The organism is Nonomuraea sp. NPDC049750 (assembly GCF_040659625.1).
GTDB lineage: Bacteria > Actinomycetota > Actinomycetes > Streptosporangiales > Streptosporangiaceae > Nonomuraea.
This window is the reverse complement of the sequence record NZ_JBFANB010000012.1, coordinates 1-57,671: the sequence shown is the minus strand read 5'-3', so window position 1 is coordinate 57,671 and position 57,671 is coordinate 1. Positions and strand designations below refer to the sequence as shown.

Here is a 57,671-nt window from a genome sequence, read left to right as displayed (position 1 = left end):
GTGACCGGGCCGTGCTCGACCGATACTTCACCCTCGTCCCGCCCGTCTGAGCGATCCTCCGGCAGGTGGCGTACGCCGTTCAGTCCAAGGTGTCGCCCAGTGATTCCAGGAGCTCCTTGAGCTCGCCGGCCAGGGCGGCGCGCCGGGGCTCGGAGAGCGCGGCGAGCAGCCGGCGCTCGGTCTCGACGTGATCGGGCAGCGCCCGATCGATCAGCTCCCGTCCCTCCTCGGTGAGGGCGACATACACGACTCGGCCGTCCTTCTCGCTGGGCGTACGGGAAACCAGGCCCCGGGACTGGAGACGGTCGAGGCGCTGGGTGATCGCCCCCGAGGTGACCATGGCCGACTTCATGAGCTCGGCCGGGGTCAACGACCGTCCATTGCGCCGCAGCGTGGCGAGCACGTCGAACGACGCCGAGTCGAGTCCGTGAGCGCTGAACGTACGGGTCAGCTCCGTGCCGATCAGCCGCGACAACCGTGACAGCCGCCCGATGATCGCCATCGGCGACACATCCAGGTCAGGCCGCTGCTCGGCCCACTGCTCCAGCACCCGGTCAACATGATCAGTCACAATCTCACTCTATCGGATGTCTTAGCGGTGAGATACATTGTCTTAGTGCTAAGAAATCGACTTGCCCTGATCATGGTGACCGCGCTGGCCCCGGCCATCTGGGGGACCACCTACCTCGTCACCACCGAACTGCTACCGCCCGGCCGCCCGCTCCTGGCCGCGGTCGTCCGGGCCCTGCCCGCCGGGCTGCTCCTCCTCCTGCTCACCCGGCGCCTGCCGCAAGGGGTGTGGTGGTGGCGCGCGTTCGCGCTCGGCGCGCTCAACATCGGGCTGTTCTTCGCGCTGCTGTTCATCGGCGCGTACCGGCTGCCCGGCGGCGTGGCCGCGACCATCGGCGCGGTGCAGCCCCTCCTGGTCGCCGGTCTGTCCTCCGGTCTGCTCGGCGAGCGCCTGTCCGCGCGTACGGCGATCGCCGCCGTGGCGGGTGTGGCCGGTGTCAGCCTCCTCGTGCTGCGGGCCGACGCCCGGTTGGACGCCGTCGGCATCGCCGCGGCGGCCGGGGGCGCGATCGTCATGGCCACCGGAGTCGTCCTCAGCAAGCGGTGGACCTCACCGGCGCCCCTGCTCGCGACCACCGGCTGGCAGTTGGTGGCCGGCGGCCTGCTGCTGCTCCCGGTGGCCCTCCTCGTCGAGGGGCCGCCGCCCGCCACTCTGACCCCGGCGAACCTGACCGGGTACGCCTACCTCGCCGTCATCGGCTCGGCCGTCGCCTACTCCCTGTGGTTCCGCGGGATCCGCGCCCTCTCCCCCACCCACGTCACCTTCCTCGGCCTGCTCAGCCCGTTGGTCGCCACCGCCCTGGGCTGGCTCGCCCTCGGCCAGTCGCTCACCGTGGCCCAGATCGTGGGCGGGCTCGTCGTCGTGGCGGCCCTCATCGCGGCCCAGACCAGCCGCCCTCGTCGCGGCCCAGACCCCCGCAACGACCCAGACCCTCGTAACAGCCCAGAGCAGAAGCCGCCAGGTCAGGCGGACGCGCCCGCTCGTGATCGTCTGATCCCCGCACCCTGACCGTCCGATCCCCACCCCCTCATCTCCCGCTGCTTCTCAAGGAGAAATCATGCGCATCACCGTGTTCGGAGCGGCGGGCGGCGTCGGCGCTCGTGTGGTCGCCGAGGCGCTGTCCCGTGGCCACGAGGTCACCGCCGTCGTACGCGACCCGGCCCGCTTCCCGTCACTGCACCCCGGCGCCCATCCCCAGGTCGGCGACGCCGCCCATGTCGAGGACGTGACCAGGCTCGGCACCGGTCAGGACCTCGTGATCAGCGCGACCCGCCCGCCCACCGGCCGCGAGCACGATCTCGTCACGGCCGCCAAGGCGCTGCTGACGGGGCTCGCGGGGACCGGCGTCCGGCTGCTGCTCGTCGGCGGGGCGGCCGGGCTGACCGTTCCCGGGTCCGGCGGGCGTACCGTGCTCGACGACCCGCGCTTCATGTCCGACGCCTACCGAGACATCGCGCTGGCCTGCAACGACCAGCTCGAAGTCTGCCGCGCGGAGACCGGCGTGGACTGGGCCTACCTGAGTCCGGCCGCGGTGCTGGCGCCGGGCGAACGTACCGGCGTCTACCGGCTGGGCGCCGACGAGCTGCTCATGGATGCCGAGGGGAACTCGGCGATCTCCATGGAGGACCTCGCGGTCGTGCTGCTGGACGAGGCGGAACGGCCCAGGCACCACCGGGTCAGGTTCACCGCCGCGTACTGACGCCACCCGGCGGCAAACGGCTCTTCATGAGCCGCAGTCCGGTCAAGACGCACCACGTGTACGCGAAACTGGGTGTCGCGAACCGTACCGAACTGGCCAAATCAGCAGCATCAGCGGTTCCCGACCAGCCGTGTGGTCTCGTCATCGGCGGGGAAGTACGCCTCGACGGCGACCCCTTCGAGCGTGATGTCGAACGCCGCGCCGAACGTCGTGATCGTACTGAAGAAGCAGAGCTCGTCCCCCCGATGCGTGATCCGTACGGGCAGCGCGATGTCGGCGGGGTCGGGCAACGGCGCCTCGCCATCGTCTCCATAGGTCAGCAGCTCCTCGTAGAGCGCGCTCAGCCCCGGGTCCCCCGCACGGGCGACCTGCCTGGCGAGCCGGGGCAGCAGGAACCCGCGGACCTGCGCCAGGTTCCGCACGCGCGGCGCGAACCCGTCCGGATGCAGGCCGAGCCGCATCATGTTCACCGGCGACTCCAGGAGGGCCGGGTCCACGTCGTCGAGGAAGACGTTCATGGCGTCGTTGGCCAGCAGCAGGTTCCACCGGTGGTCCAGGGCCATCGCCGGATACGGCTCGTGCCCGCGCAGGATCCGCTGGAGCGCCTCGTGCGCCTTGCCCAGGTCGGGGTCGTCAAGCGGGCGCTCGGGGTAGATGGGCGCGTACCCGGCCGCGAGCAGCATCCGGTTGCGCGCGCGCAGCGGCACATCGAGTTGCTCGGCCAGCCGCAGCACCATGGACCGGCTGGGGATCGTCCGCCCGGTCTCGACGAAGCTGACGTGGCGCGCGGACACCTCGGTCTGGAGGGCCAGGTCGAGCTGCGTGAGGCCGCGCCGGCGCCGCCAGTCCCGCAGCAGCTCCCCTATCGGCTGATCCATGTGCATAGTGGCCGGTTCTACCTGGTCTGCCGGGGTGGTGTCGATTACCTGCCATGTCATGCCCCGTCCCGTTGACGCCCGATTTTAGACAGTTTACAAGTCTTTGACCGTTTTGTTAGTGTTCGTCCCGCCTAATCCACTCACCTGCGTGGAGCCGGGGACCCAAGTTCCCTCTGGGGCGAATCGGCATTGCCGTAGGGCCACTTCCAGGCCCGAGCCCGTCAGCTAACCCGGTAGGCCGTATGGAAGGACACAGCAGTGGCTCCCCTCGCCATCTGCCTGGCGACCGCCGTCGCCGGGCTCACTCTGGCCGCTCCAGCTCACGCCGACCCCACCACCCCTACCGGCCCCACCACCACTGTCGGCCCCACCACCTCTACCGGCACCGAGAGCAAGCCCGTCCAGCAGACGAGCCAGACCACTCCGGCCTGGAAGGTCGCCCTCAAGTTCGCCATGAAGAAGCGCGGTATCCCGTACGTCTGGGGCGGGACCAGCGACAGCGGCTACGACTGCTCCGGGCTCATGCTCAAGGCGTACAAACACGCCGGGATCGAGCTGCCGCGCACCACGACGGAACAGTACGCCGCGTTCTCCAAGAAGATCTCCTGGGCCCACCTCAAGCCAGGTGACCTGGTCTTCTTCCACGGACTCGGGCACGTGGGGATGATCTCGAAGCCCGGATACATGGTGCACGCGCCGCACACCGGAGACGTGGTCAAGGAGGAGAAGCTCTCCGACTGGCGCAGGGACTCCTTCGCGGGCGCCGTACGGCCGGACCCCAAGGGCGTACGGCTCTCCATCGAGCAACGCAAGACCACCATGCTCACCGCCGGCCTGCGGCCAACGGCGGAGTCCCTGCAGATCAAGGTCCGGTAGCGCCCCGGCTCAGTGACGGAAGCCGTCACGGCGTGCGGAACCCCCGGAAGGTCACGGGCTTGCGGGTCTCGAAGCCGAGCCGCTCGTAGAGGGCGATCGCGCCGGTGTTCGCCTCGGCTACGTGGATGAAGGGCCGTTCGTCACGAGCCACGATCCGCGCGACGAGCGCACTGACCAGGCGGGCGGCATGGCCTCGCCCGCGTGCCTCGGGGGCGGTGCAGACGGCGCTGATCTCGGTCCACCCCGGTGGCCGGAGTCGCTCACCCGCCATCGCCACCAGGGTGCCGTTGTCGCGGACGCCGAGATAGGTGCCGAGTTCGCGGGTACGCGGCCAGAACGGCCCCGGCTTGGCCCGCGCGACGAGGTCGAGCATCTCGGGCACACTGTCCCTGCCGAGTTCGACCACCTCGGTGCCGGTCTCGGCAGGGCGGCGGCCGCCGCCGGACCAGGTCATCTGGCGGCCTTCGAGGACGAAGACCGGCTCCCAGCCCGGTGGTGGCACCGATGCGCGGCTGAACATGTCGGCGAGCTCGCCTCGGCCGAGCAGCCGGGCGAGGTCGGCCCACTCCTGCGGATCCGGGTCGGCGGACACCCCGGAGAAAGTCGCGACATCCGGCTGGTAAGTGGCCGCGCTGCCGAGCCGACGGGCATGGTGCGCGTGGTGACCGCGCAGAGATGCGCCCACCGGGTCATCGAGTGCGGTGGCGTCCCGGTTCGCCATGGTGCCGTGCCTCTCATGTCGTACGGGGCTGACGCTTGCCCAGCTGGACAGCGATCAGGTCCAGCCGGTCATCCTACGGGCACAAGGCTCATCACTGACCATTTGGGCATCGGAGCTGGGGTAAGGCGATGAGCCTACGCGGGTTGCGCCATTACATCCCAGGTAATCGACACCACCCGGCGGCCGCTGTCAGCGTTCTCCCATGACGAGCAGCAAAGAACTGATCATGGCCGGCTTCGCGGAGTTCGCCGCGGGCAACATCGAGGTGCTCCAGACGCTCCTGAGCGAGGACTTCATCGAGCACAGCCCGGGCAACCCGTCGGGCAGGCGCGCCTTCATCGACTTCATCAGGGACTCCCCGCTGGCCAGCTCCCGGCTGGAGCTCAAGCGGGTCGTCGCGGAAGGCGATCTCGTGGTGATGCACTATCACCTGATCCCTCGGGAAGGGGGGCGCGGGCTGGCGGTCGCGGACTTCTGGCGGATCGAAGACGGCCTGATCGCCGAGCACTGGGACGTGGTTCAGCCGGTCCCCGAACCGCAGGAAGTGCCACACGGCATGTTCTGACACGACTCCCCCGGCCCGGTGAGCCATCACACGGGCAGCCGGGTTCCTCAAGGAAGCGGCTCGGCGGCGCCCGGTGGCCAGATGCCGACGTCCAGGAGCTTGTGGGCATAGGAGTACGCCACGAGCTGGCTCCGGTTGCTGCAGGCGAATCGGTCGAGGAGCTTGCTGATCCGCTCCGCCACCGTATATCTGCTGAGTTGCAGCTCGCGGGCGATTCTTGTCGTCGTGTATCCCCTGGCCAGCAGGACGATCAGCCGCGTGTCGCGATCGTTGATCAGATCGTCGAAAACAAGATCCATAGCAAGTCCCGATTCGGATCGCCTTGGCCAGAGGCGCCTCTGGTGAAAGCACCTCTGTGTGCAAGCTAGAAGCGTCTGCTTAATCAGCGGTATGGCCGGACCATGCGAGCGGTTAAGGATCGGCCCTGGCCAGCTGCCCTTGGAAAATCTCCTCGTAGAGGTTCCTGAGTACGGGGCTGGGGTCGATGCCGAGTTCGGCCACGAGATGCCGGCGTACGGTCTCGAACTGCGAAAGCGCCTCCGGCGCACGGCCGCAACCGGCGAGCGCGGTCATCCTGGCCGCCACGAGCCGATCGCGCGCGGGAAAGAAGGGCACCAGGTCGTCGAGCCTGTTCAGCACCTCGACGTGATCGCCCCGCTCGATCTCGAGTTCCGCCCAGTCCTCATTGACCGTGAGGTACAAGTCGGTGAATCTGCCGACCGCCTCATCGACCAAGGCGACACCCGAGAACTCCGCGAGCGGCTGACCGCCCCACAGGCGCAGGGCGTCATCGAGCACGGTCAACGCGGCATCGGCGTCGCCCCTGCGCCGCATGTCGCGGCCGGCGCCGGCCAGCCGCCGGAACCTGAGGAGGTCGAGTTCGTCCGGCCCGGCGTCCAGCCGGTATCCCCAGCCTTGGTAGGAGATCCGATCCCCGAAGCTCCTGCGCAACACGGAGACGTAGACCTGCAGGTTCTTGCGTGCCGTGGGGGGTGGTCGTTCTCCCCACAATGAGTCGATCAGCTGGTCCGTCGGAACCACCTGGTTCGGGCGGGAGAGCAGGATGGCGGCCAGCAGCCGCGCCTTCCTGGCGCTGACGTGCACGATCGCGCCGTCCACCCGCACCTCGAGCGCGCCGAGCACGCGGGCGTCCAAGCGCGCGGTCACGACTTTGGCCCGCTTGATCCGGTCGGTGCCCAGCGCCAGGAATCCGGCCAGATCGATCGTCGCCGAACCCGCCCTGGCCACCTGACGGTGGAGCGTACGCACTGTGGACAGCGTGGCGATGGAGACGTCGTCGACACCGGCCTTCGCCTCGAACCACCGCCAATCGCCGTCGCGATTGACTTCGAGGAAGACCGGTCCCTGCCTGGTCAGCAGGAAGTCGAAGGCGCCGTAGCGCAGGCCCCAGATCCCGGCGAGCCGGTGCACCGCCTCCACCACGGGCTCCGGCGCCGCCGCTGGAGAGACCGTGACCGACGCCTCGTCGCGCCAGATCGCCTCCGGCGACGGTTTGCCGACGCGGAAGGCCCGGATCTCGCCATCCACGAAGTAGACGCGCAGCTCCGCCCAGTGGTCGACGTACTCCTGGACGATCATGGGCGCGTCCCGCGCGGGCAGCTTCCTGGCCGCGACGCCGGTCACGATCTCCGGGAAGACCCCGTGCAGGGTGCCTGGTTCGGTCTCGACGAAATGCTGGTCGAGGGCCTTGACGATGACCCGGTCGCTGGCCAGCGCCGCGCTCGCCGCCCCCAGGTCGGTCGTGGCGATCGTTCGCGGGGTACGGACCCCTGCCTCCGCCGCGTCGTCCAGCTGAACCAGCCGCCCCAGATCACTGCCACCGGGCAGCCGGGCGGCTGACAGCGACGACAGCTGGTCGATGAGGGCGGCCCACGAGTCGGCCCGGAACAGGGACGGCGCCGAGCCGTTCTCCCCCCGCACGGCCCGCGGCGAGAAGTGCCGTACCCAGGTGACGGTGGGGATGATGCGGCGCCCGTTCACCGTCAGCGAGCCGTCGTCGAGCCGGGTGAGGATCCGCAGGTCGCCGATCGACCCGGCGTCGATCCGCACGCTCGGCACGCCGAGTGTGCGCAGCCCGCGCTGGAGCACGGCGAACTCGTTGATCCCCGCACGGTCCACGAGGACCACGCACGGCAGGGCGGTCGCCGGGTTGGTCTCCTCCGGGACCTGCCAGGTCACGCCGGGACTGCCGGCCGGCATGCGCAGGGTGTACGGAACGCGCGAGTGAACCGGGTCCATGTGCCGATGATGATCACACGCGGCGTGATCACACAACGTGCCCTCTGTCGTTCGGCATAACGTCCCGGATAGCCCACGTTTGTGGGGTTGTGTCACCCGCTGATCGCCGGTCCATACTCGACCTGCAACACATCTCCAGCAGCCGACAACCTGCACATTTGGTGAAGCGGGAAGTGAAGGGTGGTGCCGTGTCGAGCGATGTGGTGACGGCCGCGGGGCTGACCAAACGCTATCGGCGCAGCGAGAGACCGGCAGTGGACGATGTCTCGTTCGAGATCGCGCGGGGAGAGACGATCGGGCTCCTAGGGCCCAACGGCGCCGGGAAGACGACCCTGATCAAAATGATCTGCGGGGTCACCACCCCTACCTCCGGCCAGGTCCGCGTCTTCGACGCCGATCCGGTGCGCCAGCCGGTCGCCGCCAAGAGCGGCATCGGGGCGATGCACCAATCAGGCCCGTTCGACATGATGCTGCCGGCGCTGGACAATCTGCGGATCGCCGCCCGATTCCGCGGCCTGAAGTGGCGTGCCGTGCGGCCCTGGGCGCTGGAACTGGCGGAGTTCCTCAGCTTGACGGAGGCCCTGCCGCGCTTCTGCTTCCAGTTGTCGGGCGGCCAGCGGCAGCGGTTACAGCTGGTACGGGCGTTGCTCACCATTCCGCGGCTGCTGATCCTCGACGAGCCGTCCGCGGGACTGGACGTGGTGGGGCGGCGGCACATCGAGCGTTTCGTGACCTGGCTGCGCGAGGAGCACGGCGTGACGGTGCTGTGGACCAGTCACCACATCGACGAGCTGGAACGCAACAGCCAGCGGGTGATGGTCATCAACCACGGACGGGTGCTGCGCTTCGCCAAACCGCGCGAACTCGTCGAGGAGTTCGGCACCACCCACCTGCTGGTGACCCTCGATGATCCCGCGGCAGGCCTGGTGGTGGCGGCCTGGGCGGAGCTGGCCGGGCTCAAGGCCACGACCGAGGAGTCGGACGTACGCATCCACGGTGCGCGAGCGCGGGAGGTGCTGCCGGAACTGTCGCGGCACTGCCTGGACCACGGAGTCGCGATCTCCGGCGTCTCGACCGTCACGGACTCGCTGGAGCAGGTCTTCCTCCGGATGACGGACGTTGAGGACTGACGTTGAGGACGGACGTTGAGGACGGACGTTGAGGACGGACGTTGAGGACTGACACCGAGGACTGATCCCGACAAAAGGGGAAAACGTGGCCGCCAAGCTGGCATTCGACAACACTCCTCCGACCGGGACCCCGAAGGCGGCCGACCTGTCCGCGGTGCTCTACCGCGAGTACGCGCTGCTCGCCCGCAACCGGGTGTATCTCATCCTCGGCCTGGCCCCGATGCTGATCTACCTGCTGCTCGTGAACACCTCGCTGGGCAACCTCCTCAGAGTCGTCCACTACAAGGGCGTCGACGTACCGTTCACGATCTTCCTGCTGCCCATGACGCTGGCGATGTCGGTCGTCAGCGCGGCGGGGACGTCCGGCATGGCGGTGTTCCAGGAGGAGATGAGCGGCGCGGCGACGCAGCTGTGGTCCTACCCGTTGCGCCGGTCGCGGTTCCTGCTCGGCAAGGTGATCGCGGGAGTGTCGCTGGTGCTGGGACAGGCGCTGCTGGCCCTCGGCGTGGCGGTGCTCATCTTCGCGTTGCCGTTCGACCTGCAAGCCTGGGTCGGCCTGCTGTCGACGCTCACGCTGGCCGCCCTGGCCTTCAACGGGCTGTATCTGGCGACGGCCATCTTGATCACCGACTACCAGGTCTTCATGCTGCTGTCGAACGTGTCGATCCCCGTTCTCGTGTTCAGCGCCCCGTCGCTCTACCCGATCGACAGCATGCCCACCGTGCTGCAGTGGGTGGCGATGATCAACCCGCTGACGTACGCGATCGACGGCATGCGCAACGCCGCGTTCTTCGGTTTCGCCGACGCGTGGCAGGACCTCCTGGTGCTGGCCGTACTGGCGGCCATCAGCTACACCGTGGGCGGCCGCGCCCTGATCAAGCGCGCCCGCAACATCTGATCTCGTCAAGGGCAGGGGACGATGCGGACAGACAACTCCTCTCTCTCGTGGCTTCTGTCGCGGTCCGACCGGTCCAAGGTCCGGCTGCCGGGCACGGACAGAGCGCACGACCCGACGGCCACGCTGGAGATGGCCGGCCGGGCGGCCCGGATGGTCGGGATCACCAGGGTCGCGGACATCACCAGGCTGGACACCATCGGAATCCCGACTTTTCAGGCGATCAGACCGACTTCCCGGACGCTCGCCGTGTCTCAGGGGAAAGGGATCACGCCCGAGCTGGCGAAACTGTCCGCGATGATGGAGGCCGTCGAGCTCTGGCATGCCGAACAGCCCATGACGCCGGTGACGACCGCGCCTCCGCGAGACGTCAGCGGGCAACTGGGCTATGACGTCCGTGACCTCCCGCTCTCCCCGCCGACCGTGCTGCATGACGGGCTGCCGCTGGACTGGGTCGCCGGCCGGTCGCTGGTCGACGGCTCGGAGCGGCTGGTTCCCAGGGAATCGGTGGGATTCTCCCTCCTGCGCAAGACCGGCTGGAACCCGCCGGTGTTCTTCGAGTCGACCAATGGCCTGGCGAGCGGGAACACGCTGGTCGAGGCCGTTCTGCACGCGCTGTACGAGGTGATCGAGCGGGACGCCGTGACCACGGCGATGACCGGCGGCGACAAGGGCGTCCTCGTCGATCCGGAGACGCTGGGGTCGCCGGTCGTCGACGAGCTGTGCGGGATGCTCACGCGGGCCCGGGTCGGTCTCGAGGTCAGGTCCCTGCCGTCGCCCACCGGGTTACCGTGCTTCCTCGCCCGGATCTCCTGCGACGACTATCCACCCGCGTTCATGGGATTCGGCTGCCACCTCGGCTCGGAGATAGCGCTCACCCGGGCCGTCACCGAGGCCGCGCAGGCCAGGCTCGGCTACATCTCGGGTGCGAGAGACGACCTCCATCCGGGCGTCCACGACGGCGCGCGGCACCGGGCCGCGCCCGCGGCGGACACCGGCGAGGCGATCCCGAAGCTGACGGCCCACCAGAGCCTGGTCGATGACCTGGCGGACGTGGTCGGGCGGGCCGCGGCCGCGTTCTCCGCCGCCCCGCTCGTCATCGATCTGACGAGGGACGAGATCGGCGTCCCGGTGGTCAGAGTGGTGGCGCCGGGCAGCCGCGTCACCCCGGAGGTGTTCTAGTGAGCCGCCAGAAGACAGAGGTGTTCTTGTGAGCCGCCAGAAGACGGTCGTCTACGCCGGGCCGACGATCTCGCACGACGAGGTCCGCGCCGTGCTTCCCGAGGCACAGGCGCGGCCGCCGGTGGCCCGGGGCGATCTCCTCAGGCAGGAGTGGAGCCGGGAGGACACCGCCGTCATCATCGACGGGTATTACCGGGAACGGCTGTCCGTGGGCCACAAGGAGATCCTCTGGCTGCTCAACGAAGGCGTGAACGTCATCGGGGCGGCCAGCATGGGGGCGCTGCGGGCGGCGGAGCTGAGCCCGTACGGCATGCGGGGCGTCGGGTCGGTCTTCCGCATGTACGCGAGCGGCGAGGTCGACGGGGATGACGAGGTGGCGGTCCTGCACGGGCCCGCGGAGCGGGGATATCCCGCTGACACGGTGGCGATGGTCAACATCCGCTACGGCTGCCAGGAGGGTGCCAAGAGCGGCCTGGTTCCGGCGGCGACCGCCGAGCGAATCGTCGAAGCGGCGAGGTCGAGGCCCTTCGTACAGCGGACCTGGCGCGAGCTGGGAGAGGCCCTGGGCCCGGACGCCGGTGACGCGCTGAGCACGCTGGAGCGGAAGATCGGCACGGGTGAGTGGGACCTGAAGCGACTGGACGCGATGGCGGCCCTGGAAGCCGTCGGCGGACACCAGGCCGAAGCGCCCAGCGCGTGGACGGCCGAACCCAGTACGTGGGCGGCCGAGGCGGCTCTGACGGGGATCACCCACTATGAGGCGCTGGCCTGGCGGTCGATGCGCGAGTACGCGCCGGGCAGGTGGATGTCCGATCTCGATGTCCTGGACGCGGCGCGGCTGTTCGGCCAGGACTACCCGAAGCTGCACGAGGAGACCCTGACCGGCCTCTTGGCGGACTTCGCCGCCGCGCGGGGCCTGGGGCTGGAGGCGTACACGCGCGCCAGACTCGGCGTCGATGACCGCGCCGACCTGCCGCACGTCCTCGCGCCCTGGCTGGCCGAGACGGAGCGGGCCGCCCTGCCCGTCGCCGAGCAACTCCGGTTGGTCATGGTGCGGGTGTGGCCGGTCTGGCAGTCGGAGGATTGGCGGCCGATCATCCTGGAGCGGATCCGGGAATCGAGCCGCTGGCCCGAGTGGTCCGACATCGTGGCCCGTGCCGACGAGATCGCGGAACAGAGCCTCGGCCGCGTGGTCATCCCGGCGCCGGCGATCTGCGGACGGATCTTCTCCCGTCACTGGAACGGCCCGGGAACGACCGCGGAGGTCGAGCTGGCGCGGCGCGGGTTCCTCAGCATGGCGGATCTGGGACAGACCGCCGCCAGGTTCTTCGCCCTGGACGTGCACAAGGCCAAGGGGCGATGAGCGCGACCGGGCTTGAGCAGGCGTTCGACCCGAGCGCCTCGCGGCACCGCCGGGACCCGCACCCGCTCTTCCACCGCATGCGCGAGCGGGCGCCGGTCTACCGCCACGCCCCGGCCAACGGTCGCGTGTCCTGGTATCTGACCCGCTACGCCGACGTGCAGCGCGCGCTGCACCACCCGGACATAGGACGCGAGCTCGACCGGCTGCCCGGCGAGCTGGCCGCCTCTCACCGCCGGTGGGAGAACGACCCGCTGGCGATGGTGCGGCGGAACATGTTCAACCTCGACCCGCCCGACCACACCCGGCTGCGGCGGCTGATGGCGCCCGCGTTCGGTCCCCGGACGGTGGCGGCGCTGGAGCGGCGCATCGATCAGGTCGTCGGCGAGCTGGTCGACGACCTGGCGGCCGCCGGCGACGGAGCCGACCTGATCGAGCTCCTGGCCCTGCCGCTGCCGATCCTGATCGTCGCGGACCTGGTCGGCTTCCCGATCGGCGACCGGGGCCGGCTGCGCGGGTGGAGCGACGACATGCTGCGCAGCCGGGACGCGGCGCTGGTGCGCCGCACCGGAGTCGCGTTCGTCGCCTACGTCAACGAGCAGCTCGACGAGCGCCGGGCCCATCCGGGCGCGGACCTGCTGTCCCAGCTCGTCCGGTCAACGGAGATCACGCACGCCGAGCTGGTGTCCAGCGTGTTCCAGTTACTGCTGGCCGGGGACGAGACGACGGTCAATCTCATCGGCAACGGAGTCCTGGAACTTCTACGCCATCCTGACCAGCTCGAACGCCTCCGCGCCCAGCCGCAGCTGATCGACTCCGCGGTGGAGGAGGTCCTGCGGTTCAACGGCCCGATCGGGCACTCCCGGCCGCTGTTCGCGCTGGCCGACGTGGACATCGGGTCATCGGTGATCCCCCAGGGTGACATCGTCGTGCCGGTGCTGCTGGCCGCCAACCGCGACCCGGCGGTGTTCGACCGGCCGGACGTCTTCGACATCGGCCGCGCCCCGAATCGGCACCTGGGCTTCGGCCACGGAATCCACTTCTGCCTCGGTGCCGCGCTGGCCCGGCTGCAGGCCCGAGCCGCCATCGGCGCGCTGGTGCGCCGCTTCCCCAGCCTGGCCCTGGCCGTCGATCCGGCCGAGCTGGAGTGGACGCCGGACCTGTTCCTGCATGGTGTACGCCACCTGCCGCTGCTGTTGGAGAAGAGCCCATGATCAAGGGGTACGCGGAGCTGTCCCGTATGGCGTTCGGCTACGCCGGCTCGCAGATCCTGTACGCGGCCGTCCGCCTGGGCATTCCGGAGGCCCTTGCCACCGGCGCGCTGCCGGTCGAGAAACTGGCGCACGCCATCGGGGCCGACCCACGAGCGCTGGAGCGGCTGTCGCGAGCCCTGGTGGTCCTGGGCGTGGTCGACGAGGTGGCGCCGGGACACCTCGCGCTGGCCGAGCTGGGTCAGCCGCTGCGCGCCGACCACCCATGGTCGATGCGCTCCAGCGTGCTGCTGCTCGGCGACCCCGCGACCTGGCAGGCATGGGGGGCGTTGACCCACAGCGTACGAACGGGTGCGGCCGCCTTCGACCACGTGCACGACCAGCCGCTCTTCGACTACCTCGCCGGCCATCCGGGCCTGTCGGAGATCTTCAACACGGCCATGCGCGAGGGCACCGAGCGCGTCGCGTCAGAGGTCGCCCAGGCGTACGACTTCACCGGTGTCCGCACCGTGGTCGACATCGGGGGCGGAAACGGCGCGCTGCTCGCCGCGGTGCTGGCGGCCACGCCCGGCGCTCAGGGCATCCTGTACGACACCGCCGACGGCGGGGCGTCCGCCACTGAAACGTTCAGGCGAGCGGGACTGTCGGATCGGTGCACCAGGCAAGTGGGCGATTTCTTCGAGTCCGTGCCCGAAGGCGATCTCATGCTGCTGAAAGGCGTCCTGCACGACTGGGACGACCAGCGCTGCACCGCGCTGCTGCGTAACTGCCGCGCTTCGATCGCGACGGGCGGGCGCCTGCTGGTGCTGGAACCGGTGCTGCCGGCCAGACTCGGCACCCCGGAGGCGGCCGGCGTCGTCATGAGCGACATCGCCATGCTCGTCTACACCGGCGGCTGGGAACGCGACCGGGCCGAGTTCCACGCCCTGCTCGCGGCCGGCGGGTTCGACCTGGCCGACGTCACAGCGCCGCTGCGGGGTTCGGCGATCCGGATCCTCGTCGCGGATCCGTCCTGAGGGCCGATCCTCCGGTTGTCCGCCTCGACGTCCCGATGTCCCGGCACATGGCCCGATTGTCCGGTTGCCGTCCCGACAACGCGGACTACAGACAGTCATGAGTACTTCTCACATGCGGTCGGCCGACGTGAGTAACCCCGCTGCTCTGGCTGTCCGGGAAGCGGACGCGCATAGTGTGCCGGTCGAGCAAACGGGCTCAAACTCGGGTGGTCAGGTGGCGCAACCGATTGACGCGAGCCCTGCCGGCGAGGCCATGCCCATTCTGCGGGTCGTCGTGGGCGAGCCGGACCGGGTGGTGCGCGCCAGGCTCAGGAGCGTGCTCCACATGGGCAACGGCATCTATGTGGTGGGCGAGGCCGGTGCCGCCGACCGGCTGGGCGATCTGGTCGTCAGGCATCGGCCGAGGGTGGCGGTGGTGAACGCGGCGCTGCGGCAGGCGGACGGCGTGGAGTTCGCCCGGATCGTCGCGGCGCAGGCGAGGAACGGGATGCGGGTGGTGGTGGTCTCCGAAGCGCTGGACGAGGAGTTGCTCGGACGCGCGCTACGCGGGGGCGCGGGCGGTTTCGTGCACCGGGCGTCGCTGGTCGAGGAGATCGTGCCCGCGATCCGGCTGGTCGCCGCCGGGCACACGTTCATCTCCAGCTCGATGATCACGCGCCTCCGTGATCGCATCGCCGCGGTGACCACCGGGGTCGATCATCGGCTCGCGGAGCTCACCCGCCGCGAGGCCGAGGTGCTGGCGCTCGTCGCGGCCGGCCTGTCGAACGCCGGTATCGCCGACAAGCTCGGCATCGGCACCGGAACAGTCCGTTCGCACCTGGCGCGCATCCTCACCAAGCTGTCGGCGGCGAACCGGGCGCACGCGGTCGGCATCGCCTACGAATCCGGCTTCATCACCGCAGGCTCGGCTCACGGCCGCCGCGCACGCGGTTGAGCGCGTCCCACCACGCGTGCAGCGCGGGGTACTGCATGACGGCTTCCCGCGTGGTGAGAAGGGGATCCGGTTCTCCCGTCAGCGCCCGTGCCACTGCCGATCCGTCTTTCTCGGCCCGTACGGGCATCAAGGTCTGAGTGCGGAAGAAATCGGCGGCCAGCTCCGGGCTGCTCAGCAGGGCCCGCGTCCTGCGGGCGAGAATCTCGCGCTCGAACGCGGTCGCTTCCCGCCTGGCCGGCCCCGAGTCCCCCGCGACCGCCATCCGCCCGGCCGGTTCCGCCTCCTCCGCGACCGTCATCCGCCCACGCGGCCCCGCGTCCTCCCCGACCGCCATTCGCCCGGCGGGTCCCGCGTCCTGCGCGAGCGCCATCCGCCACGACGATTCCGCCTCCGCCGTCATGGCCGCCTGCAGTTCGGCGGAGGCGGCCGGATCGAGCCCGCGCCGCGTCAGCTCCCTGTCCAGCCGGAGCGTGCTCAGCGCGGCGACCGACATCCCGTGCGAGTGAACGGGATTCACCGCGACGACCGCGTCGCCGATCGCAACGAAGCCGGCGGGCAGGCGCGCTCGTTCGAAGTACCTTCGCCTGTTCGAGGTGTCACGATACGGCCGGATGCCGCTGAGCGGTGTGGCCGCCGCCATGAGGTCCGCCACGATCGGATCGCGCAGCGAGCGCGCGAAGTCCGCGAAGCCCCGCTCGTCCGCGGGCGGCTCGCCGCCCCGGGTGCCGGTCAGGGTGACGATCCACCGGCCGTCCTCGATCGGGAACAGCGTCGCCCCCTGGCCCGGCCGCCCCGCCACCGGACGCGGGTGCAGCATGATGGCCGGCATCTCGCCGGTGAGTTCGGCGGGCGCCTGATAGACCCTGGTGGAGTAGGCCAGCCCGGTTGAGACGGTCGTCTCCTCGATCTCCGCCCCGCCGAGCTCGGCCAGCCACCGTGGCGCCTTCGATCTGCGCCCGGTCGCGTCGACGACGAGATCCGCCTCGATCGTCTCCGGCGCGGCGCCCTCACGGCTGACCGAGACTCCGGTGACCCGGCGCGCGTCGCCCACCAGGCCGAGCGCCCGCGTGCCCGTCCAGGTCGAGACTGCGCCCAGCGCCCGCTTCCGTACCACCTGGTCCAGGAGGCCCCGGCTGCAGGAGATGAGGTACGCCCCGGTGTCCAGCCGCCGGAACCACCCCACCGCGGCGAGGATCAGCGCGTCGCCGGGCAGGCGGCGGTGATGCGCGCCGCGCGCGAAGAGCTCTTCGAGAGTCCCCGGAAGCAGCTCCTGCAGCGCCCGTGCGCCACCGGCCACGAGGACGTGGCTGTGCTGTGACTGGGGTAGTCCCCGCCGGGCACGGGGAACGGACGGATAGTGATCGTTCTCGACCACGATCACGTCGTCCGCGTGCCTGGCGAGCACGACGCCGGCCAGCGATCCCGCGAAGCCGCCGCCGAGGACGACCGCTCTGGTCATGCAGGGTGCTCTTCGATCAGACCCCGTTCGATCATGCTGCCGAGGAATTCCTGTACGTCCTTCAGCACGCGGACGCTCATCGCGAGGTTGTCGCCGGCGAACTCATGGGACAGCTTCGCGACGATCGGCTCCCGCTCCCCGTCGCTCGCGACGAGCTCCCATATCCGGGAACCGGTCTCGTTCAGGGTGTGGAAGTCCCCGGTTTCGGCGTGATAGAGCGAGATGCCCCCCGCGGTCTCCTGCCAAATCACCGAGTCACTGATCTGGAGTGACACACTCCACCTCCTCTATACCGGCGTTATGGGAAGCAGCTCGCGGACCTTGACGGCCTCGGCTGAGGGGCGAACGTAGGTCTTCCAGTCGTCGAAGACCGGATGGACGTCGTCGTTGACGAGCAGGCGGGGCGTCTGCATTTCCGGATCCTCGGCGAGTTCCGCGGGGTCGACGCCGGATTCCAGCCAGAGCTGCGTGACGATGCCGTGCCGCAGGATCCTGCACTGATGACGGCTGTTGCGCCGCAGGTCTCCCGACTCCGCCATGTGAGAGGCGCGGCAGCCTCCGCCGCAGGAGGACTTGATGTAGCACTTCGCGCAGTCGGCGTGGTAGTCGCCGCCGAACACGGAGCTCGTCCGCATGTCGTACAGGACCGGGCTGCCGAAGATCTCCGCCAGGGATTGCCGTCTCACGTTGCCCGCGAAGTGTGAGCGTCCCGTGACGAGCTTGCACGGGTAGACGTCGCCCAGCGAGTTGATGTAGATCTCGTTGCCGCCCATCCCGCAGTTGGCCTTCACCGAGCACAGCTTCAGCGTCTTCGGCCCGTCCGGGAGCAGCTTGCCGGCGACGGGTGAGGTCCAGGTGAGCTGCTGGATCCGCAGATGGTCGTCCCAGCCGAAGTCGTACTCGTCGCTCTCTCCCCGGCCCAGGTTGTTGTGGTACATCAGCCGGATGCTGTTCACCTCGATCCCCTCCATGAACGAGGCGAAGCCTTCGAGCTCCTCGACGTTCTCCGAGGTGACGATATGGTTGATCAACGGCACGACGCCCGCGTCGTTGAGCAGCTTCAGGGCCTTGTGGGTCTTGGCGAAGGAGCCGGCGCCCCGCGTGCGGTCGTGCGTCTCGGCCGTGCCGCCGTCGACGCTCACCGTGACGCTGCCGAACAGCTCGGCGAACCGCTCCGCCATCGCGGGAGTCCTGATCATGGTGGCGTTGGTGATGATGTTCGACGTCAGGCCGCTCCGGTTGGCATGCTCCACGATCTGGAACAGGTCTTTCCTGAGCATGGGCTCGCCGCCGGTGAAGACCACGGTGGAGGCGCCGAAGTCGGCGATCTGGGAGACCAGGCTGAGCGACTCCTCGGTGTTGAGCTCACCCGGCAGGCACTTCTCCGAGGACGCGTAGCAGTAGGGGCAGCGAAGGTTGCAGCCGTCGGTGATGGCGTAGTACGCCATGCGGAGCGGCGGCTCCTTCAGCTTGATCCGCGGATGGTTGCCGTTGTAGTAGACGATCCAGCTCAGAATGAGTTTGGCGAGGACCCGATCGGTCTCGTCGGTCTCTTCGAGCCGCGCGTTGGGCCGGGTCAAGGCTCGCAGGACGCCGAACTCACGCGAATCGAGGACACACCGACCGCCGGAATGCGGATTGACGACCAGATGATTACCGGCGTGCATGAAGTAGGTAAGGTCTTCTGGTACGTAGAACAACGCGTGGTTCCGGGCCAGCTTCCCAGACATCCAGTTCCCTTCACGCTCTCAGCGGCAGGCGCGGCCCCGGCCTTGTCCGGCGACAGGTGACCGGGGCCGCACCCGTGAGCCGTCGGACTAGGGGTTCGGCTTGGTCGGGGTGGACCCGGACCCGGACCCGGACCAGGCTCCGCACAGGCACGACGCTTCGGGGGACTCGTTGTGCACCTCGACCTCGGGCGTTGCCCACTGGCCGCCCGCCATGACCACGGGCAGTGCGGCGGGAAGCTTGTCCTTCAGCGAGATGAGCAGGTCGGTTTCCTCTTTGGTCAAGGTGGCGAACGCCGCCTCGACTTCCGCGGCGATCGGGTCGTGCAGGACGCCGGCTTCGCGCAGGGCTTCCTTCGGATCGAAGGCCATGCCTTCACCTCTCCGTCTTAAGGGGGACGCGTTGCAGGTCGAGTATCGGCTGGCGATGCGGAGGCGACACAACCCCACAAATGTGGGCTAAACGCCTTTCACCAGGCAGAGCGAAGAGCACACGAATGTGGGTGTCCTGATCTCTTGCGAACCCTGATGAGCCGTTTCAGGCTTGTGGTTCATGAACGCAACCGGATCGGGCGGGTTCGACGCGCTGGCCACGCTGCGGGCGGGCGGGCACCCCATCGACCTGCTCGATGAGCGGCAGCGAACCGTGTTCGCCTCGCTCACGGAGACCGAGGTCGCCGTACTGAACTCGATCAAGAAGCGTCTGGACGACCACACCGGCGAGGTGGAAGGACAGGAGCTCAAGCTCGTATGAGTGACAGGGATCCGCGACCCACCCGCCGTAACGTCGTGGTCCTGTTCATCGACATCGTGGGGTCGACGGAGCTCGCCGAGCGTCTCGACCCCGAACTGCTCCTGCGCATCCTCGACCGCTACTACGCGGCGTGCCGGACGGAGATCTTCGAGCACGGCGGCGCCGTGGAGAAGTACATCGGCGACGCGATCATGGCGGTGTTCGGCGTTCCGCTCAGCCGCGAGGACGACGCGCTGCGGGCCGTCCTCGCGGCGGACGCGGCGATGACGGCCGTGCACCGGCTCAGCGCCGAGATAGCCCCCACCCATGGAGTCCGGCTGGACGCCCATTGCGGCATCGCCTTCGGCGAGGTGATGGTCGCCGACGGGTCCGGCTCAAACGTGCGGGTGATCGGTGACACGGTCAACACCGCGAGCCGGCTGCAGTCCGCGGCGGGCGACGGCGAGATCCTCCTGGGCGACGACGTGGCCCGCCTGGTCAGGCAGCACGCGCTGCTGGACGGCGTTCCCCCGCTCACGCTCAAGGGCAAGAGAGATCCGGTACGGGCGTGGCGGCTCGTCACCGTGGAGCCCGATCGCGGCGCGCCGGAGGCCGACACGGTCCCGTTGATCGGCCGGACCGAGGAGTTGCAGCAGCTGACGCGCTTCCATGACCGCGTCGTACGCGGGCGGCAGTGCTGCATGGCCACCCTGCTCGGCGTTCCGGGCATCGGCAAGTCCCGGCTCGTCAGGGAGTTTCTGACGAACCTGCCCGAGGACGTGACCGTGCTCGCCGGCCGGTGCCCGTCCTACGGCATCGGCGCCACGTACCGGCCCATCACGGAGATGCTGGAAGCCCTCAACGGCGACTGGCCCGCCATCGCCGAGGCCGTGGGAACGGAAGGCGAGCGGGCGTTGCGCGGGCTGGCGTGCCGTGGTGACGCGGAGTACCAGGACGACACTCCCGGGGTCGCGGAGATCGCGCAGGCCGTACGGTCGCTGTTCGAGGTGCTCGCCCAGCGCCGGCCGCTGGTGGTGGTGCTGGACAACCTGCAGTGGGCCGAGCCGACCCTCCTCGACCTGATCGAGGACTGCTCGGCGTGGCTCGCCGACGTGCCCGTGCTCCTCGTCTGCGTCGCCCGGCCCGAGCTCTACGAGGCCCGCCCCTCCTGGGGAGGGGGCATGACCTGCGCCATGTCGCTGGAGCTCGGTCCGATGAGCCCGCCGCACATGGCCCGGCTCGTCGCCGAGCTCCGCGCCGGGCGGGCGGACGTCGTCGCCCACGACGACGACGGCACCTACCAGCGGGTGATCCACGGTTCGGACGGCAACCCGCTCTTCGCCGAGCTGATGCTGGAGACCCTCGCCGAGGGCGCCGCCTCCCTCCCGCCCACCATCCAGGCGCTGCTCGGGGCCCGGCTGGATCGGCTGGACGCGGCCGAGCGCCAGGTGCTCGAACGGGCCGCGACCATCGGGCACTCCTTCTCGGTGGAGCAGCTGGAGGTCCTCTTCGACGGGGAACCCGCCATGACGGCCGCTCCGCTGAGCCGGTTGCGGCGCGAGCGCCTCATCCGGCGTGGCGCGCTGCCGGGAGCGTACGAGTTCGCGCAGACCCTCACCCGGGAGACCGTGTACGCGCTGACGAGCAAGGAGGTGCGGGCGGACTGGCACCGAAGGCTGGCCGACTGGTTCGGCGACCGGGCCGGCGACGCCTCGGAGCAGGCTCCCTTCCTCGGACCGGCGTCCGGCGACGTCAGCCGGCACCTGCTGGCGGCCTGCCGCCTCACCCGCCAGGTACGCCCCGGCGATCCGCTCCTGCCCGAGCTGACCGGCCGGGCCGCGGACCAGCTCATCAGGGACGGCGGTCAGGCGTTGCACCGCAGAGACCTGCCCGCGGCGATCGCGCTGCTGGAGCAGGGCCGGGAGATGCTGCCCCCGGGCAGGGACGAGCACCGGTCGCTGGCCGTCCGCATCAGCGACGCGGAGCTGGCACGGGGAGAGGCCGCCGCGGCGGCCGCGGCCCTGGACCGTGCGGAGGAGTTGCTGCCGGAAGACCCGCGAACCCAGCTCACCTGCGTGATCCAGCGGGAGGTCCTCGCCCTGCGCTCGGGCGCCCGCGCGCCGCAGCTCGAACCCCTTCGCGTACGGCTGGCGCTCGACCCCCGGGACGACCTGAGCTGGTGCCGCTTCCACCAGCTCCAAGCCCTGGTCCACATCCAGGAAGGCCGGTTCGGCGCCGCCGACCGCTCCCTGCGTGACGGGCTCGCGCCGGCCCGGCCGATGGGCGACCGTTACGAGGAGGACCGGCTCCTCGGCGGGCTGTGCGAGCTGGTGCAATGGTCTCCCACCCCGGTGCCCGAAGGGCTCGCGCTCTGCGCCGACCTGCTGGACCGGTTCGCCGGTGATCGCGCCCTGCTGGTGCCGGTGCTCGTCACCAGGGGCCGCCTGCTCGCGCTCTCCGGCGACCTCGGCGGCGCCCGTGAGTCGCTCGACACGGCCGGCCACTACGCGGAGGAGCTGCACCTCGGCCTCTCGGCGATCGCCGTCGTCCAGGTGCGGGGGCTGGTGGAATCCCTGGACGGCAACCACGAGGACGCGAGGGAGCTGTTCAGACGGGCCGCCGCCGCCCTCCGTACGGCAGGCCATGGGGGGCCCGCCGTCACCTTGGAGATCTACGCGGCGCGGGAGACCCTCCGGCAGGGAGACGTCCGGCAGGCGGCCGCGGAACTGGCGCGCGGCGGCGCGGAGCCGCCGCAGCTGCGCGGCGAGCTCACGGCCCTCGCGATGAGAGGCGCAATCGCCTCGTTCGACGGCGAGCACGCGGACGCGATGAGCGCCGCGGACCGTGCGACCGCGCTGCTCGAATCGACCGACGACCCTTGTCTGCGAGGGGACGTCCTGGTCGAGATCGCCCGGATCCGGCGGGCCGCCGGACACGACCCGGCCGAGGCCGCCCGGCGCGCGCTCGACGCGTACCTGAGCAAGGGCGCGAACCTGCCCGCGCGGCGCGTCCGCGACTGGATGAAGGGACTGCGATGAGCACGCCGCCCTGGCGCCGGAACCAGCGCGCGCACTTCCCCGGTGTGCCCGCGTGGGGGCTGGCCACCACGCGGCAGCCCCCGGAGCCCTTCCAGGTCAGCCCGCTGGCCGGGGTGACCAGGGAGTGGGCATGGGGTGGGGCCGACGGCACGGGAGTACGCGTGTGCGTCGTGGACACGGGCGTGGCGGGCGACCATCCCAAGATCGGCGGCCTGGATCGGTCGGTCGAGGTCGTCAGCGGGGACGAGGGCAGGCTGACCGTCGCCGAGTGCGCTCCCGTCGACCCGGCCGGGCACGGCACGGCCTGCGCCGGAGTGATCAGGTCGGTCGCCCCCGGAGCGGCGATCACCTCCGTACGCGCGCTCACCGACGGGAAGTCCGGCACCGGTGACGCCCTGGTGACCGGGCTGCGCTGGGCCATCGACCAGGGTTACGACCTGGTCAACCTCAGCCTGTCCAGCACGAGGTCGGGCCTGCGCGAATCCCTGCACGAACTCGCCGACCGCGCGTACTTCCGGCGTTGCCTCCTGGTCGCCGCCGCGCACAACATGCCGGTGCTCAGCTACCCGTGGACGTTCTCCTCGGTCGTCTCGGTGGCCAGCCACGACGAGGCGGACCCGATGACGTACTACTACAACCCGGCGCCGCCCGCGGAGTTCCTCGCGCGAGGGGTCAGGGTGCCGGTCGCCTGGCCCGGCGGCCGGGAGATCCGCAGCACCGGCAACAGCTTCGCGGCGCCGCACATCACCGGCATCTGCGCGCTCATCCTGGGCAAGCATCCGTGGCTGACGCCGTTCCAGCTCAAGACGGTCCTCTACCTGGCCGCGGACAACACCATGACGCAGAACGGAGAGCCCCATGTCCGCTGACTTCCCTGACTCTCCCGATTCGCTGGACGGCACCGAGCGCAGGCTGCTGCAGTCGATCGTCGAGGTGGCCCGCCACATGTTCGGCGCCGCCGCCGCCTCCATCTTCCTCGTGGACCCCGACACCGGTGACCTGGTCTTCGAAGCCGTCTCCGGCGAAGGCGAGAAAGAGCTGGTCGGGAGCCACTTTCCGGCGGGAACCGGGATCGCCGGCTGGGTCGCGGCGAGCGGGCAGCCGATGGTCGCGGACGACGTGTCGGCAGTGACGCAGTTCGCCCAGGACGCCGCGGAATCCACCGGTTACGTCCCGCGGACCATCATGGCGGCACCGCTCATCCGGTTCGAGGAATGCGTGGGGGTTCTGGAGGTGCTGGATCGCACGGCCTCCCGCAGCGATCTGGACGACATGGAGCTCCTGGGCATGTTCGCCACGCAGGCCGCCTGCGCCCTGGAACTCCTGCTCCGCGTGCGGCGGAGTGATGGCCGGGAGCCTCTCGCCGACCCGAACGCGCTGCTGCGGCGGATCGGCGAGAGGCTGCGGGGCAGGGACCGGTCGTCGGACGCGGCAGCCGTACGCCTGCTCGCCATCGCCGACGACCTCCTCGCACCGTAACGAACAGCCCGTCCACACCACCCCTTTGAGGCCATTTGTGCTTGTGCGGCCTCAAGTGGGTGGCCGTTGGCGCGTCCGGACACCGTCACGCGCGGTCACCATCCCGCCACGTCTGTTTGAAGGATGCCAAAGGGGAGCACGCTTCACGTGGAGAAGATCAAGGACCTGCCTGAGTTTCGGGCTGGGGACGCGGCATGAGAGTCGCCGCTGGGGGCATCTCCGGTCAGGGCACGACGTCGCAGTGTGACGACATCCGGAAGGGACGACATGGCAGACAGCCGTCCGCACGACGGACGCCCCGGGAACCTTTGGCCACTCGTCGGGCGCGCCGCGACACTGCGCACGGTCCTGTCAGCGGCGACGCAGGCGGACGTCGGCGGCGTGGTGATCGTGGGACCGCCCGGTGTGGGCCGGACGCGCCTGGCCAAGGAGGCGGTCGTGCGGCTCACGGCGGCCGGTCACCCGACGGCCTGGGCGACGGGGACCCGTGCCGCCGGGGCGATCCCCTTGGGACCATTGCTGCATCTCGCGCTCCCACACGACGCCGCGGAGCCCGTCACCGCGCACATCTTCGGCCAGATCGTGGAACGTTTCACCGTTCCCACCGGGAAACGGCCGGTATTCGTCGTGGACGACACTCATCTGCTCGACGACGTCTCGGCCGCGCTGGTGTACCAGCTCGCCGTGCACACAAGGACCTTCGTGCTGCTCACCGTACGACAGGGGCACACGGCGCCCGACGTGATGACGGCGTTATGGAAGGAAGGGGTCGCCCGCCGCGTCGAGCTGCGGCCGCTGAGCGACAACGAGGTGGACACCCTGCTTGAGCGCGGCCTGGGCGGTCCGCTGGACGCCGTCACGCGGCACACGTTCCGCCGGCTGTCCGCCGGCAATCCGCTCGTGCTGCGCGAGCTCGCGCGGTCCGCGCTGGAGGGATCCGCGCTGCTGCGCCGCGACGGCCTCTGGCATCTGAGTGGCGAGCTGCGGATCACCGGCCGGCTCGGTGATCTGATCGAGGCGCAGATGCAGGTCGACGATCCGGCCGTGCTGGCCGTACTCGAGGTGCTCGCCTGTAAGGAGCCGCTCGGCCAGCCCGTGCTCGAAGAGCTCACCGGGCACTCCGCCGTAGTACGGGCCGAACGGCAGGGGCTGGTGGTGGTCGAACCCTCCGGCGCGCGGCACCAGGCGCGGCTCACGATACCCGCGTACGGGGAGGTCATCCGCGCACGCATGCCACGCGCCCGAGCGAACGAGATCTGGGCGCGGCTGGCCGAGTCCCTTGCCGCCTCGCCACGCCGCCGCGCGGACGACGCGTTCGAGCTGGTCATGTGGCGGCGCACCGCGGGCCTCGACTCCTCCGGCCAGGAGTTGCTGGCCGCCGCCGAACGCGCCGCCGAACGGTTGGAGCTCGAGGTCGCCGAGCGGCTGGCCACCGCGTCCGGTGCCGCTGACGGCGGGGTGGACGCGAACCTGACCCTGGCCGAGGTGCTGGCGTTGCAGGGCCGCTTCTCCGACGCGGCCGACGTACTCCCTGATCCGGGGGAATGCGACAACGAAGAACGCGCCGACCGGCGCGCGATAGTCAGGGAGAAGATCGAATACTGGCAGCACGAAGCAGCGCCGGCCCAGGGGAATCCGACCGGCGAGCGAGCGGCGGAGGCGGTGCGGGCCTGGACGATGCTGATCGAGGGACAGGTCGCGGGATCTCTCGCCATCGGTACGGCGCTGCTCACCCGGCCGGGACCCCGGCTGCCGGCGGAGGCGACGGCACGGGCGGCCACGGCGGTCGTGCTCGCCGCGGGTCTCATGGGAGACATCCGCCTCGTCGAACGAGCGAGCGCCACCGGTCTGGAGATCGCCTCGCCGTGGACAGAGGCTCAGGTCGGCGCCGCCAGATGCGTCGCCCTGACGCTCGCGGGCGCTCTCACCACCGCGGCCAAGGCCGTGGACATCGCCTATCGAGAAGCCGTCGAGACGCGGCAGGCCGCACCATTGGTCGGCCTGTGGGCGATCGTACGTGGCTTCGTGGCGAAGGCTCAGGGACGCGTGAAGCCGGCCCAGCAGGCACTGCGCGAGGCGGTCGTATTACTCGGTGAGCACGACCCGCTGCGATTACCGGCTTTCTACCTGGCCGAGCTGGCCGGCGCGTACGCGATGGCGGGAGACACCGTCCAGGCGGACGCGTGGCTCTGCCGAATGGATGCCAGCCCCCCGCCACGGGGTGCGCTCTTCGACGCCTGGATGGAGCGCGACCGCGCCTGGGTCGCCGCCGCCGCGCTCGATCTCTCCAGCGCCGCCGGCCACGCCCTCGGGGCCGCGAAGACCGCGGGCAAGGCCGGAGTGCCGATGATCGAGGCCCTGGCGTTGTTCGACGCCGCGCGATTCGGCGCCGCGAAGGAGGTGTACGACAGGCTGCACCAACTCGCCAGGAACACCGCCGCACCCGCGACGGCGGCCTTCGCCACGATGGCCACCGCACTCGCCACGGACGACGCTCACCTGCTCGCGGAGACGGCCGAGCGGCTACATCGCCTCGGCCATCTGCTGCCCGCCGCGGAGGCGGCCGCGACAGCCCACCGGCTGCATGCCGGGGCGCGTCGGCGTACGGCGGCCAAGGCCGCGCTCGTGTTCGCCCGTGAACTGCTCACCGAGTGCGACGGCGCCCGCACACCGCTGACGGACCTGGCAGGGACCCTCGATGTGTCGTTGACTCCTCGAGAGCTGCAGGTGGCGAAGCTGACCGCGGCGGGATTGCCCGGCCGCGCCGTCGCCGACCGCCTCGGCCTCTCGCTCCGAACGGTCAACAACCATCTGGGCCGGGTGTACGCCAAGCTCGGGGTGTCCGGGCGCGACGCACTCGCGCAGGTGCTGGGCCAGCCTGATGCGCTCGGCCAGCCGGTTGGCGAGGAACCCCACGCTCAAGAGCCCCTCCAGGGCGATGCCTGATTTTGCTGTTGAGTAGCCGGCAGCCTTTACCGGTCAGTTTGGATAGCACTCGGGAAAGGCGTTATGGAAGCGGTGGGCGACGCCTTCCGGCAGCACAGCTTCTCTCTTGGGAGCGGCCAGGATCTAGGGTGCCTGCATGAAGATCCGCGCAGCCGCAGCAGAGGACGCCAGAATCCTGGCCCTGCTGAACCCTCACGTTCATGCAGCCCACGCCGCCCGCCGCCCCGACGTCTACCGCGTCGACCCACCCGAACAGGAACTGACCGACTACTTCGCCACTCTCCTGGTCAAAGACTCTACGCGTGCGTTCATCGCCGAGATTGATCGTCCAGTCGGATATGCCGTGGCTGCCATCGTGCGTCGCGAGGAAAACCCGTTCCTCCGCGCCGAATCCTTCATCCTCCTCAATCAGCTGGCGGTGGATCCACAAGCCGCGAGACGCGGGGTTGCGAGTCAGCTGATCGAAGCCGTGCGGGACGCGGGCAGGCTGGAGGGCTGCCGGCGGCTGCTGACCGACGTACTGGACTTCAACGAGGGCGCCAAGGCCTTCTATGCGGCGGCCGGATTCGCCGAGCTGAAACACGTGCTGGAGCAGCCGCTTTGATGTTTTCGTAGCGCACTTTGCCCGTGGGCACGCCGCTCACGGTAGCTCTTGCCGTGCTTGCGCTTCCCCTCATACCGTGGAGACCGAACCTGAGGTGAGGTTGGGTCGTGGGAGTGACCAGGCGCCGGTTTGACCCGGAGTTCCGAGCCGGTGCGGTGCGCATCGTCAAGGAGACCGGCAAGCCGCCAGCACCTTGCCCAAACTCGTCGAGGGGGATCTGGAACCAAGTCCAGATCCCCCTCGTGACCAGGGTCTTAGCTGGTCAGGCCGAGTGTCGCGTCAACCGCGACTTCGCCTGTCTCTAGCTGCAGCCACTGGTGGAGCCGCAGCCCTCGCAGACGTAGCAGCTGCCCGCCGGCCGCATCTTGGTGCCGCAGGTCATGCAGAGCGGGGCGTCCGCGGTGATGCGCTGGTGGTTCTCCAGCGTGAACTCCTGCACCGGCTCAGGCGCCGCCTCCTGCTCCGCTTCCTGCTTGGCCTCGATCGGTGCCGACTGGGCGAGCGCCTCACGGTCGACCGCCTCCTGAAGCGCGGCCGGGTCCTCACCGCGCTGCTGCGCGGCGCGCTCGGCCGCCGAGAAGATGCCCAGCGCCGCCCGCTCGTCGTAGGGCAGGTGGTCGAGGGCCAGGCGGCGGAAGATGTAGTCCATCACCGAGGTGGCCATCCGGATGTCGGGGTCATCCGTCATCCCGGCGGGCTCGAAGCGCATGTTGACGAACTTGCTCATGTACGTCTCGAGCGGCACGCCGTACTGGAGCCCTATCGAGATCGCCACCGAGAAGGCGTCCATGACGCCCGCCAGCGTCGAGCCCTGCTTGGACATCTTCAGGAAGACCTCGCCGAGCCCGTCGTCGGGGTAGGACGAGGCGGTCATGTAGCCCTTGGCGCCGCCGACCGTGAAGCGGGTGGTCATGCTCGGCCGCTGGTTGGGCATCCGGCGCCTGGTGGGCCGGTTGACCTCGATGACCCGGACCTCGGGCTCGGCGACCTCGGCCGCCTTGTCGGCCTTCTCGGCCTCCTTCTTGCTGCCGCCGGCCGACAGCGGCTGGCCGACCTTGCAGTTGTCGCGGTAGACCGCCAGCGCCTTGAGGCCGAGCCGCCAGCCCTCCAGGTAGACCTGCTCGATGTCGTCGATCGTGGCCGACTCCGGCAGGTTGACCGTCTTGGAGATCGCGCCGGACAGGAACGGCTGCGCGGCGGCCATCATGCGGACGTGACCCATCGGGGCGATGGCCCGCTCGCCCATCGCGCAGTCGAACACCTCGTAGTGCTCCCTGCGCAGGCCGGGGGCGTCGACGACGTGGCCGTGCTCGGCGATGTACTCGACGATGGCCTCAATCTGCTCCTGCTGGTAGTTGAGCTGCCTGAGCGCGCGCGGAATCGTCTGGTTGACGATCTGCATGGAGCCGCCGCCGACGAGCTTCTTGAACTTGACCAGCGCCAGGTCGGGCTCGATGCCGGTGGTGTCGCAGTCCATCATCAGGCCGATGGTGCCCGTGGGCGCGAGCAGGCTGGCCTGCGCGTTGCGGTAGCCGTTCTTCTCGCCGACCCTGAGGCACTCCGACCACTGACGGGACGCCTCGGAGTGGATCTTGGCGTCCATCGAGCCGACCGTGCGCAGGTCGTCGTTGGCGGCGGCGTGCTTGCGCATGATCCGCTTGTGCGGCTCGGCGTTGCGGGCATAGCCGTCGTACGGGCCGACGACCCCGGCCAGCTCGGCGCTGCGCCGGTAGGACACACCGGTCATCAGCGACGTGATCGCCCCGGCGACCGCGCGGCCGCCGTCGGAGTCGTACGCGTGGCCGGTGGCCATGAGCAGTGCGCCCAGGTTCGCGTAGCCGATGCCGAGCTGGCGGTAGGCGCGAGTGGTCTCCCCGATCTTCTCGGTCGGGAAGTCGGCGAACGTGATCGACACGTCCATGGCCGTGATGATCAGCTCGGTCAGCTTGACGAAGTTCGCGACGTCGAAGGTGTCGTCGTCCTTCAGGAACTTCAGCAGGTTGATGCTGGCCAGGTTGCAGGAGGAGTTGTCGAGGTGGACGTACTCGCTGCAGGGGTTGCTGGCGGTGATGCGCCCGGTCTCCGGGGTGGTGTGCCAGTCGTTGATCGTGTCGTCGTACTGGACGCCGGGGTCAGCGCACTCCCAGGCGGCCTTGGCCATCTTGCGGAACAGCTCGCGCGCGTCGACCTTCTCGATCACCTCGCCGGTCAGACGGCCGCGCAGAGCGAAGTCGTCACCCTTCTCGACCGCGTGCATGAACTCCTCGGAGACGCGCACCGAGTTGTTGGCGTTCTGGTATTGGACCGAGACGATGTCCTTGCCGCCCAGGTCCATGTCGAACCCGGCGTCGCGCAGCGCGCGGACCTTGTCCTCCTCGCGGGCCTTGGTCTCGACGAACTCCACGATGTCGGGGTGGTCGACGTCGAGCACGACCATCTTGGCCGCCCGGCGGGTGGCGCCGCCGGACTTGATGGTGCCCGCGCTCGCGTCGGCGCCGCGCATGAACGAGACCGGCCCGCTGGCCGTGCCGCCGCTGGACAGGAGCTCCTTCGAGGAACGGATGCGGGACAGGTTGACCCCCGAGCCCGAGCCGCCCTTGAAGATCACGCCCTCTTCCTTGTACCAGTCGAGGATCGACTCCATCGTGTCGTCCACGGCCAAGATGAAGCAGGCGCTCACTTGCTGCGGGCTCGCGGTGCCCACGTTGAACCACACCGGCGAGTTGAACGCGAACACCTGGTGCGTCAGCGCGTGCTTCAACTCGTGGTCGAAGATCTCGGCATCCTCGTCGGTGGCGAAGTAGCCGTGCTCCACCGCGGTCTTGGTGTAGACGCCGACGACCCGGTCGACCAACTGCTTCAGGCTCCACTCGCGCTGCGGGGTGCCCACGGCGCCGCGGAAGTATTTGGTCGTGACGATGTTGGCCGCGTTGACCGACCAGAACTCAGGAAACTCGACGCCCCGCTGCTCGAAATTGATCGAGCCGTCGCGCCAATTGGTCATGACGACGTCGCGGCGCTCCCACTTGATGTCGTCATATGGGTGCACACCGGGCTTGGTGAAGATGCGCTTCATCTTGAGCCCTTTACGCGGACGCTTACCTCCGCGCGCGACTGAACCGCTGGCCGTCTCCGTCATGACTCCCCCTTCTCCGCCTTCAACTGTTCGATCTCGGCCTCGAAGTCCGCCAGGCTCTCGAAACCGCGATATACCGATGCGAATCGCAAGTAGGCCACCTCGTCCAACTCCCGTAACGGGCCCAGGATCGCCAGCCCCACCTCGTTGGAGGGGAGCTCGGCGGCACCCTTGGCCCGGATGGCCTCCTCGACGCGCTGGCCCAATTGAGCCAGCGAATCCTCGCTCACCGGCCTGCCCTGGCAGGCCCGTCGCACGCCCGCGACGACCTTGTCACGCGAAAACGGCTCCGTTACTCCGCTGCGCTTGCTCACCATCAGCAGTACGGTCTCCTGCGTGGTGAACCGGCGCCCGCATTCCGGACAGGTACGGCGGCGCCGAATGGCCGCGCCGTCCTCTGTCGAGCGACTGTCGATGACCCTCGTGTCGGGATGACGACAGAACGGACAGTGCACGTTTGCTCGCCCTCCTCGACCGTGTGGTCACCACAGGCGTAAAGCGCTCTTCTGCGTACGCTCGCGCACGCCCCACGGCTTGCCATGGTGCGGTCAGAGAAACACAATTTGTGGTGAACTACATCGGTGTAACTACTAGATGTTGTGGTCCAACCGTAGAAGCGAGCGACCATGAACGCAAGTTGGACGGGGGCTTGCCGCCGAAGTCGCTGATCAGCGCAGCCACCTTGGTCCGGCTCGGGCGTGTCGTCGTCAACACCGGCCGACGGGGGTGTGTTCCTCGCCTCGCTGGTCACGTTGGTTGGCCGGTCTCACGTGGGTGAACACGGCTCACAGGCATCTCGTACGGCACATCCGTACGCGCTCGTCCCCGCGCTTTGGGTTGGGGACGGACCGTATCGCTTACCGGTTGAGAATCACACGGCTACGGCACTGACACCGGGCGGCACAGCACAGCACCGCGCGGCGCGGCGCGGCGCAGCGCGGCACGGCACGGCACGGCCGCCGCACGGCGCCAATTAGGGCTGTTCGGGGTTACGGCAGGGCGTGGGCGCTCGGGACGTACAGGTGGTTGCCGGGGCGGATGAGCGCGCTGGGCAGGCCGTTCAACCGCTTGATCTCGGTCACGACCGCTCCGGGGTCGCCCTCGTCGGGAGCCATCGCGTCGGCGATCGTCCAGAGCGTGTCCCCCTCGTGGACGGTCACCCATGGCAGACCCGCGTGACTCGGTACGGCGGGCGCCGCGGACGCCTGACTGACCGCGCGGGTGCCGAGCCAGAAGCCGCCCAGGGACAGCAGAGCCATGGCCATCACCAGTACGGCCCGCCCCCGTCGCGTGAGCCGTACGGGAGGATTACGCCGCCCGCGTCGAGTGACGCCGGCCTGCCTCCTGGACAGACGGGTCCGATCAGCGGGCAGGCCGCCCCTACGCCGGGGACGGCGTGTGTACGAGCCCGTCACCTCATGGGCCCGGCCACCGGAACGACCGGCCGCTTCCCGAGCCCGGCCCTCGACACGCCCACCCACACCCCGAGACCGCACACCGTACCGACCACCCACCCGGCGCGCCCGCCCCTCCGAGGGGATCACAGCCTCCCCAGGCCGAAGCTCGGACCGGCCACCCGATTCCTGAGACCGGCCTTCGGACCGGCCACCCGCGCCACGGCGCCGGCTTTCGGACCGGCGCCCTGCCTCCCGGGACCGGCCCTCGGACTGGCCAACCGATTCCTGAGACCGGCCCTCGATCCGGCGACCCACCCGACGCGACCGCCCCTCCGACCGGATCACAGCTTCCCGAGGCCGAAGCTCCGGCCGGCCCCCGGGCCGACTCTCTGCCTCACGAAACCGAGCGCCCGCGTCGCGGAGAGGGCCCTCCGCGCGGCCGTCGCCTGCCCGAAGCGACGAGTTCCCGGACTCCACCAATCGCCCGACTTCCGCCGAGCCTGCGGGCTCCACTGGGCGCCCGGCCGCGCCCGTGGGTCGCACACCTCCATCAGGCGGCGGTGTGTCGTCGGCGTCAGGGCGTGGCGCGGGCACCAGCCACAGGAGCGGTCTCCCCTGTGCCGCAGCCCGACGGCTGAGAGGCCCCCTGCCAGCCGATCCGCCCCCGGCACGTACGCTGCCTCCCCCCGGACGGCCACCGCTGCCGTATTCGGGACGCCCTCCGCCCCCGCGCGCAGGCCGCGTACCGCCTTCCCTGCCGAAACGGCCTCCGTCTCCACCCTCGCGAATGCTCCCGCCCCCAGCCCGCAGACGACCCGCGCTCCCAGTTCCGGAGCGAGCCCCGCCCGCTATCCCAAGACGGCCTTCTGGCCCCGGGGCAGCGGACCCCGGACCTGCCAACCCCGGACCCCCGGATCCCGAACCGGCCGATCCCGCATCAACGGACGGCGAACCAGCAGACCCCGAACCACCGGACGCCAGCCCAACAGAAGCCGAACCGGCGGAACCCCGACCGGCGGAACCCCGACCGCCAGCTCCCGGACCGGCGGAGCCCGAACCGACGAGCCCCGAACCGACGAGCCCCGGACCAACAGACCCCGGACCAACAGACCCCGGACCGCCAGACCCCGAGCCGCCAGACCCCGGACCAACAGACGTCAGTCCAACAGGCCCCAGGCCGACCGACGCCGAACCGCCAGACCTCGGACCGGCCGATCCCGAATCGCTAGGCCCCGAATCGCCGGACGCCGAACCAGCGGATCCCGAACCAGCGGACACCGGTACAACCGACACGGCCGCCGGTCCAACCGACCCCGAACCGACGGACGCCGGAGCCCGGTTGTCGGAGTTGTCACGGGTATGCGGGCGTTCGCGATCTGACCGATTGGCGGAATCGCCACCCCGAGAACCGTCACCCCGGTCGTCACCCGTGTTATCGCCCCCTGCCACCGGTCGCCGGGTGGCGTCCGCCAGGAGGGTGAGTCGCTTGACGTCGTCGCTGGTCGCATCTGTGATGGTGGTCGCTCGCATGTGTGACCTCCCAGCCGTCCCGGCCCGAAAAAAAGACCCAATAAAGATCGGCAAATCGAACACGGTGTCGATCGAACTCCCGTACGATGTTGTACACCACGCTGCCAACAATTTCGAGGAAGACTCGAACAATTGTTTGAAGATGATCTTCAACAGCGATACGGTCGCTGTGTGCGACACGAAGACCACGGACCGGGAGATTCGCCGGTGAGGCGGGCCACCGGGCGAGGAGGCAGATCATGAGCGATCGGGATGACACCAACGGGGTCAGTGACCTCGCGGTGCGTCGGCGTGACTCCCTGGGACTGACGCCCAGGCAACGCAAGATCCTCGAGGTGATTCGCGACTCGGTCCAACAGCGGGGCTACCCGCCGTCCATGCGCGAGATCGGCGAGGCCGTGCAGCTGACCAGCACGTCCAGCGTGTCGCACCAGCTGACGGCGTTGCAACGCAAGGGCTACCTGAGACGCGACCCTCATCGGCCGCGCGCTCTCGAGGTGCGTCTTCCCGGCGAGCCCGTGCTCTGGGTCGATCCCGACGCCGCCAACGAGTCCGACTCCCCGGTGAGCAGGCCCACGGCCGCCTATGTGCCGCTGGTCGGCCGGATCGCCGCCGGTGGGCCGATCCTCGCCGAGGAGAGCGTCGAAGACGTCTTCGCCCTGCCCAAGCAACTGGTCGGCGAAGGCACCCTCTTCCTCCTGCAGGTCGCCGGTGATTCGATGATCGACGCCGCCATCGCCGACGGCGACTGGGTCGTCGTCCGCCAGCAGCCGGTCGCGGAGAGCGGTGACATCGTGGCGGCCATGATCGAGGGCGAGGCTACGGTGAAGACGTTCAAGCGCAAGGACGGCCACGTCTGGCTGGTGCCACACAACGCCAACTACGACCCGATCCCCGGCGACGAGGCCAGCGTCCTGGGCAAGGTCGTAGCGGTCCTCCGCCGCCTCTGACTCCACACAGGTTTCCGGGCGCATGACAGGGTCATGCGCCCGGAAAACCGTACGTGTGTCTTACGAGTGGCCACGACCATACGGGTGGCTGATGGGTGGCCATGGATCGTATCGGGTGGCTACTGGGCATCTCCTGTACGGGCGTAGGTACGGACCGTACAGACGGCTAGCGGGTATCGACCGTGCGGGTGTCCAATGGGCATCAGTCGCGCGGATGGCTGACGGGTACGGCAGGAAGGCACCGCTCCTGTGATCCACGAGTGGTTGGTGTGGTTTCGCCACCAGCCACCTTGTGGGCCTGCCACATCGACGGGCCTTCGAGCATTTCGGCGCGAACGGACCGACCGAAGGCGAGACCGTCTGACCGGCCAGATGTGCCGACGATGAGACGGACTGATCAGTGAGACGGGTCGCCCGTGAGACCGGGCCGCCCGGCGAGATGGGCCGACTCCGAGATCAGGCTGGGCGTAAGACCGGGTTGACCGGTGAAGGGCCGACGATGAGACGGACTGATCAGTGAGACGGGCCGCCCGTGAGACTGGGCCGCCCGGCGAGATGGGCAGGTCGGCGCGAGATTGGGCCCGGTGAGACGGGCCGACGGTGCAATGAGCTGGCCATGAGACGGGCCAGCCGCCGTGAGACGGGCCGACCAAGCCAACCGTGAAACCGTGCCAACCGGACAAATGGGCTGGCCGTAAGGCCGGGCCGACCGTGAGACGAGATGGCTGTGAGACAGGTCGCCTGTAAGGCAGGGGTGGCCGTAAGACCGGGCTGATCGTGAGACGGGGTGGCCAGGATCAAGGTGGTTTTTAGAATGGCCGCGTGACCGACACAAAGCGGGCAGAAGACCTCAAGGCAACACACGACGGATTCAAGTGGGCCAACGCCGCTCCCGGCGTCATCCCCGCCTGGATCGCCGACATGGACCTCCCCACCGCCCCAGAAGTCGTCAACGCCCTCCAACGGCGGGCCCACGGTGACCTCGGCTACCCCACCTGGCTGGACAGTCCCCGCTGCGGCCCCCTGGCTGAGGCGTTCGTTGAGCGGATGGCCGGTCGGTACGACTGGGAGCCGGAGCTTGAGTATGTGCGGAGTTATTCCGACATCAACCAAGCGCTTCAAGTGCTCCTCCACGTATGGACCCGCCCAGGCGACGGCGTGGCCGTGCACACCCCCGCCTACCCCCCGTTCCTCGGCACGCTGGAGACCATGGACCGGCCGCCGCATCCCCTCCAGCTGATCGCCGACGGGGACTCGTGGCGGTTTGAGGTGCCTGATCTGTCCCGGTGCAAGGTGTTGCTGCTGGTCAACCCGCACAATCCCACAGGCCGGGTCTTCACCCGCGAGGAGCTGACCGAGCTGGCGGAGCACGTCGAGCGTCATGACCTGCTCGTCATCTCCGACGAGATCCACGCCGACCTCGCGTACGCCCCCAACCAGCACATCCCGTTCGCCACCATCCTGCCCGAACGGACCGTCACGCTCACCTCTGCCACCAAGGCGTTCAATCTCGGCGGCATCCGGTGCTCGGTGGCCCACATCGGATCGCCGGAGCTGCGTAAGGCTCTGGACGCGCAGCCGCCCTTCGTGTTCGGCTCGGCCAATCTGTTCGGGGTGGAGGCGACGGTGGCGGCCTGGCGGCACGGCGACGGCTGGCTTGAGAAGACCCGTGCCCTGTTGGACAGGAATCGCCGAATGGTCGCCGATCGCCTGCCTGAGGGGGTCGGCTACCGCATCCCGGAGGCCACCTACCTGGCCTGGCTCGACTACGGCCGCCCAGGCGTACAGGAAACGCTCGAACGTGACGCGAAGGTCATGCTGAGCGATGGCGCCACGTTCGGGCCCGGCGGCGCGCACTGCGTACGGTTGAACTTCGCCACCACCGAGCCGATCTTGGCTGAGATCCTGGACCGCATCACACAGACCGGATGACCATCATCATCAACCGGCCTGTGGCCGCACCCCGCCGTGCGGCAGTCCAGGAGGACCCGCATGACCATGGACGTCAATGACCGCAGGCCCCAATGACTCAGGGGCGCATGACCGCAAGGGAAGGTCAGAAGCGAGGGAAGTCCGTCTCCTCGACCCCCGCCGGCCCGGCGCCCACCGAGTCCTTCTTCAAGGACTCTCCCGCCAGGTACTCCAGCCGCGCGGTGATAGCCCCCTGAATCAGTACAAGGGCGAGCGACAACCGCCACCCCACCTTGATGGACGCCAGCCGGGCGGCCGGGTTGACGGCCGCGACCAGGCGCAGCCCCACGATCACCCCAAGCTCGCCCATGGTCGTCCAGAACGCGTACGAGTGCAGCCGGTTCAGCTGCTTCACCGCGTCCTGCAACCCGACGGCCCGGCCCGCGGCGTAGTCGGCGAGCTGGACACCCGCGGTGACGAAGTCTCGTAGCTTCTGGTCGGCCACGTCCTTGGCGCCGCCGTGCCACGCTGCCGCCAGTGCCTCCAGCTTCATCGGGTCCCCGGCCCCGAAGGTCTCGCCCAGGGAGTCGGCGGCGTGGCGCCAGGCCGCGATGGCCTCGTCGACCTTGTCGTCGTTCCAGGTCACGGTGGCCAGCCAGAGCATGAGCCCGGTCGCGGCCGTGATCGACATCGTGGCGGCGACCTTGAGCATGGACAGCGTGCGCTGGCTCAGGTTCGCCATCTTCGCCGCCTCGGCCGACAGGTTCGCGACCCCGGCGGCCGAGCCGCGCTGGAGGTAGGAGGAGGCCTCCGCCAGCCGGATGAGAGTCACGCCGGTGGTGCCGAGCGACGTGAGGCCATATCCCAGGCCGTTCCGGACTTCCGACTCCGGCGAAGGCGCCTCCCCGCGTACGAGAGGCTGCCGATCGCGGCCGATGGCGAGGACCGCGCGCATGGCGTCGTTGGAGGCCCGCACGTACCCGTCGGCGGTGAGCTTCAGGTTGCGCGAGATGCCCTCGGCCGACTCCACGCCGCGCCGCGCCCGGCTGTTGAACTCGTCGCAGGCCTGGTTGTGGCGTTCTCTCGCCGCGCCACCGGCGATGCCGAACGTCCCCAGAGGGAGCCCTGGGACGGCGAGCTTTTCCAGGGCCTTCCGGACGTCCCGGGCATTCAGTCCGGTTTCCCGGATACCGCTCTGACGATAGGCGAGAGGCTCCACCGCCCTACCTCTGAAGGAGGGAGTCAGCGGCCACGCGCTTGAGCGACAGCCCAAGGGCGTCACTCTGGCGATACGCAAGGGGCTTCATGAGATCAAGCCTGCCTACGGGATCCGCTCCGATCGTCATCGGAGCGGATCCCGTGATGATTCCGTTATGTAGCGAGGTTACGTCGCGAGGTTATGTCGCGAGAGGCGGCAGGTCCGCGACGAGCAGGTCCGCGACGGAAGGGTCCGTTAGGTCGCGAGAGGCGGCAGGTCCGGAGGTGTGGCCGCCGGGTGCTCGGCCAGGGCGGCGAGCGCGAGTTCGACCGCCTTCTCCAGCTGCGGATCGCGCCCCGCCACCCGGTCCTGCGGCGTGATGACCACCTCGATGTCGGGGTCGACACCGTAGTTCTCCACGCCCCAGCCCGGCCCGGCCAGCCAGAACGAATAGCGGGGCTGGGTCACCACCGTCCCGTCCACCAGCGAGTAGCGCGAGTCGATGCCGATCACCCCGCCCCACGTCCGGGTGCCCACCAGCGGACCGATCTTCCGGTTCTTGATGCCCGCGCTCACGATGTCGCCGTCCGAGCCCGCGAACTCGTCGGTGACGGCCACGATCGGGCCGCGCGGCGAGTCCTCGGGGTAGCGCATCGGCTCGTAGCCGCGGGCGTGGTTCCAGCCGGTGACCCGGCGCGACAGCTTCTCCAGCACGAGCTCGGAGGTGTGCCCGCCGCCGTTCTCGCGTACGTCCACGACCAGCCCCTCGCGGGCCATCTCCGTACGCAGGTCGCGATGGAACTGCGCCCACCCCGAGGCCACCATGTCGGGCACGTGCAGGTAGCCGAGCCGCCCGTCCGACGCCTGCCGGACGTAGGCCCGGCGGCCCTCCACCCAGTCGTGGTAGCGCAGCTGCGTCTCATCCGAGATCGGGGTGACCACCACCCGGCGCGTCTCGCCGCCCGACGCCGGTCGTACGGTCAGCTCAATGGGCTGGCCGGCCGTGCCGGACAGGGAGGCGAGCGGGCCGCGTACGGGATCGACAGGCCGTCCGCCCACCGCCACGATCGCGTCGCCCGCGCGCACGGCGACGCCCGGCGCGAGCAGCGGCGAGCGCGCGTCGTGGTCGGACGACTCGCCGGGCAGGATCCGTTCGACGCGCCAGACGCCTTCCGCGTCGCGGACGATGTCGGCGCCGAGCAGACCCTGGCGCCGCCGCGAGTCGTAGCCCCCGCCGACGGGCCGGGCGTAGGCGTGCGAGGTGCCCAGCTCGCCCTGTACCTCCCAGAGCAGGTCGATGAGCTCGGAGTAGGCGCCGATCCGGTCGATCAGCGGCGCGTAGCGGTCGAGGGCGCCCTGCCAGTCGACGCCGTTCATGTCCGCGCGCCAGAAGTGGTCGCGCATCAACCGGCCGGCCTCGGCAAAGCCCTGCCGCCACTCGGCGACCGGGTCGATCTGGACCGTGATCCGGTCGAGGTCGATGGTGACCACCTCATCGCCCTCACCGCTGGTGCGGGTCTGCAAGCCGTTCTTGCCGTTGAGGACGAGCCTGCTGCCGTCGCCGCTCACCTCGAAGGCGCGCGTCTCCCTGCCGAGCTCGGCCTTGGCGCGCTTCTTGAGGTCGTAGCGTTCGAGGACGGTCTCGCCGGTCGGCTCGGTGCCGTCGCCGAGCAACCCGGCCGTCGGGTGGCGCAGCCAGAGCAGGGCGTCCTTGGCGGTGCGCAGGTTGCGGTAGTGCGCGGCGGGCACGGGCACCGGCACCACGCGCGAGGCCAGCCCCTCGAGATCCACCTCGGTACGCGGCGGCTCGGCGTCCTTCTTCTCCGAGCTCTTCTTCTCATCCGAAGCAGAGGACGAGGACGAGGCGGGCTTGTCGTCCTCGCCGTTGAACCCGCGCCCCTGCAGGCTCGGGTCGAACGGCGAGGGCGTCGTCGCCTGCAACGGCACCAGGTACGGCCGGCAGCCCGCCGGGAACGACAGGTCGAACACGTGCGCGTCGTAGATCGGGTCGAAGGTCCGTACCGACAGGAACGCCAGATGCTTTCCGTCCCTGGTGAAGACCGGGTCGAAGTCGACGAACCGCAGCGGCGTCACGTCGATGACGGAGGTCCCGTCGAGGCGGCCCATCCTGATCTGCGACAGCCGCTCGTCGTGCGGGTGCACCCACGCCAGCCAGGACGAGTCGGGCGAGAACGTCAGCCCGCTGATGTCCCCCTGCGTCGTGCGATCCAGCTCCCGGACATTTCCGGATTCGAGGTCGATGACCAGCAGCCGCCCGTCGTGCGTGGCCACGGCCACGTGCTTGCCGTTGGGGGCGGCGGCCAGCTGGAGCACCCGGCCGAGCTCGCCTGCGGCCAGCGTACGGATCTCGCCGCCGGGCGTACCGATCTCCAGGCCGTCCTCACCGCTGGCGTCCGAGACCCAGACCGCCCGGCCGTCGGCGTCGAGCGCCCGCGGCAGCCGTACCCGGACGCCCGGCTCCACCCGCAACGCGCCCGCGGGCCCGTCTCGGTGGGTCACCCAGTGGGCGGTGCCGCGGATCTCGACCGCGCTCGCCCGCCCGGTCTCGTCCGGCGAGAACCCGCCGACGCGGGCCGGCGCCGGTCGCCGCGCGCGGGCCGGGCGCGGCCCGCCGAGCTTGACCTCCAGCTTGTACGGCTCCGCCTCCAGGCTCTCCAGCAGCCACAGGTCGCCGGCGTGGCTGTAGACCACCCGCTGCCCGTCGGTCGAGGCGTGGCGGGCGTAGAACTCGTCGTGCCCGGTGTGCTTGCGCAGGTCGGAGCCGTCGGGCAGGGCCGAGTACACATTGCCGGTGCCGTCGATGTCGGCCAGGAACGCGATGCGATCACCCGCCCACATGACCGACCAGTACTGCGCGTGGCTGTCGGCGAACAGCCGGGCGAACTCGCCGTTCCCCTCGGCGTCGACCCAGAGCTTGCCGGCCGTACCTCCCCGGTAGCGCTTCCAGTGTGACGGCTCGCGGTAGACCGGCGACACGGTCGCCACCCGGTCGCCGCTGACGGCGGCCTCGCTCACCCACCCGTACGGCAGGCGCACCGCCGGGCCGCCGTCCAGCGGCACCGCGTACGCCCACGTCCTGGCCCGCGAGCCCTCTCCCGTCGCGCTGACCGCGAGCACATCCCCGCCGGCGGTCCACCCGCGCGCGCCGGTCGTCGCGCTGCCCCAGTGGGTCAGCCGCTCGCCCTCGGCTCCGTCGAGCTCGGCGGCGAACACTTCGGGCGGTCCCTCCCGATGGCCGGTCCACGCGATGCGGGCGCCGTCGGGCGAGAACCTGGGGTACGACACGGGTGTACGGTCGGCGGTGAACCGCCAGGCCCGTCCGCCCGCCACGGGAGCCAGCCAGACATCGTCGTCGGCGACGAAGGTGACCAGGTCACCGTGCAGGTGTGGAAATCTCAGGTATGCGCCAGTTGTCACAGCTGCACACTAGTGCGCGTCCGGCCGCGAAGTCCGCCCTTGAAGTCTTGGTCAAGGCCGCCGCCGAGCAGAGTGTGACAGATGGTGATGGGGAAGAAGCCGTACGTGACGTCATTTCTGGAGGAAACGTGAGGATTCTCGCCCGCCCCCACCAGTGGCCGCCCCGCATCGCGGCGGGCGCGTACATCCTGGACTCCGGGCTGACCCTGGCTCAGGCCGACCGCGAGGCCGCCACCGGCGTGCACGGCATGGCGGCCACGGCTTTCCCGTTCCTTCGCCGGCAGGATCCCGAGACGTTCGTGCGGCTGCTTGCGAAGTCGCAGATCGCGGTCGGATCGGCGCTGTTGCTCCCGGTGGTGCCGTCGCTGCTCGCGGGGGCGGCGCTCACCGCGTTCGCCGGCGGGCTGCTCGCCTTCTACGTCAAGACCCCCGGGCTGCGCCAAGACGGCACCCTGCGCCCCTCTCAAGAGGGCGTCTCGGTCGCCAAGGACGTCTGGCTGATGGGCATCGGGCTGGGCCTGGTGGTGGAGGAACTGACCCAACGTTGATCTCCGGCGCTTGGTAACTAACGTGTGCAAGCCCGGGTAGTCGGCACACCATGGCAGAAATCGGCTACACCTTGATGTGCGAGCAGACTCCGGCCCGGCAGCTGGTGGACGACGCGGCCACCGCCGAACGGACCGGATTCGACTACGCGGTCATCTCCGACCACTACTTCCCATGGCTTGAGGAGCAGGGTCACGCGCCCTATGCCTGGTCGGTCCTGGGCGCGGCGGCGAACGCCACCGAACACCTGCCCCTCATGACGTACGTGACGTGCCCGCTGATGCGTTATCACCCGGCCGTCGTCGCGCAGAAGGCGGCCACGATGGGGGTGCTCAGCCAGGGCCGGTTCACGCTGGGGCTGGGCTCCGGCGAGAACCTGAACGAGCATGTCATCGGCGAAGGCTGGCCACCGGTCAACACCCGGCACCGGATGCTGCGCGAGGCCGTCCAGATCATCAAGAAGCTGTTCTCCGGCGAGTACGTCACCTACCAGGGCGAGTTCTACGACGTGGACTCGGCCAAGCTCTATGACCTGCCCGAGCGCCGGATCCCGATCGGGGTCGCCGCCTCCGGTGGGCAGTCGGCGGACCTGGCCGCCGAGTTCGGCGACCTGCTGATCGTCAACGAGCCGATGCCGGAGGTGGTGGATCAGTTCAACGCGCTCGGCGGGTCGGGCAAGCCGGTGTACGGCCAGCTGGCCATCTCCTACGACACCGACGCCGAGGCGGCCAAGGAGCGGGCCCACGAGCTGTGGCGCTGGTCGTCGGCCGGGTGGAAGGTGATGGCCGAGCTGCCGGGGCCGGTCAACTTCGGCGCCTACGCCGACTACGTACGGCCCGAGGACGTCGCCGGCAGCGTGCCGTGCGGCGACGATGTGGAGGCGGTGGTCGAGGCGGTCCGGAAGTACACCGACGCCGGGTTCACGCACGTCGCGCTCGTACAGATCGGGCACGACCAGCAGCAGCCCTTCTTCGGCTGGGCCGAGAAGGAGCTGCTGCCCGCGCTGCGCCGCCTCTGACTCGCGGCGCCGTCTCTGAGTCCGACGGGCGTCCGGCGGGTCACTCCCGTCAGGGGACGATGTTGACCAGCTTCGGCGCCCGCACGATCACCTTGCGCGGCTCGCCCGTCAGGTAGGAGCGGACCTTCTCCGAGCCCAGGGCCAGCGCCCTCAGGTCGGCCTCCGAGATGTCGGGCGACACCTCCAGGCGCTCGCGCACCTTGCCGGCCACCTGGACGACGCAGGTCACCGACTCCTGCACCAGCAGCGCCGGGTCGGCGGTGGGCCAGCCGGCCCGGCCGACGCCGCCCTCGTGGCCCAGGCGCTCCCAGCCCTCCTCGGCGGTGTAGGGCGCCACCAGCGACAACATGATCGCCAGCGTCTCGGCCGCCTCGCGGACCGCGGGGTCGGCGGCGCCGGGACCGGAGTCGATGGCCTTGCGGGCCGCCGAGGTCAGCTCCATCATGCGCGCGATCGCGACGTTGAAGCGCTGGGACTCCACCAGTCTGGTGACCTCGTCGATGGCGTGGTGCGTGGCCTTGCGCAGCTCGACGTCGCCGCCCTCGAACGACACGCCGGGCTCGGCGGCCACCTCGTCCATCACGCGGAAGGCACGGGCCAGGAACTTCTGCGACGCGGCCGGCGACATGTCGGCCCAGTCGATGTCCTCCTCGGGCGGCCCGGCGAACACCATGGTCAGGCGGACCGCGTCGACTCCGAAGTCGTCGATCTGCTTGCCCAGGTCCACGCCGTTGCCCAGGGACTTGGACATGGCCTTGCCGCCGTTGATCACCTGGCCCTGGTTGAGCATGCGCAGGAACGGCTCGGTGAAGTCCAGCATGCCCATGTCGTGCAGGACCTTGGTGAAGAAGCGCGAGTAGAGCAGGTGCAGCACCGCGTGCTCGATGCCGCCGACGTACTGGTCGATCGGGCCCCACTTGCGGACCGCCTCGACGTCGAACGGGCCGTCGGTGTAGCCGGGCGAGGTGTAGCGCAGGAAGTACCAGGAGGAGTCGACGAAGGTGTCCATGGTGTCGGTGTCACGCTGGGCGGGACCGCCGCACTTGGGGCACTCGACGTTGACCCAGTCGGTGGCACTGGCCAGCGGGGACACGCCCTTCGGCGCCAGGGCCTCGCCGCGCAGGTCGGGCAGCGTGATCGGCAGCTGGTCGTCGGGGACGGGCACCTCGCCGCAGTCGACGCAGTGGATGATCGGGATCGGCGTGCCCCAGTAGCGCTGGCGGGACAGCAGCCAGTCGCGCAGCCGGAAGTTGATCGCGCCCGTGCCCTTGCCCTGGGTCTCCAGCACTTCGATGATCTTGGAGATGGCCTCGGTCTTGGACAGCCCGTCCAGCGGGCCGGAGTTGACCAGCTTGCCCTCGCCCGGCGTGGCCTCGCCGGTCTCGCCGGGGTCGGCCAGGCCGGTGTGCACGACGACCTTCACCGGCAGCCCGAACTTCACCGCGAAGTCCAGGTCACGCTGGTCGTGGGCGGGCACGGCCATGATGGCGCCGTGGCCGTAGTCGGACAGCACGTAGTCGGCCGCCCAGACCTGGATGCGCTCGCCGTTGACCGGGTTGATCGCGTAGCGGCCCAGGAAGACGCCGGTCTTGTCCTTGTCGGTGGACAGCCGCTCGATGTCGCTCAGCTTGGCCGACTCGGCCCGGTATGCCTCGAAGGCCGCGCGCTGCTCGTCCGTGACGATCTCGTCGGCCAGCGGCGCGTCCACGGCCACCACGAAGAACGTCGCGCCGAACAGCGTGTCGGGCCGCGTGGTGTAGACGTGGACCGGCTCCTCGCGGCCCTCGATCTCGAACAGCACGTCGGCGCCCTCGGACCGGCCGATCCAGTTGCGCTGCATGGTCAGCAGCCGCTCCGGCCAGCCGTCCAGCTGCTGCATGTCGTCCAGCAGCCGCTGCGCGTAGTCAGTGATCTTGAAGTACCACTGCGTCAGCTCGCGGCGGATCACGTCGCTGCCGCAGCGCTCGCACTTGCCCGCCACGACCTGCTCGTTGGCCAGCACGGTCTGGTCCTGGGGGCACCAGTTGACCAGGCCGCCCTTGCGGTAGGCCAGGCCGCGCTCGAAGAAGCGGATGAACAGCCACTGGTTCCAGCGGTAGTAGTCGGGGTCGCTGGTGTGCAGGCGGCGCGACCAGTCGAAGGAGATGCCGTAGCGCTTGAACGAATTGGCCTGCGTCTCGATGTTGGCGTAGGTCCACTCAGCGGGGTGTGCGTTCCGCTTGATGGCGGCGTTCTCGGCCGGCAGGCCGAAGGAGTCCCAGCCGATCGGGTGGAGGACGTTGTAGCCCTTCTGGAACCAGTAGCGCGCGACCACGTCGGCGATCGCGAACACCTCGGCATGGCCCATGTGGAGGTCACCGGAAGGATAGGGGAACATGTCCAGCATGTAGCGCCGCTCACGCGTGTCGGCGGCGTCATCGCTGGCCCGGAACGGGTCCTGCTCCTCCCATCGCTGCTGCCACTTGGCCTGCAGCGCCTGCGGGTTGTACTCACTCACGGCGGTTGTCCTTTTGGATTGACTCGGACCCATAAGAAAACCCCTCGTGCGCATGACGAGGGGCAGCCGCGACGGCGAGCTGATCAGAGCCGTCGCGGCCCGCTAAGAAGCAGGGTCGCGGAACGCATAGGTCAAGCCTAGCGCACGTCTTCGGCTGAATGCGGGTCGTCGAGCCGGGTCAGTGGGCACAATGGACTCTTCAGGTCTGGTGAGATCTGATGGTGATGTATCCGTTGTGACCTCTAATGTCCCATTAGAATACTCTCGTCGCCGTGGTGTACCCAGTAGAGCCAGAACGTCCAGATGGTGGCCTGCCCATGCAGGACCCACCGACGGATCCGCACGGCTTCGCGCGTTTTACTGCGGAACCCCTGGTCTCGCGTGAGATCATGCCGGATGCGTTAAATCCGGACATAACCTCGGGAGGTACGGCAGCAATGGCAACGGAGAATTCCGGAGCACCCCATCTGCCACCGTCCTGGCCCGAGGCGCCTAAGCCGGAGGTGCCGACATCCTGGCCCGAGGCGCCCCGGCAGGACGCGGCATGGCCTGACTCCTCACGGGGCGGTGCCGCCCAGTCGTCATGGCCGGACTCGTCGCAGTCCTCGCCGTCGTGGCCCGACCCATCGCAATCCTCACCCTCGTGGCCGGACCCGGCGCAATCTTCGCCGTCCTGGCCCGACCCCTCACAGTCCTCGCCTTCGTGGCCGGACCCCGCGCAGTCCTCGCCGTCATGGCCGGATCCGTCGCAGTCCTCGCCTTCGTGGCCCGATCCGTCGCGGCAGGGCTCCGCGCCCTCGCAGGGGTCGCAGCAGTCCTGGCCGGACTCCGGGCCCGCCTGGTCGGACGCCCCGCCATCCTCGGACGCGTGGTCGAACCTCGGCCAGCCTGACGGCCGACAGCAGTCGCGTCCGGGTGACCCGGCCTCCTATGGCCAGGGCTCTCCGGACAATCAGGCCACGGCGTACCACCAGTTCCCGAATCCGCTCGGCGAGCGGGCGTACCCGCCCGCGGACGACCGAGGCGCGCCGCGGTCCGGCTCCCCGCTGGACGGCCCTCGTTCCGGCTCCCCGCTGGACGGTCCGCAGGGCGGCTCCCCGCTGGACGGTCTGCAGGGCGGCTCTCCGCTGGACGGCCCGCGAAACGTCACTCCACTGGACAGCCGGCGCCGTGGCACTCCCCTCGACGAGCGTGCGGTGCCGCGCTCCGCGCCCTCCCCCGACGACCGCCTGGTCGCGTACGGTCAGGCGCCGGTCGGCCAAGCACCGCCCGGCCAGCCGCCGATCGGCCACGGGCCAGGTGGCCACGGTCCGGGTGGGCAAGGACCGGGTGGGCAAGGACCGGGTGGGCAAGGACCGGGTGGGCAAGGACCAGGTCGCCACGGGCCAGGTGGCCAGCCGCCGGGCGGGCAGCCGCCGACCGGAGAGGACCAGCAGGGCGAGCAGGGCAGGCCGGGCTCTAACCTGAGCCGTGACCCGTCCGACCCGGATCACCGGTTCGTGACGGCCGGTCAGATCAGCGGCTCCCGCACCCCGCCGCCCGAGCGCCAGCAGGAGCTCTGGAACACCGTCTTCGGCGACGACTACCAGGCGATGGGCGAACCGGAGTCGCTGGACAACCCCGGCAAACCCCTCTGGATCTACGCCCTGGCGGGCTCGGTGGCCATCGCCCTGGTCGGCGCCGTCCTGTGGGCGTTCCTGGCCGGACCGCTGGCCAGCAACACGCCATCCGCCACCAACACCGCGGCCGCCAAGCCGAGCACGTCGGCCAGCGCCGCCCCCACCAAGGCGGCGAGTTCGATCCCCCGTCTGCCGCGGTGGTCCGGCAAGGCCGCCCCCGTGACGGGCGTAGTCGCCAACCCCTCCGCCGGCATCACGATCCCGCGCCTCGGCGGCACCTGGCAGCAGGACCAGCGCGCCACCGTCAAGACCACGTACGGCTTCGACACCCGCCAGTACGTGATCACGGGCACCAACAGCTCCGCCCAGATCCTCACCGGCCCGCTCCCGGCCAAGCTGGCGTCCGCGTTCACCAGCGAGGACGACCTGGAGCCGGTGATCAAGCAGGTGGTGCTGAACGCCCGCAAGCGCTTCTTCCCCGAGGGCAACACGGTCAAGAAGATCGCCCAGCAGCCGATCAAGGTCGGGCAGTCCTCGGGCCGGGTCATCGCCTACGCCCTGACCTCGGGCACCGAGAAGGCCACGATCGTCACGGCCGCCATCAACACCGGCAAGGACGTACCGGCGATCGTCTACATGTCGATCCCGTCGACCAGCAAGCAGCTTCTGCCGGACGTCAACACGGTCATCAAGCAGATCAAGGTCACCCCCACCTCCTGACCCTGTCCCCCGGCCCCCGGCGTCCCGCGGGCCGGGCAGGCGGTTCTAGAAGGTGCACTCCAGGTGCTTGATGCCGTTGATGAAGCTGGAGTGCAGGCGGTCCGGCTTGCCTGCCTGGATGCCGGGCACCCGGCGGAGCAGTTCCCGGTACATCACCGTGATCTCCCGCCGGGCCAGGTGCGCCCCCAGGCAGAAGTGCGGCCCCGGCCCGCCGAACCCCACGTGCGGGTTGGGTGAGCGGGTGATGTCGAACCGCTCCGGCTCCTCGAAGACGGCCTCGTCGCGGTTGGCCGCCCAGTAGTACAGGACCGCCTTGTCGCCCTTCCGGTACAGGTGGCCGTTCATCTCGTAGTCCCTGGTCACCTTGCGGCGCATGAAGTTCACCGGTGAGGCCAGCCGGACGATCTCCTCCACGGCCCCCGCCGCCCGGCCCTGGACGTCCTCCAGCCACAGCGCCCGCTGGTCGGGGTTGTTGGTGAGCAGGCGCAGGCCGTACGAGATGGCATTACGGGTGGTCTCGTTGCCCGCCACCACCAGCAGGATGAAGAACGACCCGAGCTCCTGCGACGTCAGCCGCTCGCCGTCGATGTTGGCGTTGACGAGGGAGGACGTCAGGTCGTTCGTCGGCTGGTCGATGCGGTAGGCGGCCAGGTCCTGGACGAGCTGCTGCAGCTCCATCCCGGCGTTGAGCAGGAGCGGGACCACCTGGGTGACGTCGTCGCCGGTGTATTCGGGGTCGAAGCCGCCCAGGATGACGTTCGAGCGCTCGAAGACGAACTGGTAGTCGCGCTCGGGGATGCCCATCATGTCGCAGATGATCTTCAAGGGCAGGCGGGCGGCGACCTCGGTGACGAAGTCGCAGCCGGAGCCCTTGACCAGAAGATCGTCCACGATCTTGGCGGCCGCGATGTCCACGTCCGCCTCGAACTGCTTGATCATTTTAGGGGTGAAGGCCCGGGAGACGATCCGGCGCAGGCGCGCGTGCCGGGGGTCGTCCATGTTGATCATCGAGCCGAAGTACTCGGCGAACTCGGCGGGCATGTCGAGGATGTTCGTGGCCCCGCCGTCGCCCGAGGAGAAGACCTCGGGAGTGCGGCTGGCCTCCAGGATGTCGGCATGCTTGACCAGCGCGTAGTAGCCGGGCCCCTGCGGGGCGAAGTCGACCAGGGGCTCGGCGAAGAAGGCCGGCGTATCCCGCTCCCGCAGCCGGTCGAAGGCGGCTCTCCGCTCCGCCATCGGCTTGGCCCAGAAGTCACGGTCCGACAGGTCGAAGTCAAGCACGTCCATGAAACACCATCATTCGGATAGCGGCCTGTTCACGTCAACGCGATCGAAGTACACCGTACGTCTCCGTGGCCGGGTGCGCGCGGAAAATCGGTGGCCTCCGGAGGCGGATGATCTATAGCGTGGGCGCATGAAGTTCTTCTTCTTCCTGCGCTAGCGACCCGCCGGCGGGCCGTGGATGACCCACCGCCGGTGATGCGGGACGGCCGACCGCCGTCCCGGGTCGCGACGTGGGAGAAGAAGGACACGTGCATACGCTTGCCGTGGCCAGGGCGGTGCGTGGCATCGAGCCCCTGGTGGCCGCGGAGATCCGACGTGCCGGGCTTGGGGTGGTGCGCGGGGTGCGCCACCGTGAGGTGTGGTTCGAGACGGCCGATCCCGGGCCGGAGCTGCTGGGGTTGCGGACGGCGGACGATGTGCTGCTGGTGGCGGCCGTCGTGGAGGGGATCGGGCGCGGCAGGGAAGCGCTGGGGCGCCTGTCGCGGGCGGCTCGCGAGCTCGACGCCGAAAGCCTGACGAAACTCACCCACCAGATCACCGGCCAAGCCACCGACCGCCCGCACGAGTTGCGGGACGGTGGGACGCGGGACGCTCTATCGTACGGCGTGCTGGAGGGCGGCCCACCGTACGGCGGGCGAGGCGGTGGAGTTGAGGTGTCGGCGTCGTTCGTCGGGCGGCGGAACTACAGCCGGTTCGACATCGAGGACGCCGTCGGTGCCGAGCTCGCCCGGCCGCTGGGCCTGCCGTACCACTCGCGCCGCGACGGCCGGGTGCCGCCCGAGGGCTCGACGGCGTGGCGGGTCACGGTGGAGGACGGGCAGGCGGTCATCGCCCTGCGGGTGCCCGCCAGGCCGCTGCACCGCAGGCCGTACAAGATGGAGTCGATCCCGGGCACGCTGCACCCGCCGGTGGCCGCCGCCATGGCCGGGCTGGCGCGGCTCGACCGCGCCGGCACGGTGCTCGACCCCTGTTGTGGCGCCGGCACCACGCTCATCGAGGCCCGCGCGCTCGCGCCGCACGCGCGCCTGATCGGCTTCGACCACGACCCACGCGCCGTCCACGTCGCCGCCGCCAACGCCACCCGCGCCGCGGCCGACTCCATCGCCTGGGGGGTGGCCGACGCGGGGCGGATTCCCCTGCCGGACGGCAGCGTGGACCGGGTTCTGGTGAATCCACCCTGGGACCGTCAGGTCGCCCCGAGCGGACGCCTCCGCCGCGACCCCGGCCGCCTGTGGCGCGAGATCCACCGCGTCCTGGCCGTGGGTGGCACCGTGGTGGCGCTCGTTCCGGAGGCGTGGCGGCCGCCCGGATTCGGGGTGGACAGGGTGATTCATCTCACCCTGTCAGGCCGCCATCCGGTCGTGGCGGTCCTCAGGAGGTCAGCCAGTCGAGGATGAGCCGGTTGACCTCCGCCGGCTTTTCGAGGTGGAGGAAGTGACCCGCGCCGGTCACCTGCTCGGTCCGCGACCCGGCCGGCAGGTGGCTCAGCGCGTCCTTGACCAGGTCGGCCGAGAGGCAGCCGTCCTGGGTCCCGTGCAGGTAGAGGATCGGCCCGGTGGTGGCGGGCTCCGGTGCCGGGTAGCGGCCGGTGGGCGGGGTGGTGCCGAGCATCGCCCGGTAGTAGCCGATGGCCGCCGCCAGGTTCGCCGGTGCGCCGATGCTCTGCCGGACGAACTCCAGGTCCTGCTCGGCGTCGTAGCCGGGCGACCAGTCGCGCCAGATGCCCTCAAGGAAGCCGGGTGCGGCGGCGGCCGTCTCGGCCAGGGCGGTCTGGAAGAGGAAGACGTAGAACGAGCGCTTGAGCTGCTCGTAGTCCAGGAACCCGGTCGCCAGGGCGGCCGCCGGCGGCACGGCCATGGCCACGGATCTGCGGAAGCGGTCGGCGGTCGCGTAGACGGGGAACGCGCCCCAGTCGTGACCGATGAGCACCGCGGCGGAGTCGCCGCCGAGCTCCTCGTGCAGCGCCCGTACGTCGGCGACGAGCGCGCCGGCCTCGTAGGCGCCGTCGGCGGGGATCTCGGTCGGCGCGTAGCCGCGCAGGAACGGCGCGACCGCGCGGTAGCCACGCTCGGCCAGCGCCGGGAGCAGGTGACGCCAGGTGTGGGCCGTGTCAGGGAAGCCGTGCAGGCACAGGGCCAGCGGCCCCTCCCCTACGGCCAGATACGCGAACTCCACCCCGTTGGCGTGGACGGTTCTGATCTCCATGACTGCGAAACCTAGCAGTCGGCTCTCCGCTGGAGTAGCACTCCGGAATCAGCCGCCCTCCTCGACCCCCACAGCGGGCAGCCCAGCCCGAACTCGAACCGATCCGGGTCGTGATCACTTCGCCGTCCGCTGAGCGGCCGCGATCCCGGTGAGGATGCGGCGCAAGCCGTAGGAGAACTGTTCGGCCGGGCTCAGGTCAGCGGACTCGGTCATACGCGAGACCCGGGGAAACGCACCGCTCTCGATGACCTTGCGCATGTAGGGGGCGACGTCGGCGCGCCACTCGTCCTCGGTCTGTCCGGTGCGCCGCTGGGTCTCCTTTTCGGCGAGCTCGCGCATGACCGCGCCGCGCACGTAGTCCCTGATCAGCCCGACGGCCGAACCCGCGTCGGCGATGTCGGAGGTCAGCGGGGCGGCCGCGGTGAGGGCGTGCTCCAGGCCGCGCAGCCAGTTGGGGCCGAGCGATGGCCGGGTCGCCAGCAGCGGGGCGAGCCAGGGGTGCCGCAGCCACAGCTCGCGCTCGTGGTGGGCGTACGCCTCAAGGTCGGCGCGCCAGTCTCCCGTCAGCGGCACGTGCTGGTCCTGCACCGCGTCGGCCATGAGGTCGAGCAGGTCGTCGCGGCTGTCGACGTAGCGGTAGAGCGAGGTCGTACCGGTCGACAGCTCGGCGGCGACGCGGCGCATCGACAGCGCGTCGAGCCCTTCGGCGTCGGCGATGGCGACGGACGCGTCCACGATGCGCTCCACGCTCAGGGCCTGCCTTTTCGGCTGGTATGGCTCGCGCTCCCAGATAAGCGGCATGGACAGGAGTCTACAGTTGTGGGTACGGTGTTCCCATGAATGGGCACACTGTTTCCACAGATGTTTTGATCGCCGGCGGCGGATCCGTCGGGCTGATGCTCGCGGTGCTGTTGCGCCACCACGGCGTCAAGCCCCTCGTCGTCGAGGAGAAGCCAGAGCTGTCGCACCACCCCAGGGCCAACGGCATCGGGCTGCGGTCGGTGGAGATCCTGCGCGAGGTCGGCCTCGAAGAAGCGGTCAACGAGGCCGCGGTCGACCTGCGGGCGGGGAAGATCAGGGGGCACACGCTCGCCGAGGCCGACTTCACCGAAGGCGAGGCGTGGAAGGCGAGAGGCGAGGCCGAGTTCACCTACACGCCGGCCCGGATCCGCGGCATCTGCGCACAGAACCGGTTCGACCGCGTGCTGATCACCAAGGCGGGCGACGTGGAGTTCGGCGTGGCGCTCGAGTCGTTCGAGCAGGACTCCGACGGCGTCACGGCGACCCTGTCCGACGGGCGTGTCGTGCGGGCGCGCTACCTGGTGGCGGCCGACGGTGTGCGCAGCCGGGTTCGGCAGATCCTCGGCGTCGGCCTCACCGGTCCCGGTGCGATCGGCGAGGAGACGACGAGCGTCCTGTTCCGCGCTGATCTGCGCCCGAGCACGCCGTTCGCCATGTGCGACATCGAGCATCCGGACGCGACCGGGCTGCTGGTGACCGTCGACGGCGAACGCGAGTGGGTCTTCCTCACCCGCATCGACACGGAACCGACTCCGGAGCTCATCCGCACCGCGCTCGGCGACCCGTCGATCGAGGTGGAGATCCGCAGCGTGCTGACGTTCCGGGGGCGCGGCCAGGTGGCCGATCGCCTCCGCGTCGGGCGGGTCTTCCTGGTGGGCGACGCGGCGCACGCCATCCCTCCGCTGGGCGCGTTCGGGCTGAACACCGGCATCGCCGACGCGCACAATCTGGCGTGGAAGCTCGCGCACACGCTGCGCGGTGAGGCCGGGCCCGAACTGCTGGAGACCTATCACGCGGAGCGCCATCCGGTGGCCCTCATGACGATGCGACAGGCGCTCCTGCGGTTCAACGATCCGTCCCTGCACTGGGGGCAGGACATGGCGGAGGCGCGCAAGGCGGCGGGGGCGATCAACGCGCCGGTGGTGCACATGGGCTACCGGTACGGCGGCGCGGAGCTCCCCTCCACCGAGGACGTCGCCCTCGACCTCGACGGGTCGCCGGGATCCCGCCTGCCGCACATGTGGGTGGCCGACGGGGTGTCCACGCTGGATCTCATCGGATCGCGGTGGTGCGTGCTCACGGCCGATCCCGGCCTGGCGGCCGACGTTCCGGTGCACGTCGTGGACGGCTGGCCGTACGGGACACTCCTCGTACGGCCTGACGGGTTCGTGGCCTGGCGCGGCGAGGAGGGCCTGGCCGAGGCCCTCAGAAGGTGTACTTCAGGTGCTTGATCCCGTTGATGAAGTTGGACAGCAGGAAGTCGGGCTCCCCCTCTGACCTGATGCCCGGCAGACGGGTGAACAGCTCGCGGAACATCACGGTCATCTCCCTGCGCGCCAGGTGGGCGCCCAGGCAGAAGTGCGGGCCGGGACCGCCGAAGCCGACGTGCGGGTTCGGATCGCGGGTGATGTCGAACGTGTCGGGGTCCTTGAACACCGTCTCGTCACGGTTGGCCGAGTTGTAGAAGAGCAGGACCTTGTCCCCCTTCTTGTAGCGCATGCCGTTCATCTCATGGTCGCGCGTGAGCGTGCGGCGGAACTGGATCACCGGCGTGGCGTAGCGCACGATCTCGTCGCACGCCTTGGTGACGCGGCCGTCGAAATCGTCCAGGAGCAACCGCCGCTGCTCGGGGTGGTCGGTGAAGAGCTTGAGCCCGTACGCGATCGCGTTGCGGGTGGTCTCGCTGCCGGCCACCACGAGCAGGATGAAGAACGAGCCCAGTTCCTGGGAGGTGAGCCGTTCCTCGCCGTTGACCAGCAGGCTGACCAGGTCGCCCGTGGGATTCTTGCGCCGCTCGTCGCCCAGGCGGGCGGCGAGCCGGTTCAGGGAGAAGCCGGCGTGCAGCAGCTTGGCCAGGCCGCGGGCCACGTTGACGCGGCTGAACTCGGGGTCGATGCCGGTGTACTCGGGGTCGGCGTTGCCGAGGATCACGTTGGTCCGCCGAAGCACCATGTCATGAAATGTCGCCGGAATGCCCATCATGTCGCAGATGACGCGGACCGGGAGCCGGGCAGCGATCTGCGCCACGAAGTCGCCCGGCCCCTCCTCGATCGCCCGGTCCACGATCTCGGCGGCGGCCGTGGCCAGGTCCTCTTCCATCTTGGACAGGATGCGCGGCGTGAACGCCCTGGACACGATCCGGCGCAGCCGGGCGTGCCGCGGGTCGTCCATGTTGATCATCGACCCGAAGTACACGGCCAGCCAGCGCGGCATGTCGGGCACGCTGTTGGAACACGGCTCACTGCTGAAGACGGCCGCGTTCCTGCTGGCCTCGGTCACGTCCGCGTGGCGCACCAGGGCGTAGTAGCCGGGACCGCCCTTGATGAACGGCACGGCCTGCTCCGTCAGGAACACCGGCTCGTCCAGCTGGCGCAACCGGCGGAAGACGGCCATGCGCTCGGCCTGGGGCAGCCCCCAGAACACCAGTTGCGAGATGTCCAGGTCACTGGAGAGCGTCATGAACACCAAGCCTTCTGCAAGTAGTCACTTACGTCAAGGGCGCTTGGTGATGAGCTCGGCTCCCTTCTCGCCGATCATGATGGCTGGGGCGTGCGTGTGTCCACGGTTGAGGGTCGGCATGATCGACACGTCCACGACCCTGAGCCCGTCGAGACCGCGTACCTTGAGCTCCGGGTCGACGACCGACTCGGCGTCGGTGCCCATGCGGCAGGTGCCGACCGGGTGGTAGAGGGTCTCGCCGCGCTCGCGTACCCACTGGGTGAGCTCGGCGTCGCTCTCCGGCCCCTGGTAGGGGGCCATCGGGCCGCCCGCGTACTCCTTCATCGCGGTGGTGGCGAAGACCTGCTTGGCCGTCTTCAGCCCGGCGACCAGCCGCTTGACGTCGGCCTCCCGGGTCAGGTAGCCGGGGTCGATCACCACCTCGCGGCCGCTCAGCCCGACCCGGCCGCGGCTCTCCGGCTGCAGCAGCACCACGCCGACGGTCAGCCCGTGGCCGGTCGGCGGCGTGAGGCCGTGGTCGATGAACGGGCCGGGCGCGAAGATCAGCTCGATGTCGGGGGCGGGCTCCTCCGGCGAGGTCCTGATGAACGCCACCGCCTCACCCACGTTCGTGGTGAGCATGCCGGAGCGCAGCACGATGTAGCGCAGGAGGTTGCCGATCGACTCCGCCTTGGTCAGCGTGACCGGCTGCTTGGACTGCACGTACACACCGGTCGACAGATGATCCTGCAGATTCTTGCCGACCTCGGGCAGGTCCCGCACGACCGTGATGTTCTCGTCGCGCAGTTCGTCGGCTGCGCCGACCCCCGAGCGCATGAGCAGGTATGGGGAGCCGATCGCCCCCGCCGACAGGATGACCTCCCGCCTGGCCCTGACCTGCGCGCCGCCGTCGTGCTCGACGCCGACGGCCCGCGTGCCCTCGAACAGCACCCGGTCCACGGTCGCACCGGTGATCACCGTCAGGTTGGGTCGTTTCAGCACCGGGCGCAGGTACGCGTCGGCGGAGCTCCACCTCCTGCCCCGGTTCTGGGTGACGGGCGTGGCGCTGTAGCCCTCGTTGGAGCGGCCGTTGAGCTCGGCCAGCCGCTGTAATCCGAGCTCGTCGCAGGCTTTGAGGAAGGCCGCGGTGGTGACGTTGGGACTGCGCAGCTCGGAGATGAACAGCGGGCCGGACGAGCCGTAGACGCCGCCGTTGTTGCTGCCGACGCGGTGCTCGGCCTTGATGAAGTACGGCAGCACGTCGTCGTAGGTCCAGCCCGGGATCCCCCACTGGTCGTAGTCGCGCTCGCAGCCGCGTACCCACATCTGCGCGTTGAGTGAGGACGAGCCGCCGAGCACCCTGCCCCTGGGCCAGTAGAGCTCGCGGCCGGACATCTCGCCCTGCTTGGCGGTGGTGTAGTTCCAGTCGTAGTCGGTCTTGAACAGCTTGGCGAAGCCCGCGGGCATGCGGATCTCCAGCTTGTCGTCCTTGCCGCCCGCCTCGATCAGGGCCACGGACACCCCGGGATCGGCCGACAGCCTGTTGGCCAGCACACATCCCGCCGACCCGGCCCCGACGATCACGTAGTCGTACTCCATGGCCCCTCCCAGGCGTAAGTAATCTGGTACTTGCTTACTCCCAGGCGATGTACCGCGTCCATACGCGTCTGTAACCGCCCTTTGAGGTGAGCCTAGGGTGCGGTGTTTGCCCCTACGGTGGGCCGCGTTCAGCGGACCACCGCAGGGTGCGGTGTTTGCCCCTACCGGTCGGTATGTCTTGCTGCCATGATGGCGCGCAAGCCGTACACAGGGAGGAAGGCGCTCATGCTCAACCTGTCGATCGTCCTGGAGGACAGTGCCAGGGCCACGCCGGACGGCACGGCCATCGTCTTCGGGGACATGCGCCTGCCGTACTCAATGATCGACACTGTGGCCGCTCAGGTGGCCAACCTGCTGGTCTCGCGCGGCATCGGCAAGGGTGACAAGGTCGCGCTGGCCTGCCCCAACCTGCCGTACTTCCCGTTCGTCTACTACGGCATCCTCAAGGCCGGGGCGACGGTGGTGCCGCTCAACGTGCTGCTGCAGTCGCGGGAGATCGCCTACCACCTTGACGACAGCGACGCCAAGGCGCTGTTCTGCTTCGAGGGCACGCCCGAGCTGCCGCTGGGCGAGCGCGGCAAGGCCGGCTTCGAGGCGTCCGAGGGGTGCGAGCACTTCTTCGTGCTGCCCGCCACGCCGCTGGCGACCGAGTCCGTGTACGGCGAGTCGATCTGGGCGGCGCTCGACGGCATGTCCGGCGTGTTCGAGACCGTGCAGACGGCGGCCGAGGACACGGCGGTGATCCTCTACACCTCCGGCACCACGGGCCAGCCCAAGGGCGCCGAGCTCAGCCACCAGAACATGCTGATGAACGCCATCGTCTGCGACCGGATGTTCCCCAGCGCCGAGGGCGGCGACGTGATGATGGCGGTGCTGCCGCTGTTCCACTCGTTCGGGCAGACGGTCGTGATGAACCAGGGGTTCCTGCGGCGGGCCGCGATCGTGCTGATGCCGCGCTTCGAACCGGGCGACGCGCTGGCGCTCATGGCCAAGGAGGGCGTCACGTTCTTCGCCGGCGTGCCGACCATGTACTGGGCGATGCTGTCGAAGGTCCACGCGGACGGCGTCGCGCCGCCCGCGAGCCTGAAGACCGCCGTGGCGGGCGGCTCCGCCTCTCCGCTCGAGGTGCTGAAGGACTTCGAGAAAACGTTCGGCGTCGCCATCCTCGAGGGGTACGGCCTGTCGGAGACCTCGCCGGTGGCCAGCTTCAACCAGCCGGACCACCCCGCCAAGCCGGGCACGGTCGGCACCCCGATCTGGGGCGTGGAGATGAAGCTCATCGACAGCGACTGGAAGACGGTCGAGGGCGAGGGGCCGGGCGAGATCGCGATCCGCGGCCACAACATCATGAAGGGCTACTACGGCCGTCCGGAGGCCACGGACGAGGTGATGCGCGACGGCTGGTTCCGCAGCGGCGACATCGCCACCCGCGACACCGACGGCTACTACTCGATCGTCGACCGGTCCAAGGACATGATCATCCGCGGCGGGTTCAACGTCTACCCGCGCGAGCTCGAAGAGGTCCTGATGACCCACGAGGCCGTCTCGCTGGCCGCCGTCGTGGGCGTATCGCACGAGTCGCTCGGTGAGGAGATCAAGGCGTACATCATCCGTACGCCCGGCTCGACCGCGACCGAGGACGAGCTGATCGCCTGGGCCAAGGAGAACATGGCGGCCTACAAGTACCCGCGCGTCGTGGAGTTCCGTGACGCGCTGCCGATGACCGCCACGGGCAAGATCCTCAAGCGCGAGCTCCGGTAGCCGCCTCGGAGCCCGACCGGGCGGGGGGGGGGGTAGCCCGCCCCCGCCGGGGGGGCCGGGGGAGAGAGGGGGGGGGAACCCCCCAGAAAACAAAACACACCACCCCAAAAAGGGTTTGGG

General features: G+C 69.7%; 48 protein-coding genes and 1 riboswitch (1 of these 49 running past the window's edge). Of the genes, 28 read left to right on the top strand and 20 right to left on the bottom strand.

Features of this window, described 5'->3' with window-relative positions:
• Window positions 1-50, top strand: the 3' end of a protein-coding gene (locus AB0J16_RS28710; RefSeq protein WP_358544938.1) for a maleylpyruvate isomerase family mycothiol-dependent enzyme. Its footprint begins 802 nt before the window's first position; only the last 50 of its 852 coding nucleotides appear in the window; its start codon lies beyond the left edge, outside the window; the stop codon is at window positions 48-50.
• A 29-nt stretch (window positions 51-79) separates the two neighbouring features.
• Here the strand turns inward: AB0J16_RS28710 and AB0J16_RS28705 are convergent, their stop codons facing one another.
• A complete protein-coding gene (locus tag AB0J16_RS28705) occupies window positions 80-571 on the bottom strand; it encodes a MarR family transcriptional regulator (protein WP_358544936.1) in 492 nt (163 codons plus the stop codon).
• Window positions 572-616: 45 nt separating this feature from the next.
• On the opposite strand from AB0J16_RS28705, the gene AB0J16_RS28700 reads away from it, so the two are divergent.
• Both AB0J16_RS28700 and AB0J16_RS28695 read left to right on the top strand, forming a co-directional pair.
• Complete coding sequence (locus AB0J16_RS28700) at window positions 617-1,579, top strand: EamA family transporter (protein ID WP_358544935.1); 963 nt, start codon at window positions 617-619, stop codon at window positions 1,577-1,579.
• Window positions 1,580-1,628: 49 nt separating this feature from the next.
• A complete protein-coding gene (locus AB0J16_RS28695; protein WP_358544933.1) occupies window positions 1,629-2,270 on the top strand; it encodes an NAD(P)H-binding protein in 642 nt (213 codons plus the stop codon).
• A gap of 110 nt (window positions 2,271-2,380) precedes the next feature.
• Here AB0J16_RS28695 and AB0J16_RS28690 read toward each other — a convergent pair whose 3' ends face one another.
• Window positions 2,381-3,208 (bottom strand): helix-turn-helix transcriptional regulator, encoded by an 828-nt coding sequence (locus AB0J16_RS28690; protein WP_358544932.1) that lies wholly within the window; start codon window positions 3,206-3,208, stop codon window positions 2,381-2,383.
• Window positions 3,209-3,266: 58 nt separating this feature from the next.
• A riboswitch (cyclic di-AMP (ydaO/yuaA leader) is annotated at window positions 3,267-3,403 on the top strand.
• A gap of 3 nt (window positions 3,404-3,406) precedes the next feature.
• Here AB0J16_RS28690 and AB0J16_RS28685 point away from each other — a divergent pair.
• Entirely contained in the window at window positions 3,407-4,024 is a 618-nt protein-coding gene (locus tag AB0J16_RS28685) for a C40 family peptidase (RefSeq protein WP_358544931.1), read from the top strand.
• Window positions 4,025-4,049: 25 nt separating this feature from the next.
• Here AB0J16_RS28685 and AB0J16_RS28680 read toward each other — a convergent pair whose 3' ends face one another.
• Window positions 4,050-4,745 carry a GNAT family N-acetyltransferase gene (locus AB0J16_RS28680; RefSeq protein ID WP_358544929.1) on the bottom strand — a complete coding sequence of 232 codons (696 nt, stop codon included), beginning with the start codon at window positions 4,743-4,745 and terminating at the stop codon, window positions 4,050-4,052.
• A gap of 202 nt (window positions 4,746-4,947) precedes the next feature.
• Here AB0J16_RS28680 and AB0J16_RS28675 point away from each other — a divergent pair, with 202 nt between their 5' ends.
• Window positions 4,948-5,310: a nuclear transport factor 2 family protein gene (locus AB0J16_RS28675; RefSeq protein WP_358544927.1), complete on the top strand. Its 363-nt coding sequence runs from the start codon at window positions 4,948-4,950 to the stop codon at window positions 5,308-5,310.
• Between the two features lie 47 nt (window positions 5,311-5,357).
• Here the strand turns inward: AB0J16_RS28675 and AB0J16_RS28670 are convergent, their stop codons facing one another.
• The gene (locus AB0J16_RS28670) at window positions 5,358-5,609 is read right to left on the bottom strand and encodes a LuxR C-terminal-related transcriptional regulator (RefSeq protein ID WP_358544926.1); all 252 of its coding nucleotides are present in this window, start codon (window positions 5,607-5,609) and stop codon (window positions 5,358-5,360) included.
• A gap of 112 nt (window positions 5,610-5,721) precedes the next feature.
• Window positions 5,722-7,569 (bottom strand): BTAD domain-containing putative transcriptional regulator, encoded by a 1,848-nt coding sequence (locus AB0J16_RS28665; RefSeq protein WP_358544925.1) that lies wholly within the window; start codon window positions 7,567-7,569, stop codon window positions 5,722-5,724.
• Between the two features lie 188 nt (window positions 7,570-7,757).
• On the opposite strand from AB0J16_RS28665, the gene AB0J16_RS28660 reads away from it, so the two are divergent.
• The 7 genes from AB0J16_RS28660 to AB0J16_RS28630 all read left to right on the top strand — a co-directional run bounded on the left by AB0J16_RS28660 (window position 7,758) and on the right by AB0J16_RS28630 (window position 15,297).
• A complete protein-coding gene (locus AB0J16_RS28660) occupies window positions 7,758-8,699 on the top strand; it encodes an ABC transporter ATP-binding protein (RefSeq protein ID WP_358544924.1) in 942 nt (313 codons plus the stop codon).
• A gap of 85 nt (window positions 8,700-8,784) precedes the next feature.
• A complete protein-coding gene (locus tag AB0J16_RS28655; RefSeq protein WP_357648416.1) occupies window positions 8,785-9,597 on the top strand; it encodes an ABC transporter permease in 813 nt (270 codons plus the stop codon).
• Window positions 9,598-9,618: 21 nt separating this feature from the next.
• Entirely contained in the window at window positions 9,619-10,776 is a 1,158-nt protein-coding gene (locus AB0J16_RS28650; RefSeq protein ID WP_358544923.1) for a YcaO-like family protein, read from the top strand.
• Window positions 10,777-10,804: 28 nt separating this feature from the next.
• On the top strand, window positions 10,805-12,139 hold the full coding sequence (locus tag AB0J16_RS28645) for a TfuA-like protein (protein ID WP_358544922.1): 1,335 nt from the start codon (window positions 10,805-10,807) through the stop codon (window positions 12,137-12,139).
• A complete protein-coding gene (locus AB0J16_RS28640) occupies window positions 12,136-13,350 on the top strand; it encodes a cytochrome P450 (RefSeq protein WP_358544921.1) in 1,215 nt (404 codons plus the stop codon). The genes AB0J16_RS28645 and AB0J16_RS28640 overlap by 4 nt, the downstream gene beginning before the upstream one ends.
• The gene (locus AB0J16_RS28635; protein ID WP_358544920.1) at window positions 13,347-14,363 is read left to right on the top strand and encodes a methyltransferase; all 1,017 of its coding nucleotides are present in this window, start codon (window positions 13,347-13,349) and stop codon (window positions 14,361-14,363) included. Before AB0J16_RS28640 ends, AB0J16_RS28635 begins: the two co-directional genes overlap by 4 nt.
• Window positions 14,364-14,577: 214 nt before the next feature.
• On the top strand, window positions 14,578-15,297 hold the full coding sequence (locus tag AB0J16_RS28630) for a response regulator transcription factor (RefSeq protein WP_358544919.1): 720 nt from the start codon (window positions 14,578-14,580) through the stop codon (window positions 15,295-15,297).
• Here the strand turns inward: AB0J16_RS28630 and AB0J16_RS28625 are convergent.
• The 4 genes from AB0J16_RS28625 to AB0J16_RS28610 all read right to left on the bottom strand — a co-directional run bounded on the left by AB0J16_RS28625 (window position 15,257) and on the right by AB0J16_RS28610 (window position 18,855).
• Window positions 15,257-16,756, bottom strand: coding sequence for an FAD-binding protein (locus AB0J16_RS28625; protein ID WP_358544917.1), 1,500 nt, complete (start codon window positions 16,754-16,756; stop codon window positions 15,257-15,259). The genes AB0J16_RS28630 and AB0J16_RS28625 overlap by 41 nt on opposite strands.
• The gene (locus AB0J16_RS28620) at window positions 16,753-17,031 is read right to left on the bottom strand and encodes a PqqD family protein (RefSeq protein ID WP_225288903.1); all 279 of its coding nucleotides are present in this window, start codon (window positions 17,029-17,031) and stop codon (window positions 16,753-16,755) included. The genes AB0J16_RS28625 and AB0J16_RS28620 overlap by 4 nt, the downstream gene beginning before the upstream one ends.
• Window positions 17,032-17,043: 12 nt before the next feature.
• Window positions 17,044-18,486, bottom strand: coding sequence for a StsB family radical SAM/SPASM domain sactipeptide maturase (stsB, locus tag AB0J16_RS28615; RefSeq protein ID WP_358544916.1), 1,443 nt, complete (start codon window positions 18,484-18,486; stop codon window positions 17,044-17,046).
• Between the two features lie 87 nt (window positions 18,487-18,573).
• Complete coding sequence (locus tag AB0J16_RS28610; RefSeq protein WP_358544915.1) at window positions 18,574-18,855, bottom strand: StsA-related sactipeptide RiPP; 282 nt, start codon at window positions 18,853-18,855, stop codon at window positions 18,574-18,576.
• Window positions 18,856-19,036: 181 nt separating this feature from the next.
• Between AB0J16_RS28610 and AB0J16_RS28605 the strand changes: the two genes are divergently transcribed.
• From AB0J16_RS28605 to AB0J16_RS28580, 6 genes are all read left to right on the top strand, one after another.
• Entirely contained in the window at window positions 19,037-19,237 is a 201-nt protein-coding gene (locus AB0J16_RS28605; protein WP_225288900.1) for an aroma-sacti cluster domain-containing protein, read from the top strand.
• Window positions 19,234-22,254, top strand: coding sequence for an AAA family ATPase (locus tag AB0J16_RS28600; protein WP_358544914.1), 3,021 nt, complete (start codon window positions 19,234-19,236; stop codon window positions 22,252-22,254). The genes AB0J16_RS28605 and AB0J16_RS28600 overlap by 4 nt, the downstream gene beginning before the upstream one ends.
• Window positions 22,251-23,123 carry a S8 family serine peptidase gene (locus AB0J16_RS28595; protein ID WP_358544913.1) on the top strand — a complete coding sequence of 291 codons (873 nt, stop codon included), beginning with the start codon at window positions 22,251-22,253 and terminating at the stop codon, window positions 23,121-23,123. Before AB0J16_RS28600 ends, AB0J16_RS28595 begins: the two co-directional genes overlap by 4 nt.
• A complete protein-coding gene (locus AB0J16_RS28590) occupies window positions 23,113-23,733 on the top strand; it encodes a GAF domain-containing protein (protein ID WP_358544911.1) in 621 nt (206 codons plus the stop codon). Before AB0J16_RS28595 ends, AB0J16_RS28590 begins: the two co-directional genes overlap by 11 nt.
• A gap of 267 nt (window positions 23,734-24,000) precedes the next feature.
• Complete coding sequence (locus AB0J16_RS28585; protein ID WP_358544909.1) at window positions 24,001-26,679, top strand: LuxR C-terminal-related transcriptional regulator; 2,679 nt, start codon at window positions 24,001-24,003, stop codon at window positions 26,677-26,679.
• Window positions 26,680-26,815: 136 nt separating this feature from the next.
• On the top strand, window positions 26,816-27,283 hold the full coding sequence (locus AB0J16_RS28580) for a GNAT family N-acetyltransferase (RefSeq protein WP_358544908.1): 468 nt from the start codon (window positions 26,816-26,818) through the stop codon (window positions 27,281-27,283).
• 301 nt (window positions 27,284-27,584) lie between these two features.
• Here AB0J16_RS28580 and AB0J16_RS28575 read toward each other — a convergent pair whose 3' ends face one another.
• The 3 genes from AB0J16_RS28575 to AB0J16_RS28565 all read right to left on the bottom strand — a co-directional run bounded on the left by AB0J16_RS28575 (window position 27,585) and on the right by AB0J16_RS28565 (window position 31,678).
• On the bottom strand, window positions 27,585-30,422 hold the full coding sequence (locus tag AB0J16_RS28575) for a vitamin B12-dependent ribonucleotide reductase (protein WP_358544906.1): 2,838 nt from the start codon (window positions 30,420-30,422) through the stop codon (window positions 27,585-27,587).
• Complete coding sequence (nrdR, locus tag AB0J16_RS28570; protein ID WP_214636146.1) at window positions 30,419-30,874, bottom strand: transcriptional regulator NrdR; 456 nt, start codon at window positions 30,872-30,874, stop codon at window positions 30,419-30,421. The genes AB0J16_RS28575 and nrdR overlap by 4 nt, the downstream gene beginning before the upstream one ends.
• Window positions 30,875-31,408: 534 nt before the next feature.
• On the bottom strand, window positions 31,409-31,678 hold the full coding sequence (locus AB0J16_RS28565) for a LysM peptidoglycan-binding domain-containing protein (RefSeq protein WP_358544904.1): 270 nt from the start codon (window positions 31,676-31,678) through the stop codon (window positions 31,409-31,411).
• Window positions 31,679-33,302: 1,624 nt separating this feature from the next.
• Here AB0J16_RS28565 and AB0J16_RS28560 point away from each other — a divergent pair.
• The 3 genes from AB0J16_RS28560 (at window position 33,303) to AB0J16_RS28550 (ending at window position 36,228) form a co-directional block, all read left to right on the top strand.
• Window positions 33,303-33,557, top strand: coding sequence for a hypothetical protein (locus AB0J16_RS28560; protein WP_358544902.1), 255 nt, complete (start codon window positions 33,303-33,305; stop codon window positions 33,555-33,557).
• A 28-nt stretch (window positions 33,558-33,585) separates the two neighbouring features.
• Window positions 33,586-34,296: a transcriptional repressor LexA gene (gene lexA, locus AB0J16_RS28555; RefSeq protein WP_357940151.1), complete on the top strand. Its 711-nt coding sequence runs from the start codon at window positions 33,586-33,588 to the stop codon at window positions 34,294-34,296.
• Window positions 34,297-35,118: 822 nt separating this feature from the next.
• A complete protein-coding gene (locus AB0J16_RS28550) occupies window positions 35,119-36,228 on the top strand; it encodes an aminotransferase class I/II-fold pyridoxal phosphate-dependent enzyme (protein WP_358544901.1) in 1,110 nt (369 codons plus the stop codon).
• Between the two features lie 124 nt (window positions 36,229-36,352).
• Here the strand turns inward: AB0J16_RS28550 and AB0J16_RS28545 are convergent, their stop codons facing one another.
• Both AB0J16_RS28545 and AB0J16_RS28540 read right to left on the bottom strand, forming a co-directional pair.
• Window positions 36,353-37,426 carry a hypothetical protein gene (locus AB0J16_RS28545; protein ID WP_358544900.1) on the bottom strand — a complete coding sequence of 358 codons (1,074 nt, stop codon included), beginning with the start codon at window positions 37,424-37,426 and terminating at the stop codon, window positions 36,353-36,355.
• Between the two features lie 234 nt (window positions 37,427-37,660).
• A complete protein-coding gene (locus tag AB0J16_RS28540) occupies window positions 37,661-40,843 on the bottom strand; it encodes a PDZ domain-containing protein (protein ID WP_358544899.1) in 3,183 nt (1,060 codons plus the stop codon).
• A 128-nt stretch (window positions 40,844-40,971) separates the two neighbouring features.
• Between AB0J16_RS28540 and AB0J16_RS28535 the strand changes: the two genes are divergently transcribed.
• Window positions 40,972-41,391 (top strand): hypothetical protein, encoded by a 420-nt coding sequence (locus AB0J16_RS28535; RefSeq protein ID WP_358544898.1) that lies wholly within the window; start codon window positions 40,972-40,974, stop codon window positions 41,389-41,391.
• A gap of 50 nt (window positions 41,392-41,441) precedes the next feature.
• The gene (locus tag AB0J16_RS28530; RefSeq protein WP_358544897.1) at window positions 41,442-42,407 is read left to right on the top strand and encodes a TIGR03557 family F420-dependent LLM class oxidoreductase; all 966 of its coding nucleotides are present in this window, start codon (window positions 41,442-41,444) and stop codon (window positions 42,405-42,407) included.
• 49 nt (window positions 42,408-42,456) lie between these two features.
• Here the strand turns inward: AB0J16_RS28530 and leuS are convergent, their stop codons facing one another.
• Window positions 42,457-44,937, bottom strand: a complete 2,481-nt coding sequence (leuS, locus tag AB0J16_RS28525) for a leucine--tRNA ligase (RefSeq protein WP_358544896.1) — start codon at window positions 44,935-44,937, stop codon at window positions 42,457-42,459.
• 1,137 nt (window positions 44,938-46,074) lie between these two features.
• Here leuS and AB0J16_RS28520 point away from each other — a divergent pair.
• Window positions 46,075-46,371 (top strand): hypothetical protein, encoded by a 297-nt coding sequence (locus AB0J16_RS28520; protein ID WP_358544894.1) that lies wholly within the window; start codon window positions 46,075-46,077, stop codon window positions 46,369-46,371.
• Between the two features lie 32 nt (window positions 46,372-46,403).
• Entirely contained in the window at window positions 46,404-47,243 is an 840-nt protein-coding gene (locus AB0J16_RS28515) for a hypothetical protein (RefSeq protein WP_358544893.1), read from the top strand.
• A gap of 45 nt (window positions 47,244-47,288) precedes the next feature.
• Here AB0J16_RS28515 and AB0J16_RS28510 read toward each other — a convergent pair whose 3' ends face one another.
• Window positions 47,289-48,530 carry a cytochrome P450 gene (locus tag AB0J16_RS28510; protein WP_358544892.1) on the bottom strand — a complete coding sequence of 414 codons (1,242 nt, stop codon included), beginning with the start codon at window positions 48,528-48,530 and terminating at the stop codon, window positions 47,289-47,291.
• 245 nt (window positions 48,531-48,775) lie between these two features.
• On the opposite strand from AB0J16_RS28510, the gene AB0J16_RS28505 reads away from it, so the two are divergent.
• Window positions 48,776-49,924 (top strand): methyltransferase domain-containing protein, encoded by a 1,149-nt coding sequence (locus AB0J16_RS28505; RefSeq protein WP_358544891.1) that lies wholly within the window; start codon window positions 48,776-48,778, stop codon window positions 49,922-49,924.
• Here AB0J16_RS28505 and AB0J16_RS28500 read toward each other — a convergent pair.
• Complete coding sequence (locus AB0J16_RS28500; RefSeq protein WP_358544890.1) at window positions 49,899-50,732, bottom strand: alpha/beta hydrolase; 834 nt, start codon at window positions 50,730-50,732, stop codon at window positions 49,899-49,901. The genes AB0J16_RS28505 and AB0J16_RS28500 overlap by 26 nt on opposite strands.
• Window positions 50,733-50,846: 114 nt before the next feature.
• Complete coding sequence (locus AB0J16_RS28495) at window positions 50,847-51,533, bottom strand: TetR/AcrR family transcriptional regulator (RefSeq protein ID WP_358544889.1); 687 nt, start codon at window positions 51,531-51,533, stop codon at window positions 50,847-50,849.
• A 35-nt stretch (window positions 51,534-51,568) separates the two neighbouring features.
• Between AB0J16_RS28495 and AB0J16_RS28490 the strand changes: the two genes are divergently transcribed.
• Window positions 51,569-52,984, top strand: coding sequence for an FAD-dependent monooxygenase (locus AB0J16_RS28490; RefSeq protein ID WP_358544888.1), 1,416 nt, complete (start codon window positions 51,569-51,571; stop codon window positions 52,982-52,984).
• Here the strand turns inward: AB0J16_RS28490 and AB0J16_RS28485 are convergent.
• Window positions 52,959-54,212, bottom strand: coding sequence for a cytochrome P450 (locus AB0J16_RS28485; protein WP_358544886.1), 1,254 nt, complete (start codon window positions 54,210-54,212; stop codon window positions 52,959-52,961). The genes AB0J16_RS28490 and AB0J16_RS28485 overlap by 26 nt on opposite strands.
• 33 nt (window positions 54,213-54,245) lie before the next feature.
• Complete coding sequence (locus tag AB0J16_RS28480) at window positions 54,246-55,790, bottom strand: GMC family oxidoreductase N-terminal domain-containing protein (protein WP_358544885.1); 1,545 nt, start codon at window positions 55,788-55,790, stop codon at window positions 54,246-54,248.
• A gap of 225 nt (window positions 55,791-56,015) precedes the next feature.
• Here AB0J16_RS28480 and AB0J16_RS28475 point away from each other — a divergent pair, with 225 nt between their 5' ends.
• Window positions 56,016-57,551 carry a long-chain fatty acid--CoA ligase gene (locus tag AB0J16_RS28475; RefSeq protein WP_358545306.1) on the top strand — a complete coding sequence of 512 codons (1,536 nt, stop codon included), beginning with the start codon at window positions 56,016-56,018 and terminating at the stop codon, window positions 57,549-57,551.
• The last annotated feature ends 120 nt before the right edge of the window (window positions 57,552-57,671 follow it).

Coding starts and splice junctions, on each gene's coding strand:
- AB0J16_RS28510 (WP_358544892.1), bottom strand. CDS start 48,530: ATGGACGTGCTTGACTTCGACCTGTCGGACCGTGACTTCTGGGCCAAG.
- AB0J16_RS28595 (WP_358544913.1), top strand. CDS start 22,251: ATGAGCACGCCGCCCTGGCGCCGGAACCAGCGCGCGCACTTCCCCGGT.
- AB0J16_RS28695 (WP_358544933.1), top strand. CDS start 1,629: ATGCGCATCACCGTGTTCGGAGCGGCGGGCGGCGTCGGCGCTCGTGTG.
- AB0J16_RS28530 (WP_358544897.1), top strand. CDS start 41,442: ATGGCAGAAATCGGCTACACCTTGATGTGCGAGCAGACTCCGGCCCGG.
- AB0J16_RS28575 (WP_358544906.1), bottom strand. CDS start 30,422: ATGACGGAGACGGCCAGCGGTTCAGTCGCGCGCGGAGGTAAGCGTCCG.
- lexA (WP_357940151.1), top strand. CDS start 33,586: ATGAGCGATCGGGATGACACCAACGGGGTCAGTGACCTCGCGGTGCGT.
- AB0J16_RS28495 (WP_358544889.1), bottom strand. CDS start 51,533: ATGCCGCTTATCTGGGAGCGCGAGCCATACCAGCCGAAAAGGCAGGCC.
- AB0J16_RS28480 (WP_358544885.1), bottom strand. CDS start 55,790: ATGGAGTACGACTACGTGATCGTCGGGGCCGGGTCGGCGGGATGTGTG.
- AB0J16_RS28490 (WP_358544888.1), top strand. CDS start 51,569: ATGAATGGGCACACTGTTTCCACAGATGTTTTGATCGCCGGCGGCGGA.
- leuS (WP_358544896.1), bottom strand. CDS start 44,937: ATGGGTCCGAGTCAATCCAAAAGGACAACCGCCGTGAGTGAGTACAAC.
- AB0J16_RS28600 (WP_358544914.1), top strand. CDS start 19,234: ATGAGTGACAGGGATCCGCGACCCACCCGCCGTAACGTCGTGGTCCTG.
- stsB (WP_358544916.1), bottom strand. CDS start 18,486: ATGTCTGGGAAGCTGGCCCGGAACCACGCGTTGTTCTACGTACCAGAA.
- AB0J16_RS28475 (WP_358545306.1), top strand. CDS start 56,016: ATGCTCAACCTGTCGATCGTCCTGGAGGACAGTGCCAGGGCCACGCCG.
- AB0J16_RS28680 (WP_358544929.1), bottom strand. CDS start 4,745: ATGGCGAACCGGGACGCCACCGCACTCGATGACCCGGTGGGCGCATCT.
- AB0J16_RS28635 (WP_358544920.1), top strand. CDS start 13,347: ATGATCAAGGGGTACGCGGAGCTGTCCCGTATGGCGTTCGGCTACGCC.
- AB0J16_RS28665 (WP_358544925.1), bottom strand. CDS start 7,569: ATGGACCCGGTTCACTCGCGCGTTCCGTACACCCTGCGCATGCCGGCC.
- AB0J16_RS28610 (WP_358544915.1), bottom strand. CDS start 18,855: ATGGCCTTCGATCCGAAGGAAGCCCTGCGCGAAGCCGGCGTCCTGCAC.
- AB0J16_RS28675 (WP_358544927.1), top strand. CDS start 4,948: ATGACGAGCAGCAAAGAACTGATCATGGCCGGCTTCGCGGAGTTCGCC.
- AB0J16_RS28565 (WP_358544904.1), bottom strand. CDS start 31,678: ATGGCTCTGCTGTCCCTGGGCGGCTTCTGGCTCGGCACCCGCGCGGTC.
- AB0J16_RS28580 (WP_358544908.1), top strand. CDS start 26,816: ATGAAGATCCGCGCAGCCGCAGCAGAGGACGCCAGAATCCTGGCCCTG.
- AB0J16_RS28605 (WP_225288900.1), top strand. CDS start 19,037: ATGAACGCAACCGGATCGGGCGGGTTCGACGCGCTGGCCACGCTGCGG.
- AB0J16_RS28690 (WP_358544932.1), bottom strand. CDS start 3,208: ATGACATGGCAGGTAATCGACACCACCCCGGCAGACCAGGTAGAACCG.
- AB0J16_RS28650 (WP_358544923.1), top strand. CDS start 9,619: ATGCGGACAGACAACTCCTCTCTCTCGTGGCTTCTGTCGCGGTCCGAC.
- AB0J16_RS28585 (WP_358544909.1), top strand. CDS start 24,001: ATGGCAGACAGCCGTCCGCACGACGGACGCCCCGGGAACCTTTGGCCA.
- AB0J16_RS28640 (WP_358544921.1), top strand. CDS start 12,136: ATGAGCGCGACCGGGCTTGAGCAGGCGTTCGACCCGAGCGCCTCGCGG.
- AB0J16_RS28670 (WP_358544926.1), bottom strand. CDS start 5,609: ATGGATCTTGTTTTCGACGATCTGATCAACGATCGCGACACGCGGCTG.
- AB0J16_RS28500 (WP_358544890.1), bottom strand. CDS start 50,732: ATGGAGATCAGAACCGTCCACGCCAACGGGGTGGAGTTCGCGTATCTG.
- AB0J16_RS28485 (WP_358544886.1), bottom strand. CDS start 54,212: ATGACGCTCTCCAGTGACCTGGACATCTCGCAACTGGTGTTCTGGGGG.
- AB0J16_RS28625 (WP_358544917.1), bottom strand. CDS start 16,756: ATGACCAGAGCGGTCGTCCTCGGCGGCGGCTTCGCGGGATCGCTGGCC.
- AB0J16_RS28590 (WP_358544911.1), top strand. CDS start 23,113: ATGTCCGCTGACTTCCCTGACTCTCCCGATTCGCTGGACGGCACCGAG.